General features: G+C 71.1%; 49 protein-coding genes and 1 pseudogene (1 of these 50 cut by a window edge). 16 read left to right on the top strand and 34 right to left on the bottom strand.

Annotated elements, in window-relative coordinates:
• Positions 1-744: the 5' end (the start) of a sensor histidine kinase gene (locus ACZ6ZP_RS10705; RefSeq protein ID WP_469406376.1), read on the bottom strand. Its footprint begins 1059 nt before the window's first position; the window shows 744 of its 1803 coding nt (coding positions 1-744); its start codon is at positions 742-744; the stop codon falls past the left edge of the window.
• A gap of 317 nt (positions 745-1061) precedes the next feature.
• Here ACZ6ZP_RS10705 and ACZ6ZP_RS10700 point away from each other — a divergent pair, with 317 nt between their 5' ends.
• Positions 1062-1610 carry a YciI family protein gene (locus ACZ6ZP_RS10700; RefSeq protein WP_351161235.1) on the top strand — a complete coding sequence of 183 codons (549 nt, stop codon included), beginning with the start codon at positions 1062-1064 and terminating at the stop codon, positions 1608-1610.
• 309 nt (positions 1611-1919) lie between these two features.
• Here ACZ6ZP_RS10700 and ACZ6ZP_RS10695 read toward each other — a convergent pair whose 3' ends face one another.
• Positions 1920-3140: an MBL fold metallo-hydrolase gene (locus ACZ6ZP_RS10695; protein WP_351161232.1), complete on the bottom strand. Its 1221-nt coding sequence runs from the start codon at positions 3138-3140 to the stop codon at positions 1920-1922.
• A gap of 173 nt (positions 3141-3313) precedes the next feature.
• On the opposite strand from ACZ6ZP_RS10695, the gene ACZ6ZP_RS10690 reads away from it, so the two are divergent.
• On the top strand, positions 3314-4513 hold the full coding sequence (locus ACZ6ZP_RS10690; RefSeq protein ID WP_469406567.1) for a Glu/Leu/Phe/Val dehydrogenase dimerization domain-containing protein: 1200 nt from the start codon (positions 3314-3316) through the stop codon (positions 4511-4513).
• 10 nt (positions 4514-4523) lie between these two features.
• Positions 4524-5138: a TetR/AcrR family transcriptional regulator gene (locus tag ACZ6ZP_RS10685; protein WP_351161227.1), complete on the top strand. Its 615-nt coding sequence runs from the start codon at positions 4524-4526 to the stop codon at positions 5136-5138.
• A 257-nt stretch (positions 5139-5395) separates the two neighbouring features.
• On the opposite strand, the gene ACZ6ZP_RS10680 is transcribed toward ACZ6ZP_RS10685, so the two are convergent.
• Entirely contained in the window at positions 5396-6214 is an 819-nt protein-coding gene (locus tag ACZ6ZP_RS10680) for an SGNH/GDSL hydrolase family protein (RefSeq protein ID WP_351161225.1), read from the bottom strand.
• Positions 6215-6534: 320 nt separating this feature from the next.
• Between ACZ6ZP_RS10680 and ACZ6ZP_RS10675 the strand changes: the two genes are divergently transcribed.
• Positions 6535-7341: a tyrosine-protein phosphatase gene (locus ACZ6ZP_RS10675; protein ID WP_351161222.1), complete on the top strand. Its 807-nt coding sequence runs from the start codon at positions 6535-6537 to the stop codon at positions 7339-7341.
• Between the two features lie 13 nt (positions 7342-7354).
• Here the strand turns inward: ACZ6ZP_RS10675 and ACZ6ZP_RS10670 are convergent, their stop codons facing one another.
• From ACZ6ZP_RS10670 to ACZ6ZP_RS10580, 19 genes are all read right to left on the bottom strand, one after another.
• A complete protein-coding gene (locus ACZ6ZP_RS10670; protein ID WP_383823313.1) occupies positions 7355-7567 on the bottom strand; it encodes a DUF6126 family protein in 213 nt (70 codons plus the stop codon).
• Positions 7564-8205: a helix-turn-helix domain-containing protein gene (locus tag ACZ6ZP_RS10665; RefSeq protein WP_383823310.1), complete on the bottom strand. Its 642-nt coding sequence runs from the start codon at positions 8203-8205 to the stop codon at positions 7564-7566. The genes ACZ6ZP_RS10670 and ACZ6ZP_RS10665 overlap by 4 nt, the downstream gene beginning before the upstream one ends.
• A gap of 82 nt (positions 8206-8287) precedes the next feature.
• On the bottom strand, positions 8288-9673 hold the full coding sequence (locus tag ACZ6ZP_RS10660) for an aspartate aminotransferase family protein (protein ID WP_351161218.1): 1386 nt from the start codon (positions 9671-9673) through the stop codon (positions 8288-8290).
• Positions 9670-11559 carry a 1-deoxy-D-xylulose-5-phosphate synthase gene (gene dxs, locus ACZ6ZP_RS10655; protein ID WP_469406372.1) on the bottom strand — a complete coding sequence of 630 codons (1890 nt, stop codon included), beginning with the start codon at positions 11557-11559 and terminating at the stop codon, positions 9670-9672. Before dxs ends, ACZ6ZP_RS10660 begins: the two co-directional genes overlap by 4 nt.
• Before the next feature lie 25 nt (positions 11560-11584).
• A complete protein-coding gene (gene ispG / locus ACZ6ZP_RS10650; RefSeq protein ID WP_469406371.1) occupies positions 11585-12751 on the bottom strand; it encodes a flavodoxin-dependent (E)-4-hydroxy-3-methylbut-2-enyl-diphosphate synthase in 1167 nt (388 codons plus the stop codon).
• 4 nt (positions 12752-12755) lie between these two features.
• The gene (hpnH, locus tag ACZ6ZP_RS10645) at positions 12756-13778 is read right to left on the bottom strand and encodes an adenosyl-hopene transferase HpnH (protein ID WP_351161211.1); all 1023 of its coding nucleotides are present in this window, start codon (positions 13776-13778) and stop codon (positions 12756-12758) included.
• A 5-nt stretch (positions 13779-13783) separates the two neighbouring features.
• Entirely contained in the window at positions 13784-14434 is a 651-nt protein-coding gene (locus ACZ6ZP_RS10640) for a phosphorylase family protein (protein WP_361461387.1), read from the bottom strand.
• Positions 14434-16428 (bottom strand): squalene--hopene cyclase, encoded by a 1995-nt coding sequence (gene shc, locus ACZ6ZP_RS10635; RefSeq protein ID WP_351161205.1) that lies wholly within the window; start codon positions 16426-16428, stop codon positions 14434-14436. The genes ACZ6ZP_RS10640 and shc overlap by 1 nt, the downstream gene beginning before the upstream one ends.
• Before the next feature lie 101 nt (positions 16429-16529).
• Complete coding sequence (locus ACZ6ZP_RS10630; RefSeq protein WP_351161203.1) at positions 16530-17660, bottom strand: polyprenyl synthetase family protein; 1131 nt, start codon at positions 17658-17660, stop codon at positions 16530-16532.
• Positions 17657-19069: a hydroxysqualene dehydroxylase HpnE gene (hpnE, locus tag ACZ6ZP_RS10625; protein ID WP_351161200.1), complete on the bottom strand. Its 1413-nt coding sequence runs from the start codon at positions 19067-19069 to the stop codon at positions 17657-17659. The genes ACZ6ZP_RS10630 and hpnE overlap by 4 nt, the downstream gene beginning before the upstream one ends.
• A gap of 109 nt (positions 19070-19178) precedes the next feature.
• Positions 19179-20129: a presqualene diphosphate synthase HpnD gene (gene hpnD, locus ACZ6ZP_RS10620; RefSeq protein WP_361461398.1), complete on the bottom strand. Its 951-nt coding sequence runs from the start codon at positions 20127-20129 to the stop codon at positions 19179-19181.
• Positions 20126-21022: a squalene synthase HpnC gene (gene hpnC / locus ACZ6ZP_RS10615; RefSeq protein WP_351161195.1), complete on the bottom strand. Its 897-nt coding sequence runs from the start codon at positions 21020-21022 to the stop codon at positions 20126-20128. Before hpnC ends, hpnD begins: the two co-directional genes overlap by 4 nt.
• A gap of 335 nt (positions 21023-21357) precedes the next feature.
• On the bottom strand, positions 21358-22146 hold the full coding sequence (locus ACZ6ZP_RS10610) for an ABC transporter ATP-binding protein (protein ID WP_351161192.1): 789 nt from the start codon (positions 22144-22146) through the stop codon (positions 21358-21360).
• Complete coding sequence (locus tag ACZ6ZP_RS10605) at positions 22139-23068, bottom strand: ABC transporter permease (RefSeq protein WP_351161189.1); 930 nt, start codon at positions 23066-23068, stop codon at positions 22139-22141. Before ACZ6ZP_RS10605 ends, ACZ6ZP_RS10610 begins: the two co-directional genes overlap by 8 nt.
• Before the next feature lie 95 nt (positions 23069-23163).
• Entirely contained in the window at positions 23164-24036 is an 873-nt protein-coding gene (locus ACZ6ZP_RS10600) for a glycosyltransferase family 2 protein (RefSeq protein WP_351161695.1), read from the bottom strand.
• 20 nt (positions 24037-24056) lie between these two features.
• The gene (locus ACZ6ZP_RS10595) at positions 24057-24836 is read right to left on the bottom strand and encodes a CDP-alcohol phosphatidyltransferase family protein (RefSeq protein ID WP_249586469.1); all 780 of its coding nucleotides are present in this window, start codon (positions 24834-24836) and stop codon (positions 24057-24059) included.
• Positions 24814-25878 (bottom strand): iron-containing alcohol dehydrogenase family protein, encoded by a 1065-nt coding sequence (locus tag ACZ6ZP_RS10590; RefSeq protein ID WP_351161186.1) that lies wholly within the window; start codon positions 25876-25878, stop codon positions 24814-24816. The genes ACZ6ZP_RS10595 and ACZ6ZP_RS10590 overlap by 23 nt, the downstream gene beginning before the upstream one ends.
• Entirely contained in the window at positions 25866-26603 is a 738-nt protein-coding gene (locus tag ACZ6ZP_RS10585) for a phosphocholine cytidylyltransferase family protein (protein ID WP_351161184.1), read from the bottom strand. Before ACZ6ZP_RS10585 ends, ACZ6ZP_RS10590 begins: the two co-directional genes overlap by 13 nt.
• A complete protein-coding gene (locus ACZ6ZP_RS10580) occupies positions 26600-28420 on the bottom strand; it encodes a DUF5941 domain-containing protein (protein WP_399974381.1) in 1821 nt (606 codons plus the stop codon). Before ACZ6ZP_RS10580 ends, ACZ6ZP_RS10585 begins: the two co-directional genes overlap by 4 nt.
• 257 nt (positions 28421-28677) lie before the next feature.
• Here ACZ6ZP_RS10580 and galE point away from each other — a divergent pair, with 257 nt between their 5' ends.
• The 3 genes from galE to idi all read left to right on the top strand — a co-directional run bounded on the left by galE (position 28678) and on the right by idi (position 31439).
• Complete coding sequence (galE, locus tag ACZ6ZP_RS10575) at positions 28678-29661, top strand: UDP-glucose 4-epimerase GalE (protein ID WP_361461405.1); 984 nt, start codon at positions 28678-28680, stop codon at positions 29659-29661.
• A gap of 165 nt (positions 29662-29826) precedes the next feature.
• Positions 29827-30753, top strand: a complete 927-nt coding sequence (locus tag ACZ6ZP_RS10570) for a cation diffusion facilitator family transporter (protein ID WP_351161179.1) — start codon at positions 29827-29829, stop codon at positions 30751-30753.
• A 92-nt stretch (positions 30754-30845) separates the two neighbouring features.
• Complete coding sequence (gene idi / locus ACZ6ZP_RS10565; RefSeq protein WP_351161176.1) at positions 30846-31439, top strand: isopentenyl-diphosphate Delta-isomerase; 594 nt, start codon at positions 30846-30848, stop codon at positions 31437-31439.
• 13 nt (positions 31440-31452) lie between these two features.
• On the opposite strand, the gene ACZ6ZP_RS10560 is transcribed toward idi, so the two are convergent.
• Both ACZ6ZP_RS10560 and ACZ6ZP_RS10555 read right to left on the bottom strand, forming a co-directional pair.
• Positions 31453-31968, bottom strand: coding sequence for an ATP-binding protein (locus ACZ6ZP_RS10560; RefSeq protein WP_383823295.1), 516 nt, complete (start codon positions 31966-31968; stop codon positions 31453-31455).
• Between the two features lie 93 nt (positions 31969-32061).
• A complete protein-coding gene (locus tag ACZ6ZP_RS10555) occupies positions 32062-32727 on the bottom strand; it encodes an HdeD family acid-resistance protein (protein ID WP_351161174.1) in 666 nt (221 codons plus the stop codon).
• Positions 32728-32821: 94 nt separating this feature from the next.
• Between ACZ6ZP_RS10555 and ACZ6ZP_RS10550 the strand changes: the two genes are divergently transcribed.
• Positions 32822-33583, top strand: a complete 762-nt coding sequence (locus ACZ6ZP_RS10550; RefSeq protein ID WP_469406364.1) for an enoyl-CoA hydratase/isomerase family protein — start codon at positions 32822-32824, stop codon at positions 33581-33583.
• Here the strand turns inward: ACZ6ZP_RS10550 and ACZ6ZP_RS10545 are convergent.
• Positions 33573-34205, bottom strand: a complete 633-nt coding sequence (locus tag ACZ6ZP_RS10545; protein ID WP_361461416.1) for a DJ-1/PfpI family protein — start codon at positions 34203-34205, stop codon at positions 33573-33575. The two genes, ACZ6ZP_RS10550 and ACZ6ZP_RS10545, sit on opposite strands and share 11 nt — an antisense overlap.
• 10 nt (positions 34206-34215) lie before the next feature.
• A complete protein-coding gene (locus ACZ6ZP_RS10540; protein WP_399973942.1) occupies positions 34216-35208 on the bottom strand; it encodes a GlxA family transcriptional regulator in 993 nt (330 codons plus the stop codon).
• Positions 35209-35353: 145 nt separating this feature from the next.
• Here ACZ6ZP_RS10540 and ACZ6ZP_RS10535 point away from each other — a divergent pair, with 145 nt between their 5' ends.
• The 3 genes and pseudogenes from ACZ6ZP_RS10535 to ACZ6ZP_RS10525 all read left to right on the top strand — a co-directional run bounded on the left by ACZ6ZP_RS10535 (position 35354) and on the right by ACZ6ZP_RS10525 (position 38970).
• Complete coding sequence (locus ACZ6ZP_RS10535; RefSeq protein ID WP_351161165.1) at positions 35354-36244, top strand: SCO6745 family protein; 891 nt, start codon at positions 35354-35356, stop codon at positions 36242-36244.
• A 101-nt stretch (positions 36245-36345) separates the two neighbouring features.
• A pseudogene (locus ACZ6ZP_RS10530) lies at positions 36346-36468 on the top strand (LPFR motif small protein); the annotation flags it as partial.
• Between the two features lie 120 nt (positions 36469-36588).
• Positions 36589-38970, top strand: coding sequence for a Tex family protein (locus ACZ6ZP_RS10525; RefSeq protein ID WP_469406362.1), 2382 nt, complete (start codon positions 36589-36591; stop codon positions 38968-38970).
• 21 nt (positions 38971-38991) lie between these two features.
• On the opposite strand, the gene ACZ6ZP_RS10520 is transcribed toward ACZ6ZP_RS10525, so the two are convergent.
• The 5 genes from ACZ6ZP_RS10520 to ACZ6ZP_RS10500 all read right to left on the bottom strand — a co-directional run bounded on the left by ACZ6ZP_RS10520 (position 38992) and on the right by ACZ6ZP_RS10500 (position 47095).
• On the bottom strand, positions 38992-40635 hold the full coding sequence (locus ACZ6ZP_RS10520; RefSeq protein ID WP_469406361.1) for an ABC-F family ATP-binding cassette domain-containing protein: 1644 nt from the start codon (positions 40633-40635) through the stop codon (positions 38992-38994).
• A gap of 149 nt (positions 40636-40784) precedes the next feature.
• Positions 40785-41816 carry an oxidoreductase gene (locus ACZ6ZP_RS10515; RefSeq protein WP_361461428.1) on the bottom strand — a complete coding sequence of 344 codons (1032 nt, stop codon included), beginning with the start codon at positions 41814-41816 and terminating at the stop codon, positions 40785-40787.
• A gap of 215 nt (positions 41817-42031) precedes the next feature.
• Positions 42032-43702 (bottom strand): BCCT family transporter, encoded by a 1671-nt coding sequence (locus tag ACZ6ZP_RS10510; RefSeq protein ID WP_351161688.1) that lies wholly within the window; start codon positions 43700-43702, stop codon positions 42032-42034.
• Positions 43703-43835: 133 nt separating this feature from the next.
• On the bottom strand, positions 43836-45134 hold the full coding sequence (locus tag ACZ6ZP_RS10505; RefSeq protein ID WP_351161154.1) for a M14 family metallopeptidase: 1299 nt from the start codon (positions 45132-45134) through the stop codon (positions 43836-43838).
• Positions 45131-47095, bottom strand: a complete 1965-nt coding sequence (locus ACZ6ZP_RS10500) for a Xaa-Pro dipeptidyl-peptidase (protein WP_469406359.1) — start codon at positions 47093-47095, stop codon at positions 45131-45133. Before ACZ6ZP_RS10500 ends, ACZ6ZP_RS10505 begins: the two co-directional genes overlap by 4 nt.
• Before the next feature lie 204 nt (positions 47096-47299).
• On the opposite strand from ACZ6ZP_RS10500, the gene ACZ6ZP_RS10495 reads away from it, so the two are divergent.
• The gene (locus ACZ6ZP_RS10495) at positions 47300-48802 is read left to right on the top strand and encodes a M1 family metallopeptidase (RefSeq protein WP_351161150.1); all 1503 of its coding nucleotides are present in this window, start codon (positions 47300-47302) and stop codon (positions 48800-48802) included.
• A gap of 253 nt (positions 48803-49055) precedes the next feature.
• Here the strand turns inward: ACZ6ZP_RS10495 and ACZ6ZP_RS10490 are convergent, their stop codons facing one another.
• Together ACZ6ZP_RS10490 and ACZ6ZP_RS10485 are read right to left on the bottom strand one after the other, a co-directional pair.
• The gene (locus ACZ6ZP_RS10490; RefSeq protein WP_469406357.1) at positions 49056-49946 is read right to left on the bottom strand and encodes an oxygenase MpaB family protein; all 891 of its coding nucleotides are present in this window, start codon (positions 49944-49946) and stop codon (positions 49056-49058) included.
• Complete coding sequence (locus tag ACZ6ZP_RS10485; protein WP_399973922.1) at positions 49946-50839, bottom strand: oxygenase MpaB family protein; 894 nt, start codon at positions 50837-50839, stop codon at positions 49946-49948. Before ACZ6ZP_RS10485 ends, ACZ6ZP_RS10490 begins: the two co-directional genes overlap by 1 nt.
• Before the next feature lie 103 nt (positions 50840-50942).
• Between ACZ6ZP_RS10485 and ACZ6ZP_RS10480 the strand changes: the two genes are divergently transcribed.
• The 4 genes from ACZ6ZP_RS10480 (at position 50943) to ACZ6ZP_RS10465 (ending at position 55470) form a co-directional block, all read left to right on the top strand.
• Positions 50943-51563: a DUF6230 family protein gene (locus ACZ6ZP_RS10480; protein ID WP_351161142.1), complete on the top strand. Its 621-nt coding sequence runs from the start codon at positions 50943-50945 to the stop codon at positions 51561-51563.
• Between the two features lie 66 nt (positions 51564-51629).
• On the top strand, positions 51630-53108 hold the full coding sequence (locus ACZ6ZP_RS10475) for a DUF6114 domain-containing protein (protein ID WP_469406355.1): 1479 nt from the start codon (positions 51630-51632) through the stop codon (positions 53106-53108).
• 10 nt (positions 53109-53118) lie between these two features.
• Entirely contained in the window at positions 53119-54006 is an 888-nt protein-coding gene (locus ACZ6ZP_RS10470) for an oxygenase MpaB family protein (RefSeq protein WP_383823265.1), read from the top strand.
• A 3-nt stretch (positions 54007-54009) separates the two neighbouring features.
• The gene (locus ACZ6ZP_RS10465) at positions 54010-55470 is read left to right on the top strand and encodes an aldehyde dehydrogenase family protein (RefSeq protein WP_469406354.1); all 1461 of its coding nucleotides are present in this window, start codon (positions 54010-54012) and stop codon (positions 55468-55470) included.
• Positions 55471-55488: 18 nt separating this feature from the next.
• On the opposite strand, the gene ACZ6ZP_RS10460 is transcribed toward ACZ6ZP_RS10465, so the two are convergent.
• On the bottom strand, positions 55489-56100 hold the full coding sequence (locus ACZ6ZP_RS10460) for a TetR/AcrR family transcriptional regulator (RefSeq protein ID WP_351161132.1): 612 nt from the start codon (positions 56098-56100) through the stop codon (positions 55489-55491).
• Positions 56101-56106 lie beyond the last annotated feature (6 nt).

The following is a 56106-nucleotide window of genomic DNA, read 5'->3' as shown; positions in this document are numbered from 1 at the left end:
GCGGCGCGATATGGCGCCGCCGAGCACGGCGAGGTTCTCGGCGTGCCGGCGGATGCGGGTGGCCAGGTGGTCGACGTGGAAGAGGCCCTTGAGCAGTTCCGGGTCCTCGACCTCGTTCTCCAGGTCGTCGAGGATCGAGATCTCGCGGTGCACGAGGGACTGAAGGCGCCGGGCCAGATTGACGAAGACCTCGACCTTCTGTTCGCTGCCCGCGTGGCTGGAGAGCTGCGAGGCCTGCACGACGGCGGAGACGGCGACGTCCTGGGCCCGGGACAGCTCGTCGGCGAGCAGCCCGAAGTCGTCGCCGTCCTGGGCGGATCTGGCCGGTGCCCTGCGCGGGGGCGGACCGTCGCCGCGGCGTAGCTTCTCGACGACGTCGCGCAGTTCGGCCTGGCCGCGCGCGGTGCTGCGGCGCAGGGTGCCGACGCGCTCGCGTACGGAGGTCGCGGTGCGGTCGGCGGCGACGGCGGCGATCACGACGCTGGCCAGGCTGATGGCCCCGGCGGCGGCCAGGATGAGCAGGAGCGCGGGGTCGAGCGGGCCCGGGGCGGACCGGACGATGAAGATCACGGCGGCACCGGCGCAGAGCACCACCGCGACGGCGGGCAGCACGGCGATACGCAGGAGCTGGGGCCGTATCCGGGCCTCGGGCAGCGGCGCGGCGGGGCGGCTGCCGGGCCTGCCGTGCCGCCCGCCGCCCTCACGGCGGTCTGCGCGGGCGGCCGGTGCACGAAGGTGAGACATCAGCGTCCTCGGTCAGGGTGCGGGCTCCGACGGGCGCGCGTCGCGTGGCTTCGCGGCATCGCCGTACCGGTCGGGAGGGCACAGGCGCGATCCCTGTCCATGATCCCTGCGTCGACCGGCGGAAACTCACGGTAGTCACCAACGCTTCATGTGCGGGAGGCAGTTGACAAAGTCCGGCACTCCGCGTCCCGCTCTGGTATGACGCGTCGCACGACCGTCCGAATAGACGGTGGGACGTCTGTTCGGTGGGGCGTCTGTTCCGACCCTCGTCACCAAAACCCGTTGAGACTCGGCCGTCCGTTGACGAGAGTCTGTGCATGGAATTCTTCTGCTACCACCGCGATCGGCCCGGCTCCGTCACGTTGCGCGAGGAACTGCTGGAGGCCCACTGGTCCTACATGGACCAGTACGCGGCGGAGCTGATCGCGCGCGGTCCGACGTTCGCGGCCGACGGCGAGACGCCCACCGGCAGCGTGCACATCGTGGACCTGCCGGATCCCGCCGCCGCCCGCGCGTTCGCCTTCGACGAGCCCAACTACCAGGCGGGCGCCTACCGCGACGTGCTGCTGCGCCGGTGGCGCAACACGCTGGGGCGCACCATGTGGGACTTCCCCGGTGGCACCACCGAGGGCAACCGCTACCTGGTCATCGGCCTCGGCTCGGGCCGGGACGCCGACCTCGACACACCACCGGACCTGGACGAGCTGATCGCGTACGGGCCGCTGCTCTCCGACGACGGCACCACCTGGCTGGGCACGGCGGCGCTGGTCCGGGCGCCGGACCAGGACACGGCACGCGGTGTCCTGGCTTCCGACCGGTACGCGGGCATCGAGGTCCACGACTGGGAGTTCGGCGGGCGGCGGTAGCGATCCGACCGGGGCCGATCACGCCGATCACGGCGGATCACGGCGGAAGACGCCGACGACGTGATCCTGTCGCGCCCTGCTCCTGGTCGAGGCCCATTAGCGCTCGCACCGGCCGAGCAGGGTGCGGGCCGCCGCTCGGCCCTGGCGTCCGCGCCCGGCCGGGGCTCGGGGCGGCGCGCCCGGCTGGGGCCTCGGGGCGGCGCCTCCGGCTGGAGCCTCAGGGCGGCGCGTCCGTCGTACGCGGGCGCCCCGGCCTCCCGGGAGGTGCCGCGGGCAGCGAGCACCCCGGCGCCTCCCGGCCCGCTTCCGTCAGCCGACCCGCGCCGCCTCGGGCTCGCCGGTGCCCTCCGTGCGCTCCGCGCGGTCGGCGGGCTCGGTGCGCTCGACGTCCGCCGTGACGTCCTGCGGAGGGGTCCACCCGCCCTCCGGCTCGATCGCGACGCCGCGCCACCACGGCTCCGCCGGAACGGAGTCCGCCGCGGGCTCGAACGGCTCACCCGGGACGGGCAGCGCGATCCGCGCCCCCGCACGGCCCGCCGCGGCGAGCGTGCCCTCGCCCGGCGCGGTCCACGGGTGCGGCGCGAGGTTGAACGTGCCCCAGTGGATCGGCAGCATCACGCCCTCGGGCCGCCCGCCCTGGAGGTCCAGGTGCGCGCGCACGCCCTCCTCGGGGGTCATGTGGATGTCAGGCCAGAACTCGCTGTACGCGCCGATCTGGATCATCGTGACGTCGAAAGGACCGTGCTCCGCGCCGATGTCCCGGAAGCCGCCGAAATAGCCGGTGTCCCCGCTGTGGTAGATGCGGTGCTCGGATCCCGCGACGACCCAGGACGCCCAGAGCGTGTGCTGGTAGTTGCGCAGGCCGCGGCCGCAGAAGTGGCGCGCGGGCGTCGCCGTCAGGGTCAGGCCCGCCACCTTCGCGGACTCGTTCCAGTCGAGCTCGCGCAGCCGGTCGGCGGGGACGCCCCAGCGCTCCAGGTGGGCGCCGACGCCCAGCGGCACCGCGAAGACCGTGTCCGTGCCCGCCAGGGCCTGGATGGTGGGCATGTCGAGGTGGTCGTAGTGATCGTGCGAGATCACCACGACGTCCACCGGGCCGAGCGCCGCGAGCGGCACCGGCACGGGGTGCAGCCGCTTGGGGCCGACCCAGGAGAAGGGGGAGCAGCGCTCGCCCCAGACCGGGTCGAAGAGCACCCGCCGCCCGTCGATCTCGGCGAGCACACTGGAGTGCCCCATCCAGGTGATCCGCAATCCGCCGACCGGGGGCTTGGCGAGGTCGGCGAGGGTCGTGGCGTGCACGGGAACGGTGCCCGTGGGACCGCGCCGGATCCGCTCCTCCTTGCGGAAGTAGATCTTCGCGAACTCGAGCGTCGATCCGGTGGGCTTCGTCCGCGCCCCCTCGGGGTTCTGGAAGGTCCCGTCGGCGAAATTCGGCGATCTGCGGATCCTCGCGAGCCGCTCACCGGCCGGATCCGCGCCGAAGGGCGCGGTCCTCAGCGAGCGGAGCCCAGAGCTCAGCGAACGGGACACAGCACCTCCTGGAATGGGTGGGTCAGATCTCCATTATGTCCACCGCCTCCGACAGCGGCCGGGCGGAGCGACCCGCATCGGCCACAACCGCATCGGTGCGTGATGTACTCCTACTGATTCCCCATTCAGTAGGAGTGGACTCCATGACCCCTGTTCCCCCCGTGTCCGCCGGTATGCCCACGCCCCTCCTCTCCCTCACCTGGACCGACCACATCACCGGTCACCGGGGTTTCCTGGTCATCGACCGCCTCGTACGCGGTGTCTGCAGCGGCGGCCTGCGGATGCGCCCCGGCTGCACCCTCGACGAGGTCACAGGGCTGGCGCGCGGGATGACGATGAAGGAAGCCCTGCACTACGCCCCCGGCGCCCGCTACATCCCGCTCGGCGGCGCCAAGGGCGGCATCGACTGCGATCCGCGCACCCCCGAGGCGTACGACGTCCTGGTGCGCTACCTGCGGGCGATGCGGCCCTACATCGAGAGCTCCTGGACGACGGGCGAGGACCTGGGCCTGACCCAGGACCTGGTCGACAAGGCGGCGGCCGAAGCAGGCCTGATCTCTTCCGTCCAGGCCGTCTACCCGCTCCTGGACGACGAGGCGGCGGCCCGCGAGCGCCTGGCGGACGCGTTCGCCGTGGAGGTCGACGGGATCGGCCTGGGCGAGCTGGTCGGCGGCCACGGAGTGGCCGAGGCGGTCCTCGCGGCGCTCGATCGTGCGGGCCACGCGCACGCGGGCGCGCGCGTGGCGGTACAGGGCCTGGGCACGATGGGCGGCGCGACCGCCCGGTTCCTCGCCCGCGCGGGACTGACGACGGTGGCCGTCGCCGACATCAAGGGCACCATCGCCAACCCCGCGGGACTCGACGTGGAGGCCCTGCTCGCCGCCCGCGACGCGCACGGCACCGTGGACCGCTCGGTCCTGCGCCCCGGCGACCGCGAGCTGCCGGGCGACGCCTGGCTGGCCGCGGAGGCGGAGATCCTGGTCCCCGCAGCGGTCTCGTACACGATCAACCAGACCAACCAGGCGCGGATCACGGCCCGTTGGATAGCGGAGGCGGCCAACATGCCGGTCCTGCCCGAGGCGGAGCGGCTCCTCACCGAGCGCGGCGTCACCGTCCTGCCGGACGTCGTCGTCAACTCCGGTACCAACGCCTGGTGGTGGTGGACGCTCTTCGGCGACATCGGGGCCGACGCGGACGAGGCCTTCGCGCACACGCGCCGATCGATGCGGGCCCTGGTCGAGGTGATGCTGGACCGCGCGGACGCGGAGGGCACGACGCCGCGCGCGGCCGCCCACGCGCTGGCGGCCGACCGACTGCCGGTGATCGGGGAGCGATTCGGCTGGTACGCGAACGCGCAGGCGGCGGGTGGATAGGCTGCCCGGCGTGGCGAGAGTGCGGTTGAGCGTGGCGGAACGGCGGGCGGAGCTGCTCGCCGCCACCGTCGAACAGATCGAGGTGCGCGGCGTGGCGGCCGTGCGCATCGCGGACGTGGCCGCGGCGCTGGGGGTGAGCAACGCGCTGGTCCTGTACCACTTCTCCACGAAGGAGAAGCTGGTGGCGGCGGCCTTCGCGCACGCCGCGGAGGGCGACCTCGCCCACCTCCGCACCCTGCTGGACCGCCGCGGCACGGCCCTGCGCCGTCTGCGCGCCGCCGTCCGCTGGTACGCCCCCACCGGCCAGGCCAAGGGCTGGCGCCTGTGGATCGAGGGCTGGTCCGCGGCGCTGCGCGAACCCACCCTGCGCACGGTGACGCGCGAGCTGGACCAGCAGTGGAAGGCGGCGCTCGCGGCGGTCATCGCACAGGGCGTCTCGGCGGGCGAGTTCACCTGCGCCGACCCCCGGACCACGGCCCTGCGGCTCACGGCGCTGCTCGACGGCCTGGCGGTGCAGATGACGGCGTACGAGGGTGCGCTGCCCCGCACCCGCATGCTGGCGTGGGTGGACGAGGCCCTCGACCGCGAACTGGGCCTGCTGTCGGCCGAATCGGCGACGGACTGACCCCGGACACAACGAAGCCGCCTGCCCGGTTTCCCCCGAGGGCAGACGGCTCACGCCAGGTGTCCAGAGATCGAAGTCGGTGCGGGTGACAAGGTGCTCTACCCCATTGAGCTACGCCGACCCGAAGTCGACGACGGGACTCGAACCCGCAACCGCCCCAACAAAGGAAGTAACCCGCGCCTTCGCACCTGGACACCTTCACCGTAGTGATCACCGCCCACGGAAGCATCCGGTTTTCCGTGCCCCCGGCCCCGCGCCTAGGACGCCGACGTGATGTGCATCCTGACGGTGTACGGGTCCACGCTGCCCTTCGCCTCCACGTGGTCCCCCGACGACTCGCCGCGCAGCCGCCGCCCGAACCACGGCACCAGGTACTCGCGCGCCCAGTTGATGTCGTCGCGCCGCACCTCGAGCGTGCCGCGCGGCGGCTCCGGGGGCCACGGCTGGTCCGGGTCCGCCGGGACCTCGAGGCCCAGGACCTGGGCCGCGCGGAGCGCCACGCGCGTGTGGCCCTCGGCGGAGAGGTGCAGCCGGTCGCCGTCCCAGGCGCGGCGGTCCTGGATGGTCTTGAGGGACCACAGGTCGAGGACCGGGCAGCCGTAGCGGTCGGCGATCGCGCGCACGTGACCGTTGTACGTGGCGATCTTGCCGCGCAGGTGCTTGAGGACCGGCACCCCGCGGGTGTCGAACCCCGTGGTCACCATGACCGTGCCGACCGCCGACGTGAGGTCGACGACGGCCCGCTCGAACCGCTCGGCGACCTCGTCCGGGTCGGTGCCGGGACGGATGATGTCGTTGCCGCCCGCACAGAACGTCAGGAAGTCGGGGCCCAGCTCCTTGGCCAGGGGCACCTGGTCCGCGACGACCTGGTCGAGCAGCTTGCCGCGCACGGCGAGGTTGGCGTACCGGAAGGTGTGCTCCGGAAGCCGGTCGTCGAGCAAGACGGCAAGGCGGTCGGCCCAGCCGACGAACGTTCCGTCGGGACCGGGGTCCCCCACGCCTTCGGTGAAGCTGTCGCCGACCGCTGCGTAGGAGGTGAATGTGTCTGGGATGAAGGATGTCGACTCTGCTCTCACGTCGTCATATCTTTCACCTTGCTAAGTGACCTACGCCACCGTAGGGAGGGGTTGACGGGGGGTGAGATAAGCCACCGGTCAAGTTTCCTCCAAGCCAGGAATACGCGGCGGGCCCCTGCGCCGCTTACACCCGGCGGACCTCCCCCGTGGACCCGCGGTCCGAACTCCGTGTCCGTACGGCCGGGTTGGTGCCGCACCCGGCCGGACCTGTGAGGCAACGCTCACGCACCAGCACTGATTGCCTCAGGAACCCATGTCGTATGGTCGAAGCCGCACCCCACCGGCGAGCCGCGCCGGCGGCCGGACGGGAGGAGCCCCCCGTGACGCAGCAGGTCCCGCCGACGAAGCCGACCGAGCCCGAGCTGGCCGGAGTCCGCAACTTCCGTGACGTGGGCGGACTTCCGACCGTGGACGGCCGCCGGGTCCGGCAGGGCCGGCTCTTCCGCAGCGGTCACCTCGCGCACGCCACGGCGGCCGACGCCGCGTTCCTCTCCACCCTGGGCCTGCACACGGTCTACGACTTCCGCAACGCGGCCGACCAGCGGCTCGAGGGCCCGGACGTCGAGCTGCCCGGCGTGCGCAACGTGAACCTGCCGCTGACCGACCCGGCGCACGGCGCCGAGTTCTGGACGATGGTCCGCGACGGCGACATAGACCAGCTGCGCGCGGCCCTCTCGGACGGGCAGGCCGCGGGGAGCCTCTCCGACACGTACCGCGCGATCATCAAGGAGCGGACCGCCGAGCACAGCCGCGTGCTGCACGACATGGCCGCCGACAGCCTGCCCGCCCTGATGCACTGCGCCGCGGGCAAGGACCGCGCGGGCCTTTCGATAGCCGTCACGCTCCTGGCCGTCGGCGTCGAGCGCGACGCCATCGAGGCGGACTACCTGGAGTCGAACGCCACCCACCGCCGCTACAAGGTGCGCCGCGGCGACGACTCCCCCAACGCGATGTCCCCCGAGGTCATGCAGCTGCTCAGCCCCCTCTTCGAGGCCCGGATCGAGTATCTGCACGCCGCCTTCGAGACGATCGAGCAGATCTGGGGCGACACGGAGACCTACCTCGCCGAGGGCCTCAAGGTGACCCCGGAGATCCGCGAGCGGCTGCGCGAGCGCCTGCTGGACTGAGGGGCGCCGCCCGTCACTGGTTCTGCGCGCCCAGCGAGAACAGCAGATAGATGAAGGCCGCGAAGAGGTGGCCGACGGCCACGTAGACGATCAGCCGGACCCAGAGCCCGCGGGGGAACTTCTCCTCCATGGACATCGCCTTCTTGGCGGGTGCGGGCGGGGACACAGGCGTGGGCACGGGCGCGGGGTCCGTCGGGGCGGGACGCTGCGCTTCGGGTTCCGTCATCGCGGGTCTCCCAGGCTGGGGCTGTGCGCGGTCCCGCCGAGGCACAGCGCGGTGGCGGGACTCTGCAGCAGGGTGTGGACGAAGAGAAGGTCGGTGCCGAGGTGGTCGGCGGCGGCGATCCGGTGCGGGGTCAGCGAGTCGAAGTGCGCGCTGTCCCCGGGTTCGAGGGTGTGCGTGGTGTCGCCGAGCCGCAGCCGCAGGCGCCCCTGGAGGACGTAGAGCCATTCCTCGCCGGGGTGGACGCGCACGATGTCGCCCTGCGCCCCGTGCGGCACGTGCACCCGCAGGGCCTGCATGCCACGGGCCTGCGCGCCCGCCTGCCAGTAGGTCCAGCCGCCCGCCCGTGTCGGCTCCATGTCCGCGGCGCGGACGATCGCGTCCCGGTCCGTGGGCGTCTCGCCGAGGAGCTCCGAGACCGTCGTACCGTAGGTGCGGGCGAGTGCGAGCAGCATCGGCAGGGACGGCTGGCGCTGCCCGGTCTCCAGACGGGAGAGATGGGCGGGCGAGAGCCCGGCGGAGCGGGCCGCGGCCTCCAGCGTCAGCGTGGCACGGCGCCGCAGCTCACGCAGTTGCGGGGCGACGGCCGGCAGGGCCTCGGCGGCCTCCGGGCCGACCGTTTCGGGCTCGGCATTGCTCATACCCCGATTGAGCCAGGCCTTTGCCCCCGAGGCAACTTTCTTGCCTCAGAGGCAAAAGCCTCCGGCCCGGCCTCCGGGCGGCTCAGCGGTTCGCGACCGCCTGCTTCACCAGCGTCTTGCCGAAGTCCCACATCAGCCCGCCGCCGCTGTGCGCCTCGTCCATCACGTCGGTGAAGGCCTCGACGAACCGGTCGACCTCCCGCTCCCCGATGGTCAGCGGCGGGATCAGCTTGATGACCTCCAGATGGTCGCCGGAGACCTGCGTGAGGATGCGGTGCTTCTGCAGCAGCGGCACGACCACCATCTGCGCGAAGAGCCCCTTGCGCGCCGCCTGGAGCATGGCCCAACGGCTGCGCAGCTTCAGCGACTTGGGGCGGCCGAACTCGATGCCGACCATCAGGCCCCGGCCGCGCACCTCGCTCAGCAGCTCGTAGCGGTCGACGAGCGCGCCGAGCCGCGACTTCAGGAGCTCACCGGTGACGCGCGCGTTCGCGACGATCTCCTCGTCGTCCATGACGGACAGGACCGCGAGCCCGGCCGCCATGGCCTGCGCGTTGGAGCCGAAGCTCGCCGAGTGCACGAGCACCCGGTCCATGGACGAGTAGACCTTCTTGAAGATCCAGTCCTTGCCGAGGGTCGCGCCGACCGGCACATAGCCGCCCGACAGCGCCTTCGCGACGCACAGCAGGTCCGGCTCGACGCCTTCCTCGTGCTGGTAGGCGTAGAAGTCGCCGGTCCTGCCCAGGCCGGTCTGCACCTCGTCGGCGATGAGCAGCGCCTTGTGCCGGTGCAGCAGCTCCTGGGCGGCGCGCAGATAGCCGGGCGGCGTCTCGTGCACGCCCTTGCCCTGGATGGGCTCCAGGATGAGCCCGGCCACGTCGCCCTTCTTCAGCTCCTTGCTCAGCGCGTCCAGGTCGCCGAGCGGGATCGCCGTGTCGGGGAGCAGGGGTGCGAAGCCGTCCCGGAAGCCGGACTCGCCGTTGACGGAGAGGGACCCGGTGGTCAGGCCGTGGAAGGCGTGCGTGCAGTAGAGCACCCTGGGCCTGCCCGTCGCGTACCGCGCGAACTTCAGGGCGGTCTCGACGGCCTCCGTGCCGCTGTTGCCGAAGAACACCCGGTCCAGGTGCGGACTTCTGGTCAGCAGCTGCTCGGCGAGGAGGCCGGGCAGCGGCTGGCAGTCGAAGCGCGTCAGGTCGGCGAGCGAGGCGTCCAGGACGTCGTGCAGCGCCTTGCGCACGACGGGATGGTGACGGCCCAGGCCCATCACGCCGAAGCCCGCGAGCATGTCGAGGTAGTCGTTGCCGTCCGCGTCCCAGAAGTACGCGCCCTCGGCCCGTTCGTAGACCTTGTCGAAGCCGATGGTGTGCAGCATGCGCGGCAGTTGGTGGTTCAAATGCCGCGCGTGCAGTTCGTAGCGCTCGGCGCCCCGCTCGGCGAGGAGTCTGCCGAGGTCGAACTCCTTGGTCATGCTCCGTGCTCCTTGGCTGCCAGGGTGGCGCTGATCCGCCCCGCGATCTCGACCGGGGTAAGCCCGAGGTCCGCGAGCACCTCGCCCCGCTTGGCGTGCGCGAGGAACTGCTCGGGGATGCCGAACCTCCTTATGGGTACGTCGACTTCGGCATCGCCCAGCGCGAGGGCGACCGCAGCACCGACCCCGGAGGAGCGGCTGTTGTCCTCGACGACCCCCACGACCCGGTGGCGCGCGGCGAGGGCGGGCAGCTCGGCGTCGACCGGCTTGACCCAGCGCGGGTCGACCACGGTGCAGCTGAGCCCCCGCTCCCGCAGCAGCTCCGCGGCCTGGAGGCAGACGGGCGCCATCACGCCGACCGCCACCAACAGCACGTCCGCGTCGGTGTCTTGGCCGTCTCGGCTCAGCACGTCCATGCCGCCGATCCGGTCCACCGCGGGGATCGCGGGACCCACCGACTCCTTGGGGAAGCGCAGCAGCGTCGGCGCGTCGTCCACGGCGACCGCTTCCCGCAGCTGCGTCCGCAGCTGGTCGGCATCGCGCGGCGCGGCGATCCGCAGGCCCGGCACGACCTGGAGGATCGACATGTCCCACATGCCGTTGTGCGAGGCTCCGTCGACGCCGGTGACACCGGCCCGGTCCAGGACGAAGGTGACGCCGCACTCGTGCAGCGCGACATCCATCAGGAGCTGGTCGAAGGCGCGGTTGAGGAAGGTGGCGTAGACGGCGACGACGGGGTGCAGGCCCCCGGTCGCGAGCCCGGCCGCCGACACCGTGGCGTGCTGCTCCGCGATCCCCACGTCCCACACCCGGCCGGGATAGGCCTGGGCGAACTTGGTCAGGCCGACCGGGCCCAGCATGGCCGCGGTGATCGCGACGACGTCCTCCCGCTCGGCCCCGATGCGTACGATCTCGTCGCCGAACACCGAGGTCCAGGAAGGGCCGTTGGAGGGTGCGAGGGGTTCGCAGGTCAGCGGGTCCATCACGCCGACCGTATGAAAACGGTCGGCCTCGTCGGCGAGCGCGGGCTCGTAGCCGCGCCCCTTCTCGGTGAGGCAGTGGACGATGACGGGTCCGTGGAAGCGTTTGGCGCGTCGCAGCGCCGACTCGACGGCCCCGGTGTCGTGCCCCTCGATCGGCCCGACGTACTTGAGCCCCAGGTCCTCGAACATGCCCTGCGGCGCGAAGGCGTCCTTGAACCCCTTCTTGGCTCCGTGCAGCGACTCGTACAGCGTGTGTCCGACGACGGGTGTGCGCTGGAGTATGTCCTTGCCCCAGGCCAGGACCCGTTCGTAGCTGTCGGTGGTGCGCAGTGTGGCGAGGTGGTTGGCCAGGCCGCCGATGGTGGGCGCGTACGAACGCTCGTTGTCGTTGACGACGATGATCAGCGGCCGGTCCTTCGCGGCCGCGATGTTGTTGAGCGCCTCCCACGCCATGCCGCCGGTGAGCGCGCCGTCCCCGATGACGGCGACGACGTGGCCCCGCTCCCCCAGGACCTGGCGCGCCTTGGCCAGGCCGTCGGCCCAGCCGAGCGCGGTCGACGCGTGGCTGTTCTCGACGATGTCGTGCTCGGACTCGGCGCGCGAGGGATAGCCGGACAGGCCGCCCTTGCCGCGCAGCTTGGAGAAGTCCTGCCGGCCGGTCAGGAGTTTGTGCACGTAGCTCTGGTGGCCGGTGTCCCACACGATCCGGTCGAGCGGCGACTCGAAGACCCGATGGAGGGCGATGGAGAGTTCCACCACCCCCAGATTGGGCCCGAGATGACCTCCGGTCCTGGCGACCGCGTGCACCAGGAACTCCCGGACCTCCCCGGCCAGTTCGTCGAGCTCGGCCTCGGTCAGCGCCTTCAGATCGCGCGGCCCCCGAATGGTTTCCAGAATGGTCATGCTCGGGCCCCCTCTCTGGTTCTTCTCAGCTCACGGTGACGTCGGGCACCCCTGAGGTGACGCCCTCGTCCTCCATCTGTGCGGCGATCTTCATCGCCTCTTCGATGAGGGTCTCCACGATCTTCGACTCGGGGACGGTCTTGATGACCTCGCCCTTGACGAAGATCTGCCCCTTGCCGTTGCCGGACGCGACACCGAGATCCGCCTCGCGGGCCTCCCCCGGCCCGTTCACGACACACCCCATGACGGCGACGCGCAGCGGCACTTCCATGCCGTCCAGGCCCGCCGTGACCTCGTCGGCCAGCTTGTACACGTCCACCTGGGCCCGCCCACAGGACGGGCAGGAGACGATCTCCAGGCGCCGCTGGCGGAGGTTGAGGGACTCCAGGATCTGGATGCCGACCTTGACCTCCTCGGCGGGCGGCGCGGACAGCGAGACCCGGATGGTGTCGCCGATGCCCTCGCTCAGCAACGCCCCGAAGGCCACCGCCGACTTGATCGTGCCCTGGAAGGCCGGGCCCGCCTCCGTCACACCGAGGTGCAGCGGGTAGTCGCAGGCGGCGGCCAGCTGGCGGTAGGCGTTGACCATGACCACCGGGTCGTTGTGCTTGACCGAGATCTTGATGTCGCTGAAGCCGTGCTCCTCGAAGAGCGACGCCTCCCACAGGGCCGACTCGACCAACGCCTCGGGAGTTGCCTTGCCGTACTTCTTGAGCAGGCGCGCGTCCAGGGAGCCCGCGTTGACGCCGATCCGGATCGGCGTACCGGCGTCGTTCGCGGCCCGCGCGATCTCCTTGACCTTGTCGTCGAACTGCTTGATGTTGCCGGGGTTCACCCGCACCGCCGCGCACCCGGCGTCGATCGCCGCGAAGACGTACTTCGGCTGGAAGTGGATGTCGGCGATCACCGGGATCTGCGACTTGCGCGCGATGGTGGACAGCGCGTCCGCGTCGTCCTGCGTCGGGCACGCGACCCGCACGATCTGGCAGCCGGACGCCGTGAGTTCGGCGATCTGCTGCAGCGTCGCCCCGATGTCGGACGTACGCGTCGTGGTCATGGACTGCACCGAGACGGGCGCACCGCCCCCCACGGCCACCGGCCCGACCTCGATGCGCCGCGAGACGCGACGCTCCGCGATCGGTCGGACCGGCAGCTCAGGAAGGCCCAGTGCGACAGGCGTTCCAGGGGTCATCACGTCACCCGCGGTTTCCGGAGACCGTCTCGCGGGCGGCGCGGATGGACTCCTTGAGGGAGCCCATGGTGGCGAGGACGGCGGTCGGCTCGTAGCCGCAGTGCGCCATGCAGTTGGCGCACCGCGGGTCCTTGCCGCGGCCGTACTTGCTCCAGTCGGTCTCCTCGATGAGCTCCTTGTACGTCGGGACGTACCCGTCGCTCATCAGGTAGCAGGGGCGCTGCCAGCCGAAGAGCGAGTAGTTCGGGATCGCCCACGCGGTGCACGGGAAGTCCGCCTTGCCCTCCAGGAAGTCGAGGAACAGGGGCGAGTGGTTCAGGCGCCAGCGCCGCCTGTTGCCGCCCGCGAAGGCCTTCTTGAAGAGCTCGCGGGTCTGGTCGACGCCCAGGAAGTGCTCCTGGTCGGGCGCCTTCTCGTAGGCGTAGGCGGGCGACAGCATCATCTCGTCGACTTCCAGCTCGTCGTTGAGGAAGTTGAGGACCTCGATGATGTTCTGCGGCGTGTCGTTGCTGAAGAAGGTGGAGTTGGTGGTCACCCGGAAACCCTGCTTCTTGGCTTCCTTGATGGCCTCCACCGCCTCGTCGAACACACCCTCCTTCGCGACGGATTCGTCGTGCCGCTCACGCATGCCGTCGATGTGCACGGCGAACGCGAAGTACGGGGAAGGGGTGAACTTCTCCAGCTTCTTGCGCAGCAGCATGGCGTTGGTGCAGAGGAAGACGTACTTCCTCTTCGCCACCAACTGCCGCACGATCTCGTCGATGTGAGGGTGCATCAGCGGTTCGCCACCGGCGATGGACACCATCGGCGCACCGGATTCCAGCACGGCGCCCACGGCCTGGGCCACCGGCATGCGCTGCTTGAGCACTCCGGCCGGGTGCTGGATCTTTCCGCATCCCTCGCACGCGAGATTGCACGCGAAGAGCGGCTCCAACTCGACGATCAGCGGAAACTTCTCACGCTTGCGGAGCTTCTGTTCAAAGAGATACGTCGCGACCTTGATGGTCTGGCGCAGCGGCATGGCCATCTGGCTCACCTCCGGGGGAGCAAAGAAGAACGGTGCCATTCGAAAAATGCGGGAAGCACGGCACGAAGAACACGGAAAGCCGATATTCCACCGCGCACCGTGCCGATGCGGACGAGTTCGTGCTGTGGGGCGTCCACGACCACCCGGACGGCGGCAACCGGCCGGTCTCCCGCCCGCAGCGCGCTGTGCAGCGTCGCGGCGGACTCCATGTCCACCGCGATCGCGCCCGTGGCGAGCAGGTCGGCGCGTTCGTGTCCGCGGACGACGTGGTCGGAGCCGGTGAGCGGGCCGGTGTGCACGGTGCGTCCCGGCAGGGCGCGCACCAGCTCCTTGACCAGCAGATCGGTGCCAACGCACTCCGTGTGGCCGTGTGCGTCGCGGGTCTCCTCGGCGACGACCAGGTCGCCGGGGTGCATGCCGGGGGCGAGCCCGGCACAGAAGCCGGTGGCCACGACGGCGGCGTGGCGCAGCGGTTCCTTGCCGAGGGCGCCGGTGACGGCGCGCTCGGCGTTCTTGGGGCCCATGCCCGTGCGGAGCACGGTGACCCGCCCGTGCGCGCCCGTGCGGTCGCCCGTGCGCAGGGCGAGGCGCTCGATGCCGAGCGCGCAGGCGATCAGCAGCGGTGCGGGGTCCTGCGCGGCCGGGGTGCGCTCCATCAGCCCCCCTTGACGGTGAGGCCCGCGAACGGCTCTCCGTTGACGTACCGGCCAAGGGCGGTGAGGGGGAACACCTGCCGGTAGAGGTGGTAGTTGATGGAGAAGTCCCAGGGGAAGCCGGTGCCGGTGAAGTACGGCTCGTCCCAGGAGCCGTCGTCCCGCTGGGTCTCGGCGAGCCAGGTGACGCCGCGCTCCACGGCCTTGGACTCCGCCTCGCCGGCCGCGAGCAGCGCGAGCAGCGCCCAGGCGGTCTGCGAGGCGGTGGAGGCGCCGTGGCCCCGCCACTCCTCGTAGCGGTAGGAGCGCAGGTCCTCGCCCCAGCCGCCGTCGTCGTTCTGCACCGACTCCAGCCAGGCCACGGCGCGGCGCACCGCGGGGTGCGAGCCCGGCAGGCCCGCCGCGGTGAGCGCGGGCACCACGGACCCTGTGCCGTAGACGTAGTTGACGCCCCAGCGGCCGAACCACGAGCCGTCCGGCTCCTGTTCGGCGAGCAGCCACTCGATGCCGCGCCGGGTGCGCGGGTCGTGTGCCTTGCCCTCGATGGCGAGCATCTCGACGACGTGCCCGGTGACGTCGGCCGACGGCGGGTCGATGACCTCGCCGAAGTCGCAGAACGGCAGCCGGTTGGGGAACGGGCTGGTGTTGTCGGCGTCGAAGGCCGCCCAGGCGCCGTTCTTGGACTGCATGCCCAGGTTCCAGCGCACGCCGCGGGCGATCGCGTCCTCCATGCGCCGGCGGTCCGGGTGGTCGACGCGGCGCAGCGCCAGGATGACCTCGGCGGTGTCGTCGATGTCCGGGTAGTTGTCGTTGTGGAACTCGAACGCCCAGCCGCCCGGGGCCAGTCGGGGCCTGCGTACGGACCAGTCACCGGGGCGTGTGATCTCCTCGGCGAGCATCCAGTCGGCGGCCTTGACGAGCTGCGGGTGGTCGGCGGGCACGCCCGCGTCGGCGAGCGCGATGGTCGCCAGACAGGTGTCCCAGACCGGCGACTGACAGGCCTCGATCATCCGGGCGCCGTCCTCGCGCCAGACCGCGAACCGGTCGAGCGAGGCGAGGCCCGCCTTGAGGACCGGGTGCTCCAGGTCGTAGCCGAGCAGATGCAGGGCGATCACGGAGTAGACGGCGGGCGGCTGGATGCCGCCCCAGCAGCCGTCGTTCTCCTGGCGTTCGATGATCCAGCGAGCGGCGTGGTTCATCGCCGCCTTGCGTACTTTGCGCGGGGCGACCTTGTGGTAGAGGTGCAGCGCCTTGTCGAGGCGCTGGAAGACGCCGTCCCAACTGGCCATCGGCGCAAGGGGCTTGCCGGGGTTGGGTACGCGCGCGTCGCTGTGCAGTTCGTCCAGCGTGAAGGGCGCGGGCCGGACGGGGCGCTTGGCGGAGACGACCGTGAGCGGCACGATCGTCTGCCGGGCCCAGCACCCGAAGTCGTAGATGTTGAGGGGCAGCCACTTGGGGAAGTAGATGAGCTCCGGCGGGAGTTCGGGCAGGTCGTCCCACTTCCACCAGCCGAACAGGGCGAGCCAGATACGGGTGAAGACCCGGCTCGCGGCGATGCCGCCCTGGTCGCGGATCCAGGCGGAGGCCCGCGCCATGTGCGGATCGCCCGGGGCGTCGCCCGCGAGGCGCAGCGCGACGTACGCCTCGATGGTGGTGGAGAGCTCGCCGGGGCCGCCGAAGAAGGTGGCCCAGGTGCCGTCGTCGCGCTGCTCGCCGCGGATGAAGAGCGCGGCGGCGCGGGTGGTCTTCTCGTCCCGGATTCCCAGGAACTGACGGAGCAGCAGGTCCTCGGCGTCCATCGTCACGTTCGTGTCGAGGTCGCCCTTCCACCAGCCCTGGGCGTCCTGCTGCGCGAGCAGGAAATCCGTGGAGCGCCGTATGGCGCGCGCGGCGGCGTCGAGCGGCCCTGCCGTCGCTACGGCCCGGTCGAGTGGCTGGCTGGCCGAGGCCGCGCGGGGCGTCACCGCTCCGGTGCTTCCGTCGGTCGTCGCTGTCATGGCTTCCCCTTCGTGCAGTCGTCTTCTCTGCTGTGGGTCCGCCGTCGGCCGACGCGCTGGGCGCCGGCCGGCGACTGCGAGTCATATCTGCCCGATAGTGATCATCTCTTCCGTACGACGACGAAGTCGGCGAGCGCGACGAGCTGCGCCCGAACCCGGTCAGGCATCTGGACGGTGTCCAGCGCCTCGATGGCGATGGTGTGCTGGCGCCGGGCCTCCTCGGCGGTCCACTCACGGCCGCCCGCCTGCTCGATCAGGGCGGCGCGTGCGGCGAACTCCTCCTCGGAGAAGCTGTCGAAGTCGTTGCTCTTGGCGTCGGCCGCGAGCAGCTCGCCGAGCTGCTCGGAGGCGGGTCCGCCCGCGGCGAGCGCGGCCACCACCGGCAGTGACTTCTTGCGCTGGCGCAGGTCGCTCCAGGTCTGCTTCCCGGTGGCCTCCGGGTCGCCCCAGATGCCGAGCAGGTCGTCCACGGCCTGGAAGGCGAGGCCGAGGTGGTAGCCGTACTTCTCCAGCGTGTCGGCGGTGTGGTCGTCGGCGCCGCCGAGGACCGCGCCGATGGAGACCGCGCAGGCGAGCAGGGCGCCGGTCTTGTTGCCCTCCATCTCCAGGCACTCCTCGACGGTGACCCGCTCGCGGTGCTCGTAGGAGATGTCCTGCGCCTGGCCGTCGATCAGGGCGCGGGTGGCGGTGGTCAGGCGGCGCGTGGCGCGGCCCGCCTCGACGGTGCCGATCTCCAGGAGGATCTCGTTGGCGAGCGCGAAGAGGGCGTCGCCGACGAGGATGGCCTGGGCCGGGCCGTGCACCTTCCACACCGTGTCGCGGTGGCGGCGCTGCTCGTCGCCGTCCATCAGGTCGTCGTGCAGCAACGAGAAGTTGTGCACCAGTTCGACGGCGACAGCTCCGGGTACGCCGACCTCCGGCGCGGCGCCCGCGGCCTCCGCGGAGAGCAGGGCGAGGGCGGGGCGCACGGCCTTGCCGCCGTCGCCGTCCGCCGGGTTGCCCTCGGCGTCGATCCAGCCGAAGTGGTAGGCGGCTACGGTGTCCATGGGCGGCGCGAGGCGGTCCACGGCGGCCCGCAGCACCGGGGTGGCCAGCGTCCTTCCGCGCTCGAGCAGTGAGGTCACGTCCACCGTGTCGGCAGCCGATTCGGCCGAGGGCACAGTCGGCACAGTCTCTCCTCTTGTTCCGGTGCTGGATTCCTGGGGACCTGACCCCAGAAGGTCGAGCTTCACGCGGCCTCCTCGACGTCGAAGAGGTGGTCACGGGGGCGGTCGAGCGCACGGAGAGCCGCGTCGGCGGCACTGATGCCGCTGCGGACGGCGCTCTCCATGGTCGCGGGCCACCCGGTGGCGGTCCACGCACCGGCCAGGTACAGGCCGTCGGCCTTGGTGCGGGCACCGGGCCGCAGCCGGCCCACACCGGGCGTCGGCGCGAACGTGGCCGTGCGCTCCCGGGTCACGAAGAAGTCCCGCACCTCGGCGCCGTGCGCGGCGGGCAGCAGCCGCTCCAGCTCCGGCAGATAGCGCTCGCGCAGCGCGGCGACGGGCGCGTCGATCTCGTCCTGGGCAGCGGACTGGGACAGCGCGAGGTACTGGCCGTCGGCGAGCCCGGAGGCGTCGGTCCGGTCGAAGACCCACTGCACCGGCGAGCCGATGGCCGCGAAGAAGGGCCGCTTGAGCACCTTGCGGTCGTACACGACGTGGATGTTGAGGATCGGCGCGTTGTCGATGTCGAGCAGCCGGTCGGGCTCGTCCAGGACGCCGTCCGGCAGCAGGTCGTGGGTCTCGTGCTGCGGCACGGCGAGCACGACGGTGTCCGCCTCGATCTCCTCGCCGGGAACTTCTACCTTCCAACCCCCGTTCTCCGTACGGGAGATGGAGGTGACTCGTGTCCTCAGTTCGGTTCGCACGCCCGCGGAGTCGAGCGCCTTGCGGGCGAGCGTGTCATGGAGATCACCGAGGGGCACGCGTGCCCAGCCGATGTCGGCGGCGCCCGGGTCCGAGAGCAGCCCGGTCTTGAAGACCATCGCGGCGAGGCCCAGCGAGGAGTCCCCCGCGACGGCGTTCAGCGTGGCCACGCCGACCAGGTCCCACAGGGCCTCGACGGCACGCGCGGACTGACCGTGCGCGGCGAGCCAGCTGCCGAAGTCCTGGCCGTCCAGCTTGGGGTCGGCCGGGTCGAGCCCCTTGAGGGCGAGCGCGGCGCGCCCGACGTTGGCGCGCTCGGCTAGCGACAGGTGCGGATACGTGGCGAGGCTCGCCGCCAGGTGCAGCGGCACGGGCAGCGCGGTGCGGCGCAGCCGGCCCAGACGGTTCCGGTCGGCGTCGAGCACGGGCACGTCGAGACGTTCCTGCAGGGGCGCGAGGGCCGCTGCGTCGACGCGGTCGAGGAACCAGCGGTAGGCGGTGCAGCAGCGCAGATAGACGTGCTGGCCGTTGTCGACGGTCAGCTCGCCGCGCTTGAAGGAGAAGGCGAGCCCGCCCAGCCTCGGCCGTCCTTCGAGCAGCGTCACGCGCAGGCCCGCGTCGGCGAGGGACAGCGCCGCGGTGATGCCGGCCAGACCGCCGCCGACCACCACGGCGGCCCCTCGTCCCACGTGGTCGTCGGCCTCCGCGGACGATCGCGTGTCGTCGTCTCTCATGCGCTTCCCCCCTCGGCCGTTGCAGTCTGGGACGCCGGGGCGGAGCGGAGGGTTGCCCACCGGTTGGCGGAGGTTGCCCTACGTTCACCGCATTCGCCGTGGATGCCCATCAAGTACGCCTCCTGACGGTCTGTCGGGAGATGGTGCGGGCGTCGAGACCGGAGAGACCGCGCACGGCGACGTACGCCTTTTCGCGTCCCGGCAGCGAGACACGTCCGCGCAGGACCGCCTCCGGGTCCCGCTCGATGCGGTCGAGAAGCCGCCGGTAGATGCCCGCCATGGCGGCGACGCAGGCCCCGCTGCGCCTGTCCAGCATGGGCAGCAGCCGGTACCCCTCGGCGAACAGCGCCCGCGCCCTGCGCACCTCGAAGTGCACGAGCCCGGCGAAGTCGGACCCGGCGGGCGGCTGCGGGCCCGAGAAGCCGGCGGAGCAGCCGAACTTCGCCAGGTCGTCGGCGGGCAGATAGGTGCGACCGCCCTCCGCGTCCTCGCGAACGTCACGCAGGATGTTGGTCAGTTGGAGCGCGAGCCCGAGCGTGTCGGCATACTCCGGCGCGCGCTCGGCGTTCAGCGCCCCCCGCTCCGTGCCGAACACGCCGAGGGAGAGCCGTCCGATGGCCCCCGCCACGCACCGGCAGTAGACCTTGAGGTCCTCCCACGTCTCGTACGTCTCACCGCGGACGTCCATCAGGACGCCGTCGATCAGCTCGTCGAGCCCTTCGAGCGGGATGGAGAAGTGCGTCGCGGCGTGCGTGAGCGCGACCGCCACCGGGTCGGTGTCGTCGTCGTCCACCTCACCCTTGCGGATGCGGGCGAGCAGCGCCCGGGTCTCGTCGAGGCGCTCGGCCTTGACGTCCGGCGCGAGCGCGCCGTCGCCGATGTCGTCCACGCGCCGCGAAAGGGCGTAGAGCGCCGACATCGCGCGGCGCTTGGGCATCGGAAGCAGCCTGATGCCGTACGCGAAATTGCGTGCCTGCTGCCCGGTCACGGCCTCGCAATAGCTGTATGCGGCGAGTACCGGCGCGGACACGTTCGGGCCTGACTCCACGGTCCGGCTCACCCCTCTCCTCGCAGAACCGCACCCACCTCGCGCAGCAAACGCGGTTTGGTGGGCTTGGGCGGTCCAGGAAGTACGTCGTATCCGGCAGCGGCGATCGCGTGAACCGCCGCTCTCCCCCCAGCCACGAAGCCCGCAAGCAGCACCTTCAGCCTGCCGTGGACGCTACCCACCAGGGGGGTGCCTTCATTCAGGAGGCAGCGGGCGCGTTCTGCTTCATATGCAACCAGCGCGCGCACCGATGCGCCTGCTGTCACTGCGGTCAGGTCCCGCTCCTGGACATGAAACCGCTTCATGTCCTGCGCGGGCAGGTAAATACGGTCCCGCCCCAGGTCCTCGGCGACGTCCTGCAGGTGCTCGACGATCTGGAGGGCGGTGCACACCGCGTCCGAGCGGCGGATCCGCTCCGGGGTCGCGGTGCCGGTGATGCCGAGGACCAGACGGCCCACGGGGTTCGCGGACAGCTCGCAGTAGGCCAGCAGGTCGTCGTACGTCTCGTAGCGCGCGACGAGCTGGTCCTGGCGGTTGGCCGCGATCAGGCCGAGAAAGGGTTCGGGGGTGAGGCCACAGCGGCGCACGGTGGGCTGGAGGGCGCGCATCAGCGGGTGGCGGGGCGTGCCGTCGAAGACCCGGCGCAGGTCGGCCTCGAAGGCGTCCAGGAGGGCGATGCGGTCGTCGGCGGCCTCGGGGTCCACGCCGAGGTACCGGGCGTCGGCGCCGCCGGGGGCAAGGTCGCCGTCGCCGATGTCGTCCACGAGGCGGGCGTAGCCGTACACGGCCATGAGGTCGTCGCGCCAGGCGCGGGGCAGGAAGAAGGGCGCCACCGGGAAGTTCTCGTCCGCGGCCTTCGCGAGGACGGCGGATGCGTCGCGCAGATGGAGATCATCCGTAGCCATTGCCGTCACATCTCCCGTTCTACACTGCCGACCCAATACATCCTATTTCGGACACGCCGCCCGGCACTCCGCGAGGCGGACCGAGTCATGAGCCGGGGCGCCGCGCGATATCGCCCCACTTGCCGCGAATCAGCACCGGTACAGCTTACGTTGTACAACGCAGCCTGCATCGTCGGGGTGTTCCGCGCATCACAACAACACACCGATTGGCGTCAATCTTCCCTGGGCCCAAGGGACTTGAGAGGCCATTGGGGCAGTCGAAGACTGATGACGCGGCAGAGCCCCACCGGGTTGACTCCGGCGGGGCCCTGGCGTATTCGGACGTACGGGCGGGGCTACTTGCCCGTGAACTTCTCGTACTCCTTGATGACCTCGTCGGTCGGCCCGTCCATGCGCAGCTCACCGCGCTCGAGCCACAGCACACGGTCACAGGTGTCACGGATGGACTTGTTGTTGTGGCTGACCAGGAAGACCGTGCCGGCCTCCTTGCGGAGCTCGCGGATGCGGGCCTCGGAGCGCTTCTGGAACTTCCGGTCGCCCGTCGCCAGCGCCTCGTCGATCATCAGTACGTCGTGGTCCTTGGCGGCCGCGATGGAGAAGCGCAGACGGGCGGCCATGCCGGAGGAGTAGGTGCGCATCGGCAGGGTGATGAAGTCGCCCTTCTCGTTGATCCCCGAGAAGTCGACGATGTCCTGGTAGCGCTCCCTGATCTGCTCGCGCGTCATGCCCATCGCGAGCCCGCCGAGTATGACGTTGCGCTCGCCGGTCAGGTCGTTCATCAGGGCCGCGTTCACGCCGAGCAGCGAGGGCTGGCCGTCGGTGTAGACCTTGCCCTTCTCCGCGGGCAGCAGGCCCGCGATGGCGCGCAGCAGGGTCGACTTGCCCGAGCCGTTCGAGCCGATCAGGCCGATGGCCTCGCCGCGGTAGGACGTGAAGCTGACGCCGCGCACGGCGTGCACCTTGCGTACGCCCCGCTCCTCGCCGCGCCGGACGATGCGGCTCAGCGCGGAGGTGGCGCTGCCCTTGCCCGTCTTCGCGCCGTTCACGCGGTAGACGATGTGCAGCTCGTCCGCGATGACGGTGGGGATGTGCCCCTTGTCGGTGATCTTGTCTTCTTCAGCCACGGCCGTAACGCTCCTCAGCCTTCCAGAAGTACACGAAGCCGCCGACGGCGACCAGCACGGCCCAGCCCGCCGCGACCGCCCAGACGTGGTTCGGGAGGTATTCGCTGCCGTAGCCGTCGATCAGCGCGAAGCGCATCAGGTCCATGTAGATGGCCGCGGGGTTCCACTGCAGGATGTCCGCGATCCACTCCGGCCTGCCCTGGAGCATGACCGGGATGGAGAACATCACGCCGGACGCGTACATCCACGTACGCATCACGAACGGCATGAGCTGCGCGAGGTCGGGGGTCTTGCTGCCGAGCCGCGCCATGATCATCGCGAGGCCTGTGTTGAACAGGAACTGCAGGGCGAGGACCGGGAAGATCAGCAGCCACGACAGCTTGGGGTAGCTGCCGAAGCCGATCGTGATGATGAAGAGCACGATCATCGAGAACAGCAGCTGCTGGAGCTGCTGGAGCGAGAACGAGATCGGCAGCGAGGCCCGCGGGAAGTGCAGCGCGCGGACCAGGCCCAGGTTGCCGGAGATCGACCGGACGCCCGCCATCACCGAGGACTGCGTGAAGGTGAAGACGAAGACGCCCGTGACCAGGAACGGAATGTAGACCTCACGTTCGAAGCCCCGGTCCGCCTTCAGGATCAGGCCGAAGATCAGGAAGTAGACGAGCGCGTTCAGGAGTGGCGTCGCCACCTGCCACAGCTGGCCGAGCTTGGCCTGGCTGTACTGGGCGGTCAGCTTCGCCTGCGAGAAGGCGAGGATGAAGTGGCGCCGTCCCCAGAGCTGGTGGACGTACTCGAAAAGTCCGGGCCGTGCGCCGCTGACGGTCAGACCGTACTTGGCGGCGAGATCGGCGCGGGAGAGCCCGTCATCGGGCGACGGGGGCGCTGTCACCGCGACTCCGCCGTCATGCGTTGTCTCACTCACGAGTGGAAACTTTCGTCTTCAGATGCGCAGCCGGTCGGGCGTAGGCGTGGGCCAGGGACCGGGGTATGGCCCAGATGTTCTCAGACCCGAGCTTGTCAGATGACAGGAGGTCGGCCCAGTCGGGTCAGGCGCCACACCGTACGCCACTTCATCGGTCGGCGAGGTCCGCAGGGCGTCGTCCAGCCCTCCTTGAAGCCGCCGAACCAGGCCTTGAGCGCGGGGCCCGAAGGCCGCCTGGCCAGGGTCAGGAGCATCCACACGCCGAGGTAGACCGGGACCAGGAGCGCGGGCAGGTTGCGGCGGGCGAGCCAGACGCGGTTGCGGGCGACCATTCGGTGGTAGACCGCGTGCCGGGACGGGGCGGTCGTGGGGTGGAAGAGCACCATGTCGGCGCGGTAGTCGATCATCCAGCCCGCGTTCAGCGCACGCCAGGCGAGGTCGGTCTCCTCGTGGGCGTAGAAGAACTCGTCGGGCAGGCCGCCGACCTCGGCCATGACCTGCGTACGGACGGCGTTGGCGCCGCCGAGGAAGGTCGTCACGCGCGAGGAGCGCATCGGGTCGGCCGCGCGCAGCCGCGGGACGTGGCGGCGCTGGGTCTCACCCGTGTCCGGGTCGGCGATGCGGAAGCTGATGATGCCGAGCTTCGGGTCGGCGGCGAAGGCCTCGCGGCACAGCTGGGCCGTGTCCGTGTTGGCCAGGAGGCCGTCGTCGTCGAGGAAGAGGAGCACGTCGACGTCGGTGCCGCCGGGGCCGAAGGCCTCGATGCCGACGTTGCGCCCGCCGGGGATGCCGAGGTTCTCGGGCAGCTCGACGGTGCGTACGCCTTCGGGGACGTCGGGCACGGGGGCGCCGTTGCCGACGACCACCACCTCGACCGGGTCGCCGTCCTGCTTGGCGACCGAGTCGAGCAGGGCGCGCAGCTCCTGCGGCCGGTTGCCCATGGTGATGATGACCGCGCCGACCTTCAGGGGCCGGCTCCCCGCCGCACTCACTTCAGCCTGCTGGAGGCGAGGATGGACACGAGGTGCAGCAGGGTCTGCAGCATCGCGATGCCGGCCAGGACGGCCACACCGATGCGCGAGAAGAGCAGGTCGCCGCGGACCGAGTCCACGATCGCGAGGACCAGGATCAGCAGGGACGCCTCGATGCCGAGCACGAGCCGGTGGAACTTCAGGGCGCCCGCGGCCCTGCGGGCCAGGGCCATGCCGGAGGAGCGCGGCTCGGAGGCCGACTCCTTGACCGGCGCCAGGCCCTGCTGGTGCCGGGCGACACCGACGAGGTCGGTCTCCGCCTTGATCAGGATGGCGCCGAGCGCGGCGAGCGTGCCGAGGAAGGCCCACAGCCAGTCGATGCGGCCCGAGCCCCACAGGTCGGCGGCGCGCAGGCCGAAGCCGACGAGCACCGCGGCGTCGCACAGGTACGCGGCGACGCGGTCCAGGTAGACGCCGGCCATGGAGTACTGCTTGCGCCAGCGGGCGATCTCGCCGTCGACGCAGTCGAGCAGCAGATACAGCTGGACCATGATCACGCCGAGCACGGCGCCCGTGATCCCCGGCACCAGAAGCGCCGGGGCGGCGAGGGCGCCGGCCACGGTCATCAGATACGTGAGCTGGTTGGGCGTGATCCTGGTGTTCACCAGGTAGCGGTCGCAGCGCAGCGAGATCTCTCGCATGTACAGGCGTCCCGCCCAGTGCTCACCGCTGCGCCGGTCCTTCACCCCTGCGGGGTGAACGACGGGGCGGAGTTCAGCTACCGATGGCCTTGGCATAGTCGGCGTATGCGTCCTTGATCTGGTCGGAATTCAGATTGAGGTGCTCGAGGATCGTGTAGCGCCCGGGGCGCGTCTGCGGGGCGTACTCCACGACCTGGACGAACTCGTCCACGGTGAAGCCGATCTCCTCCGGCGTCACGGGAAGGCCGTGCCTGCGCAGCACCTCCACCATGTACGCGGACTCCTCGTGGGCCCCGCGCAGGAACATCGCGAAGGCCGCGCCCAGGCCGCACTGCTCGCCGTGGCTCGCCGCGCGCTTGGGGAAGAGGAGGTCGAAGGCGTGGTTGATCTCGTGGCAGGCGCCGGACGCCGGGCGGGAGTCGCCCGACACGGACATCGCGATGCCGGTGAGGACCAGACCCTCGGCGAGGACCTGCAGGAAGGCGTCGTCGCCGACACCGCCGGGGTGGCGCAGGACGGCTTCGCCGGCCTGGCGCGCCATGGCGGCCGCGAGCCCGTCGATGTCCTCGCCGCGCTCGCGTGCGGCCAGCTCCCAGTCCGCGATCGCGGAGATGTTGGACAGGGCGTCGCCGATGCCGGAGCGCACGAAGCGCACGGGGGCCTCACGGATCACATCGAGGTCGATGACGACCGCGATGGGGTTCGGCACTCCGTACGAGCCGCGGCCCGCGTCGTTGTCGAGCGTGGCGACCGGCGAGCACAGGCCGTCGTGCGACAGGTTCGTCGCGACGGCGACCAGCGGCGCGCCGACCCGCGCGGCGGCGAACTTGGCACAGTCGATGATCTTGCCGCCGCCGAGGCCGACGACCGCGTCGTAGCGGCCCTTCTTGATGGCGTCGGCGAGCTTGATGGCGTCATCGAGCGTGCCGCCGCCGACCTCGAACCACTCGGCGGTGGGCAGCGACGGTTCGAGCCGCTGGCGCAGTACCGCGCCGGAGCCACCGCTGATCGCGATGGCGAGTTTGCCGGAAGACGAGCAGATCCGCTGGTCGGCGAGGACACCGGCCAGGTCGTTGAGCGCCCCCGGCCGGATGTCGACGACGACCGGCGAGGGGATGAGCCTCGTCAGTACTGGCACGCGATCTCCCGACCCTTGGCGAGGTCGTCGTGGTTGTCGATCTCGACCCACTTGAGGTCGCCGATCGGCGCCACGTCGATCTTGAAGCCGCGGTTGACGAGCTCCTGGTAGCCGTCCTCGTAGTACAGGTCGGGGTCGCGCTCGAAGGTGGTCTTCAGGGCGTCGGCCAGCTCTTCGGCGGCCTCGCCCTCGATGAGCGTGACACCGATGTACTCGCCGGTGGCCGTCGCCGGGTCCATCAGCTTGGTGATCTTCTGGACGCCCTTCTCGGGGTCCACGATGACCTTCATCTCCTCGTCGGCGAGGTTCTTCACCGTGTCGAGGGCGAGGATGATCTTCTTGCCGTCGCCGCGGGCGGCGAGCAGCGTCTTCTCGACGGAGACGGGGTGCACGGTGTCGCCGTTGGCGAGGATCACGGTGTGCTTGATCGCGTCACGACCGCACCAGAGGGAGTAGGCGTTGTTCCACTCCTCGGCCTTGTCGTTGTCGATCAGCGTGAGCTTGAGGCCGTACTTCTCCTCGAGCGCCGCCTTGCGGTCGTAGACCGCTTCCTTCTTGTAACCGACGATGATCGCGACCTCGGTCAGACCGATCTCCGCAAAGTTGCCGAGGGTCAGGTCGAGGATGGTGGTGTCACCGTCGACCGGCACCAGGGCCTTGGGAAGCGTGTCGGTGTAGGGGCGAAGACGCCGTCCGGCGCCGGCCGCCAGCACAAGGCCGATCATGCGGGTTCTCCTTCATCGTGTACGGCGGGTGCGCCGCGCTTGTGGGCGGTCACCCAGTAGCGGATGCTCTCGACGAGCACCACGAGTGCCACGGCCACGGCGAGTGCCGTGAGCGCGACGGTGAAATCTGTGTCGGTGAGCAGAGCGGCGGCGAGTGCGACCGCCAGCGTCCTGCCCTCGTGCCCGCCGATCGCCCGCACCAGCCAGTGCGGCGGCGCGCCCGCGCCGCCGCGGATGCGGTACACCGTGTCGTAGTGATGGTAGGCGACGGCGGACACCAGTCCGAAAGCCGCGGGCAAGGCGCCGTTCACGTCCGCCTTGGCGGCGAGCAGCAGGATCGTGCCGTACTCGGCCGCCCGGAAGAACGGCGGGACCAGCCAGTCGAGGGCGCCCTTGAGGGGGCGGGCGACGGCGAGACCCGAAGTGATGACGTAGATCACCGCGGCGACGACGACCCACGGGCTGCCGTAGGACGTGAGACCCGCCACGCAGACGATGGCCGCGCCGCCGGCGAAGGCGAGCACCGGCGCGGGCACCGGCAGGGCGGCGCGCCCCAGCGCCGCGAAGGCGGAGGCGAGCGGCCCGGAGTCGGCGAGGTCGGCCAGCGCCTGTGCGGCGCGGTCGGTGCGGGTCGCCCTGCGGGTCAGCGAGCGCAGGACGCGGCCCGCCGTGGTGTAGCAGGCGGCGAGCGCGCAGCCGACGAGCAGTACGACCAGGGTGATGCGCGGCGTGGTGACCGCGGTGAGCACGGCGATCAGCGCCCAGCGCTCACCGATCGGCAGCACGATCATCCGGCGCAGCCAGACCGTCCAGCCGACGCTGTCGAGCTTGTCCGAGAGTGCCGCGGTGGGGCTGGTGTTGGCGGTCGCGGCGATGCTGTCGGCGTTTGCCTCGTTGAAGGAGAAGTCCACGACGTGCCGGCAGGTCTGCAGGACCATCGCGCCGAGCGCCAGCGCCCATACGTCGTCGCCGCCGCGGGCGGCGCCGAGCGCGAGGCCCGCGTAGTAGGCGTACTCCTTGGCGCGGTCGAACGTCGCGTCGAGCCAGGCGCCCAGCGTCGAGTACTGCAGGGAGTAGCGGGCGAGCTGCCCGTCCGTGCAGTCCAGGACGAAGGAGAAGAGCAGCAGCAGGCCGGCCGCGACGAAGCCGCCGCGGGTGCCGGTGGCCGCGCAGCCCGCCGCGATCAGCGCGACGACCAGCGAGGCGGTGGTCACCTGGTTCGGGGTGAGGCCGCGGCGCGCGCACCAGCGGGCGATGTAGCGCGAGTAGGGGGAGACGCAGTACGTCGTGAAGAAGCCGTCCCGCGACTTGACGGCCGTGCGCAGGCGTACGGCTTCGTCGTCCACGGCGGCGACGGCCTGCCGTGCCTCGTTCCGCGTCTGCGGATCGCTGGGCACGGTGGCGACGAGGGTGCCGAGGTCGGGGCGGTGGACCGCGCGGCCCTCGGCTTCGATCGTTTGCGCCGCCTGGTCGGCGAGTGCCTCGACCGTCAGGGCCGAGCCGCCCGTGGTGCCGGAGCCGGTGGTGGCCTGCAGCGCGCGCGTCAGGTCCGCCCTGGCCTCGGGCTGGGCGGTGACGGCGCCGGGGACGGCCGACGCGGCGAAGCGCGGGTCCGTCAGGCCGAGGCGAAGCGCGTGGACGTGGCCCACGAAACGCGCGTCGACGACCGCGACCCGCTGTCCGGCGGGGACGGCGGCAAGCAGCGTCTCGGTGTCCGCCGCGTCGGAGGCGATGCGGACGTCAAACCCCAGGGACCGCAGATCGCCTTCGAGCGGCGACCCGGGGACCGGCTGACCGGTCAGGATGGCGGTCGACAGACGAACTCACTCCTTGATTGCCGGCGCGGCTCGCGCCGGGCACGTGCGTGATGAGGGGCGCCCCAGGCCGGCAGCGGCCGGGCGGCACGTCGGCAGAGGCTATCGGATGATTGGAAGCAGGCGTTCACCGCCTGTTTACGGCCCGATAAGCACGGCCTGCGAGGGCCCGTGCCAACTCGATCATCATGGTCGATCGGGGGCGGCACCCACAAACCGCGCTTCGTTCGACCGGCACAAACGACATAAAGTCGACGCCCATGACATGGATGATCACAGGTGGAGCGGGATATATCGGGGCACATGTGGCGCGGGCGATGGCCGGCGCCGGGGAGCGGGTCGTCGTCCTGGACGACGTCTCGGCCGGGGTGCCCGAGCGGCTGCCGGCGGACATCCCTCTCATCAGGGGCTCTTCGCTCGACGGTGAGCTGCTGCGGCGGGTCTTCGCCGAGCACGGCGTGACGGGTGTGGTGCATCTCGCGGCGCGCAAGCAGGTCGGCGAATCCGTGGAGCAGCCGCTGCGCTACTACCGGGAGAACGTGGGCGGCCTGGTGACGCTGCTCGAAGCGGTGGCCGACGCCGGGATCAAGCGGTTCGTCTTCTCCTCGTCGGCCGCGGTGTACGGCAACCCGCCCGACGTGGAGCTGGTGGCGGAGGACACCCCGTGCGTCCCGATCAACCCCTACGGCGAGACGAAGCTCGCCGGGGAGTGGCTGGTGCGGGCGGCGGGCCGGGCGCACGGCATCGCGACCGTGTGCCTGCGCTACTTCAACGTGGCGGGCGCGGCGTCCCCCGAGCTCGCGGACACCGGGGTCTACAACGTGGTCCCGATGGTCTTCGACCGGCTGCGCAACGACGAGGCGCCGCGCATCTTCGGCGACGACCACCCGACCCCGGACGGCACGTGTGTCCGCGACTACATCCACGTCGCCGACCTCGCCGACGCCCACCTCGCGGCGGCCCGCCGCGTCGAGGCGCACCCCGAGGGCGACCTGACGGTGAACATCGGCCGCGGCGAGGGTGTTTCCGTACGCGAACTCGTCACCCTCATCGGCGAGATCTCCGGCGACGGGCGCCCGGCGCTCGTCGAACCGCGCCGAGCGGGCGACGCGCCGCGCGCCGTCGCGGACGCGCGTCTCGCCGCCGAAAAGCTGGGCTGGAAGGCCCGGCGCTCCGTACGCGAGATGGTCGAATCCGCGTGGGACGGCTGGTGCCTCCACCACCCCGAGGCGCGCCGCTCCTGATCGTTCCGACGCTCTGACCTGCGGTCATTTCCGCAGGTCAGAGCATATGACAACGGTGTTCAGTGCCGTGTTGCCGGATACCCCCCACCCGTAGTTCACTGTGATCGCGACAGACGCGCGACCAGGGAACAGACGACCGATACCGAGCACACGGAGGCGGCTTCCATGGGGGCTGGGCACGACCACGGGCACACGCACGGGGGGACGGCGACGGCGGCGTACCGAGGGCGGCTGCGCATCGCGCTCTCGATCACGATCACCGTCATGGTGGTCGAGATCGTCGGCGGCATCATGGCGGATTCGCTCGCGCTCATCGCGGACGCGACGCACATGGCCACGGACGCGCTGGGCCTGGGCATGGCGCTGCTCGCGATCCAGTTCGCCAACCGCCCGGCGACGGAGAACCGCACCTTCGGCTACGCCCGCGCCGAGATCCTCGCCGCACTCGCCAACTGTCTGCTGCTGCTCGGCGTCGGCGGCTACGTCCTGTACGAGGCGATCGAGCGGTTCATCACGCCCGCCGAGACCGAGGGCGGCCTCGCCATCGTCTTCGGCGTCATCGGCCTCGTCGCGAACATGATCTCGCTCTCGCTCCTGATGCGCGGCCAGAAGGACAGCCTGAACGTGCGTGGCGCCTTCCTGGAGGTCATGGCCGACGCGCTGGGCTCCTTGGCGGTCATCGTCGCGGCGGTGCTCATCCTGACCACCGGCTGGCAGGCGGCGGACCCGATCGCCTCGCTGGTCATCGGCCTCATGATCGTCCCGCGTACGGTGAAGCTGCTGCGGGAGACCCTGAACGTGCTCCTGGAGTCCGCGCCCAAGGGCGTCGACATGGCCGAGGTCCGCTCGCACATACTGGATCTGCCGGGCGTCGAGGACGTCCACGACCTGCACGCCTGGACCATCACGTCGGGGATGCCGGTCCTGTCCGCACACGTGGTCGTCAGCACCGAGACGCTGAACGCGATCGGCCACGAGAAGATGCTGCACGAGCTTCAGGGCTGCCTGGGCGACCACTTCGACGTCGAGCACTGCACGTTCCAGCTGGAGCCGGTCGGCCACGCGGAGCACGAGGCGAAGCTCTGCCACTGACGCACCCTGAGAGTGGCTTCGGTGGTTCCTTGCCGATAGGGCCCCTCGCGTACGGCAGACTTGAAGCTCGAAGACCGAAGCGAAGGATGGGTATGCCGACCACACCTGCCACCGCGGCGAACAGCTCGTCGAACGGCACCGGAGAAGCGATCTTGCTGGAACTCGTGGACGAGGACGGCAGGACGATCGGCACAGCGGAGAAACTCTCCGCGCATCAGGCGCCCGGGCAGCTGCACCGGGCGTTCTCCGTCTTCCTCTTCGACGAGCAGGGGCGGCTGTTGCTGCAGCAGCGCGCCTTGGGCAAGTACCACTCCCCCGGCGTCTGGTCGAACACCTGCTGCGGCCACCCGTACCCGGGCGAGGCGCCGTTCGCGGCCGCCGCGCGCCGGACGTACGAGGAGCTGGGTGTCTCGCCCTCGCTGCTCGCGGAGGCGGGCACCGTGCGCTACAACCACCCGGACCCCGACTCGGGCCTGGTGGAGCAGGAGTTCAACCATCTCTTCGTGGGGATGGTCCAGTCGCCGCTGCGGCCCGATGCGTCCGAGGTCGGCGGGACCGCGTTCGTGACGGCCGCCGAACTGGCCGAGCGGCATGCGAAGGGACCGTTCTCCGCGTGGTTCATGACCGTCCTGGACGCGGCGCGCCCCGCCGTCCGGGAACTGACGGGGCCGTCCGCCGGCTGGTGAGTCAACTCCCCTGCTAGGCGCAGCCGTTGGGCTTCAGGGGCAGGGCCGCCCAGATGACCTTGCCCCCGCTCGCGGTCTGTTCGACGTCGCAGGCACCGCCCGCCTCCTGCGTGATCTCACGGACGAGGAGGAGACCGCGGCCCCCGGTCTGGCCGTGGTCGGTCACCAGGGCGGTCGGGCGGTAGGGGTGGTCGTCCTCCACGGAGACCCGCACCCACTCGGCGCCCACCGCCACCTCCACCGCCAGCATCGGCGAGAGCAGCGCCGCGTGCCGCACCGCGTTGGTGACCAGTTCGGAGACGATCAGGAGCAGGCCCTGCACCAGGTCGTCCGGGGCGGGCACACCCTGCCGGGCGAGCAGGTCACGTACCGCGTGCCGCGCCTGGGGCACCGAGGCATCGACGGCGGCGGCAGTGAACCGCCACACTCCTTCGTACGGAACCTTTCCGGTCTCCGGAGGGAGCGGGCCGGGCCCCCTCCCGTCGTCGTCCATCGTCCGGTCGCCGCCCTTGCGCTCGATTGTCACCACGCATCGAGTGTTGGGAATGCCCTGGTCCGGACCGGATAACTGACCAGAAGTCAGCGACTATCGACGGTTTTTGATCACTGACGCACATCCACGTCAGTTGTGTGACTGCTCCTGTCCGTCCGGTTTCGCTTTCAAGCTTTCTTCGGGTTGTACGGGTTGCCCGGCTCCCGGCCCATCGGCAACCATGCTCACGATCCGGCGCCCGCCCAGGCCCGCGGCGAGCAGGCCCAGGCCGTCGAAGAGCAGCGCGAGCGAGAAGAAGCAGCCGATCACGTACTGGCTGCTGCTGGGCCAGTTGGCGAGCACCAGGATGCCGAGAAGGAGACCGAAGGCGCCCTGCACGAGCGTCCAGCCGAACTGCGGGCCGCGCACCACCAGACTGCCGACAAGCCGGAACACGCCGCCGGTCAGGAACAGCAGCGCCGCGAACATCGTCAGCGCCTCCGCCGCCACATCCGGCCTACGGATGATCACGACACCGGCGGCGAGGTTCAGCGCGGCCACGACCACGCCGAGCCAGAAGAAGTTCGTGCCCCGGGACTGCACCGCGTGCAGCAGTCCGACAAAACCGCCGATCAGGAGCAGCCAGCCGAAGAGGAGCATGGAGGTCAGGGTGGCGACGCCGGTGTAGACCAGGCCCACGATCCCCGCCACCGCCAGGATCACGCCCATCAGGGCCAGCCAGCCGAGGCTGCGGTTGAGCTGTTTGGCGCCCTGGGCCTCCGGTGCGGCGGGCCTGGCGTTCTTGGGTCGGGCCATCAGCGTCTCCGTCCTGCTTCCCCCGGCTGCGCAGAGTTCTCAGGGCCACCCCTTCTTGATCGTACGTTCGAGCAGTGCGGATAGCATCCTGCGCATGGAGCCGCAGCTGAGGCAGGCCGTCACCCACGGCGTCGCCACCGTCGTCATCGACCATCCGGCCAAGCGCAACGCCATGACGGCGGACATGTGGCGACAGCTGCCGCCGCTGCTCGCGGGGCTCGCCGCCGACCCGGCCGTACGGACGGTCGTGCTGACCGGCGAGGGCGCGACCTTCTGCGCGGGGGCCGACATCTCTTCGCTGCGGGAGTCACCCGGCGAGGCGCAGGATCTGGCGGTGCGGGCCGAGGAGGCGCTCGCCGCCTTCCCCAAACCGACGCTCGCCGCGGTGCGCGGGCACTGCGTGGGCGGCGGCAGCCAGCTCGCGGCGGCCTGCGACCTGCGGTTCGCCGACGAGGGCGCCCTGTTCGGGATCACTCCGGCGAAGCTGGGCATCGTCTACCCCTCCTCGTCCACCCGGCGCCTGGTGTCGCTCGTGGGGCCCGCCACCGCCAAGTACCTGCTGTTCTCGGGTGAGTTGATCGACGCCGGGCGCGCGCTGCACACCGGTCTGGTGGACGAGGTGCTGCCCGCGGGCGAACTCGACAAGCGGGTCGCGGAGTTCACCAAGGTCCTCGCCGCGCGCTCGCAGCTGACGCAGGCCGCGGCCAAGGAGTTCGCGGCGGGGCACACGGACCGGGACGCGTACTGGACCGGGCAGGCGCGCGCCGGAGGCGACACCGCCGAGGGGGTCGCCGCCTTCCTGGAGCGCCGCGAGCCGCGTTTCACCTGGACTCCCGGCGGCGCCGCTACTGACTGAAGCGGCTCCCGGCGCGGAACTTCTCCACCAGGTGCGCGGGGGCCTTCTGCGGGGACCCGGCGTCGTAGGGCGGCTGCGGGTCGTACTCCGTCAGGAGCTGCACGGTCTGGGCCTGCTCCTCGCCCGCGATCCGGCCGATGAGCGCGAGCCCCATGTCGATGCCGGAGGAGACCCCGGCCGCCGTGACGTACTTGCCGTCGAAGACCACCCGCTCCCCCGTCGGCTCGACGCCGAACCGCTCCAGCTCCGCGAGGGCCAGCCAGTGCGAGGTGGCCCGGCGGCCCTTCAGGAGCCCGGCGGCGGCCAGCAGGAGCGAGCCGGTGCACACGGACGTCGTCCAGGTGCTGGTGGCGTCGGCGGAGCGCAGCCAGCCCAGGAGCGCCTCGTTCGCCATGTTGTCGCTCTGCCCCGGGCCGCCGGGGACGACGAGGATGTCGGGGTCCGGTACGTCGGCGAAGGCGCGGTCGGCGACGAGCGCGAGGGAGCCGCTGTCGTTGCGCACCGGGCCGGGGCGCTGCGCCACGAAGACGGTCTCGGCGCCGGGCATGCGGCTGAGGGTCTCGTACGGACCGACCGCGTCCAGGGAGGTGAACCGTTCGAACAGGGCGATGGCGATCTGCATGGAGGGCTGCCTATCCGTTGAGGGCGGGTGCCTGCTGAGGGGCGAGAGGGGCGTGGAAGCGCCGCCGGTACTCGGCGGGCGCCGCCCCGAGAGTCTTGACGAAGACCCGGCGCATGGCCTCGGGGGTGCCGTAGCCACAGGCGCGCGAGACCTCCTCGACCCCGTGGGAGGTCTCCTCCAGGAGGCGGCGCGCGTGCTCGACGCGGACGCGTTCGACGTACTTGCCCGGCGTCATCCCCGTCTCCGTCTGGAACGCGCGGGCGAAGTGCCGGGGCGAGAGCCGGGCGCGGGCGGCGAGCGACTCGACGCAGAGGTTCTCGGCCGGGTGTTCGGTGATCCACTGCTGGACCTCGCGCAGGGGCTCGCGCTGGGCGGTCTGCGCGGCGAGCTGGGCGCTGAACTGTGCCTGGTTCCCCGGACGCCGCAGGAAGACGACGAGATGGCGCGCGACGGTGAGCGCCTCCTCCCGGCCCAGGTCCTCCTCGACCAGGGCCAGGGCCAGGTCGATGCCGGCGGTCACGCCCGCGGACGTCGCGACATGGCCGTCGCGCACGAAGATCGGGTCGGGGTCGACCTCGATGGCGGGGTGGTCTCGGGCGAGCTCGGCGCAGTACGCCCAGTGGGTGGTCACCCGGCGGCCGTCCAGGAGGCCGGCCTCGGCGTACAGGATGGCGCCGGTGCAGACCGAGACCAGGCGCTGGGCGCGCGGGGCGTTCGTCCGCAGCCAGTCGATCAGGCGGGGGTCCGCCTCGCGGCTGCCGAGACCGCCCGGGGCGACCAGGGTGTGCGGCACGGGGGCATCGGCCAGGGAGGAGTCCGGTACGAGCGTGAGCCCGCTGGTCGTGCGCACGGGGGCGCCGTCCAGGGACGCGGTGCGGATGCGGTACGCCGACGTGTCGCCGCCGCGGCAGGCAGCGGCGCCCGCGAAGACCTCCACCGGCCCCGTGACGTCGAGGCTCTGGACCCCGTCGAAGAGGACGACCAGGACAGTTCGCTGCTCCATGCCCATGATTCTTGGCCCCGCGGGAGATGGCCGCAATGACGAATGGCCCACTTTTCCTGCCATGGGCGCATGCGGCGGCGGGGCGGTCCTGCCGTGGCCGTGCCCCGGGCTTCACCTCATACCAACCAGTCGGTAGCGTGCCTCCATGACTTCTCTCACGCCCCCATCCCCGGCCGCCGCGCTGCACCCGCGCGCGGGACGTCGATGCCACAACGTGCTCAACGCACTGCACTCGACGCACTACTTCTCGCCCGACGCGGGGCGCGAGCTGGCCGAGCTCGGGATCACCAACCCCCGGGCGGTCAATTTCGCCGTCCGCACGGCGGCGATGGGACCGGTCGGCGCCGGAGTGGTCACGGCGGCGTTCTACAACTACCGGCACGACCTCGTCGCCCAGCACGTGCCCGCCATCTGGCGCACCGCCTCCCCCGAGGACGTCCTGGCGGCGCGGCTGCGGGCCGTCGACACGACCCTGCGGCGCCTCCTCGGCGATGAGGCCCTCGCGTCCCCGGAGATGGCGGAGGCGGCCGGGCTCGCCCTGCGCGCCACCGAGGCCTGCTCCCGCTCGGCCCGCCCGCTCTACGCCGCCCACGCGGACCTGCCCGTCCCCGAGCAGCCGCACCTCGCGCTCTGGCACGCCGCGACGCTGCTGCGCGAGCACCGCGGCGACGGACACCTCACGGCTCTCCAGTACGCCGAACTCGACGGCCTGGAGGCCCTGGTGAGCCACACCGCGACCGGCAAGGGCATGACGCCGAAGTGGAACTTCACCACGCGCGGCTGGAACCAGGACGACTGGGACGCCGCCGTGCGGCGGCTGCACGCCCGCGGACTCCATGACGGCGGGACCGAGTTGACGCAGGCGGGCGTCGAGCTGCGCAAGGACGTCGAGGAGGCCACGGACCGCCTCGACCGGGCACCGTACGAGCACCTGGGCGCGGCGGGCGTCGAACGCCTGACGGAGCTGGGCACGGTGTTCGCCGGCGCGGCGCTCCAGGCGGGTGCGTTCCCGGCGGATCTGCTCGGCAAGGAGTAGCCACCCGCACGGCGCAGGCATGGACGGCGCCCCGCGAGGTACTCGTCCGTCTCCGGTCCCGCGCGCTTCGCGCCGGACCGGGCGACGAAAGGGGAAATCCCGTGTTCCGAGCGATCGCAGATGTCCTGCGCCAGATCGGCGCGGCACTCGCCACCGTGGTGACGCTGCCGTTCCGCGCCGTTGCCCGGCTCTTCGGCGGTGCCTCGAGCTCCACACGGCGATCGGGGCGCCGGTCGGGCGGCCGGACGCGCGGCCGAGCGGGGCGGGCACGCCGGGTCTGATCCCCCCGCTGTCGGCGCCACCTGCCACAATTGCCCCGCAACCCCAGTGAGAAGGCGGGAAACGTGGCACCTCTGCAGACGTCCACTCCAGCATCGATCGAAGGCAGGATCGCCGAAGAACTCGGCGTACGGGAGCGGCAGGTGAAGGCTGCCGTCGAGCTGCTCGACGGCGGCTCGACGGTGCCCTTCATCGCTCGCTACCGCAAGGAAGCGACCGAGATGCTCGACGACGCGCAGCTGCGCACGCTCGAGGAGCGGCTGCGTTATCTGCGGGAGCTCGAGGACCGGCGCACCGCGATCCTCGATTCGGTGCGCGAGCAGGGCAAGCTCACCGACGATCTTGAGGCGCAGATCCGCGCCGCCGACACCAAGGCGCGCCTCGAGGACATCTACCTGCCGTTCAAGCCGAAGCGCCGTACGAAGGCGCAGATCGCCCGTGAGGCAGGCCTTGAGCCGCTGGCCGACGGCCTGCTCGGCGATCCGTCGGTGGAGCCGCTCGCCGCGGCGGCGGCCTTCGTCGACGCCGACAAGGGCGTCGCCGACCCGCAGGCCGCCCTGGACGGCGCCCGCGCGATCCTCGCCGAGCGGTTCTCCGAGGACGCCGACCTGATCGGCGAGCTGCGCGAACGCATGTGGGTGCGCGGACGGCTCGCCGCGAAGGTCCGCGCGGGCAAGGAGGAGGCGGGCGCCAAGTTCGCCGACTACTTCGACTTCGCCGAGCCCTTCAAGGAGCTGCCCTCGCACCGCGTCCTGGCGATGCTGCGCGGCGAGAAGGAGGACGTGCTCGACCTCGTCCTCGAACCGGAGGAGGCCACGGAGGGCCCGTCCTCGTACGAGGGGATGGTCGCCCACCGCTTCGGCGTCGTCGACCGCGGTCGCCCCGGGGACAAGTGGCTTCAGGACACCGTGCGTTGGTCCTGGCGGACCCGCATCCTGGTGCACCTGGGCATCGACCTGCGCCTGCGGCTGCGCACCGCCGCCGAGGACGAGGCCGTGCGGGTCTTCGCGTCGAACCTGCGCGACCTGCTGCTCGCGGCGCCCGCGGGCACCCGCGCGACACTGGGGCTCGACCCCGGTTTCCGTACGGGCGTGAAGGTCGCCGTGGTCGACGCGACCGGCAAGGTCGTGGCGACGGACGTCATCAACCCCCACGTCCCGGCCAACAAGTGGGACCAGTCCCTTGCCACCCTCGCGAAGCTCGCCAAGGAGCACGCGGTCGACCTGATCGCGATCGGCAACGGCACGGCGTCGCGCGAGACGGACAAGCTCGCCGGTGAACTCATCACCAAGCACCCGGAGTTGAACCTCACCAAGGTGATGGTCTCCGAGGCGGGCGCCTCGGTGTACTCCGCCTCGGCCTTCGCCTCGCAGGAGCTGCCGGACATGGACGTGTCGCTGCGCGGCGCCGTGTCCATCGCCCGCCGCCTGCAGGACCCGCTCGCCGAGCTCGTGAAGATCGACCCGAAGTCCATCGGCGTCGGTCAGTACCAGCACGACCTCTCCGAGGTGAAGCTGTCGCGCTCGCTCGACACGGTCGTCGAGGACTGTGTGAACGGCGTCGGTGTGGACGTGAACACGGCGTCCGCCCCGCTGCTCGCCCGGGTCTCCGGCATCGGCGCCGGACTCGCCGAGAACATCGTGTCGCACCGCGACGCGAACGGCCCCTTCGCGTCGCGCAAGGGCCTCAAGGACGTGGCGCGCCTTGGCCCCAAGGCGTACGAACAGTGCGCGGGCTTCCTGCGCATCCGCGGCGGCGACGACCCGCTGGACGCCTCAAGCGTGCACCCCGAGGCGTATCCGGTGGTGCGCAAGATGGCCAAGAAGACGGGCGGCGAGGTCGCGTCGCTCATCGGCGACACGGCGACGCTGCGCTCGCTGCGTGCGGACGAGTTCGTGGACGAGTCCTTCGGCCTGCCCACCGTGAGCGACATCCTCAAGGAGCTGGAGAAGCCGGGGCGCGACCCGCGTCCCGCGTTCAAGACGGCGACCTTCAAGGACGGCGTCGAGAAGATCTCCGACCTGGCCTCCGGGATGGTCCTCGAAGGGGTCGTCACGAACGTGGCGGCGTTCGGCGCCTTCGTGGACATCGGCGTCCACCAGGACGGGCTCGTGCATGTCTCCGCGATGTCCAGGACGTTCGTCAAGGACCCGCGGGACGTGGTGAAGCCGGGCGACATCGTCAAGGTGAAGGTGATGGACGTCGACATTCCGCGCAAGCGGATCTCGCTGACGCTGCGCCTGGACGACGAGGCGGCGGCGGACACCGGCGAGGAGCGCCCCAAGCGCGGCGGGCGCCCCCCGCAGCAGCGGCAGCAGGGCGGCGGACAGCGCCCCCAGCGCCAGGGCGGCGGTCAGGGGAAGCGGCAGCAGGGCCCGCCGCCGGCCAATGACGCGATGGCGGACGCGCTGCGGCGGGCCGGGCTCCTGGACCCCAAGAGGCGCTGATCCGGCGGGGGTCGGCGGAGGTCAGGGCGACAGTTCGGTCACCTTGCCCTCCGTCACCTCCAGCCTTCGCGTGACCCGCACCGCGTCCAGCATCCTGCGGTCGTGCGTCACCAGGAGCAGCGTGCCCTCGTACGCGTCGAGGGCCGACTCCAGCTGCTCGATCGCCGGCAGGTCGAGGTGGTTCGTCGGCTCGTCCAGGACCAGGAGATTGACGCCCCGGCCCTGGAGCAGCGCGAGACCCGCCCGGGTGCGCTCGCCCGGGGAGAGCGTGGCCGCGGGGCGCAGGACGTGGGCCGCCTTCAGGCCGAACTTGGCGAGCAGCGTGCGCACTTCGGCCGGTTCGGTGTCGGGCACGGCCGCGCAGAACGCGTCCAGGAGCGACTCCGGTCCGTGGAACAGCGCGCGGGCCTGGTCCACCTCTCCGACGAGCACCCCTGAGCCGAGCGCCGCGTGGCCCGCGTCCGTGGGGATGCGGGTCAGCAGGGTGCCGAGGAGGGTCGACTTGCCCGCGCCGTTCGCGCCGGTGATCGCCACCCGGTCCGCCCAGTCGATCTGGAGCGTCACGGGCCCCAGGGTGAAGGCGCCGCGGCGCACCTCGGCCTCGCGCAGGGTGGCGACGACGCTGCCGGAGCGCGGCGCCGACGCGATCTCCATCTGCAGCTCCCACTCCTTGCGGGGCTCCTCCACGACGTCGAGCCGCTCGATCATGCGCTGTGTCTGGCGCGCCTTAGACGCCTGCTTCTCGCTGGCGTCGCTGCGGAAGTTGCGGCCGATCTTGTCGTTGTCGCCCGCCTTGCGACGGGCGTTCTTGACGCCCTTGTCCATCCAGGACCGCTGCATCTGGGAGCGGCCTTCGAGCGCGGCCTTCTTGTCGGCGTACTCGTCGAACTCGTCGCGGGCGTGGCGGCGCGCGACCTCGCGCTCCTCCAGATAGGCCTCGTAGCCGCCGCCGTAGAGGTGGATCTGCTGCTGGGCGAGGTCGAGTTCGAGGACCTTGGTGACGGTGCGGGTGAGGAACTCGCGGTCGTGGCTGACGACCACCGTCCCGGCGCGCAGTCCGCGTACGAAGCTCTCCAGGCGGTCCAGGCCCGCCAGGTCGAGGTCGTTGGTGGGCTCGTCCAGGAGGAACACGTCGTAGCGCGAGAGGAGCAGCGACGCGAGGCCCGCGCGGGCGGCCTGGCCGCCGGAGAGTGAGGTCATGGGCTGGTCGAGGCCGACGCCGAGGCCCAGAGAGGCGGCGACCTCCTCGGCCCGCTCGTCCAGGTCGGCGCCGCCGAGCGCGAGCCAGCGCTCCAGGCTGAGCGCGTACGCGTCGTCCGCGCCCGGGGTTCCGTCGACCAGGCCCTGGGTGGCCTCGTCCATGGTCCGCTGGGCCTCGTCGACGCCGGTGCGGCGGGCCAGGAAGCCGCGGATGGACTCGCCGGGGCGGCGGTCGGGCTCCTGCGGGAGGTGGCCCACGGACGCGCCGGGCGGGGAGAGGCGCAGTTCGCCGGTCTCCGGGGTGTCGAGGCCCGCGAGGAGGCGCAGGAGGGTCGACTTGCCGGCGCCGTTGGCGCCGACCAGGCCGATGACGTCGCCGGGGGCGACGACCAGTTCCAGGGCGGAGAAGAGGGAGCGGTCGCCGTGGCCGGCGGCGAGATTCTTGGCGACGAGGGTTGCGGTCATCAGGGGGTCGAGTTTAGGCGAGGTGCGGGCCGCTCGGTTTTTCCGGGTGGGCCCGCCGGACCCGGGCCCACGTCCAGGCCCGCAGCCCGCCGCACAGAAATGCGAGCCACGTCACACAGGAAGGAGCCTCGACGCCTCGGAGTTGCCGATCACCTCACTATCGGTGCCACCAGAACGCTGTCCGTCGTGCGCGCCACCACGAACGACTCCCCCTTCGTCGCCTTCGCGTCCAGCTCGACGCGGTGCTCCCCCGGCGCGAGGACACCGTCGAAGACCTCGTGGACCTGGGTGCGGGAGAGCAGGTCGAGGCGGTACGCGATGAGCTGGACCCGGCAGGTCGAGGTGATCTCGACGTCCGCCGCGCCGTCCGCCGCCCCGAGCCGCGTCAGGCGGCGCAGCTCCAACGGGCTGCGGTCCAGGGCGTGTTCTATCTGGGCGACCAGGAGCGGGATGATCGGGGCGAGCCCGTCGACGTACGCGACCTGGAGCCCCGCCCCCTCGAACGCCGCGCGCACCCCCGCGCGCGTCGCCGCCGGGACGGCCCGCCCGAAGACCACCGCCCCGTACGTCCGCAGCTCGTCCGGCGGCACGCCCGCCGCGTCCGCCGCGATCTCGGCGCCGACACCGATCGTGCGCAGCGCCGCCGCGAGCTTGGCGAGGACGGCGACACGGGCGCCGATCAGGAGCACCCTGCGGCGCGCCGCGGGTTCGCCGCGGGCCAGCAACTGCCCCAGCGCGTCCCGGTATGCGGCGCCCTCGAAGCGGAAGGGCCCTATGCCGTGGTAGCCGTTGCGTTCCATGTCGGCCCGCTCGGCCGTCTGCCAGGCGAAGTCCCGCCATATGTAGGCGTCGGTGCCGTCCGGTGCCCGCTCGATGACGGCCGTGACCGCCCCGCACTCCAGGCCTTCGCACTCGGGACAGCCGTAGATGACGTGCCGGTCGTCGCGCAGGGGGGCCTGCGCCTCCAGGAGGAGTCCGCGCACGTGGTGGGTGAAGATCGCCGGGGGGACGTCGGAGGCGAGTGGGGAGACGGCGTCGAGGTCGGAGAGCTGGAACAGCAGCGGGCGCCCGTTCACGATGAAGTCGACGAAATCCCGGTGGACTTGATAGTCACCGTTGGCGAGAACTCCACCGGCGCGCATGGCCGGTGCCAGACCGAAAGTCGCGTACTCGGCAGACATGGTGTGAGTATCCCCATCTGGGCGGTGATGTGAGCACGGCATCCCGCATTCCGCTGCGCTCCCGGGACAAACGGGGCGGATGACCGTGGTGTGCCCCCGATCGGCGTACGCATGGTCGATGGCGTACAAGGCGTTCCCCGGCTGGACGACGACGCGCAGGAGGCGGCAGCCTCGCGAACGAAGCGGCCGCCTCCTGAGAGCGGGGAGAAGAGAACTCAGACCTTCGTGGCCCCGCTCTCCTCGTCGTCGCCGTTGCCGTTGTCGCTCGGGCCGATGCGGATCTCGAAGTCACCGTCGTACTGCTCGTGGCCCGCGATCACGGCCTTCTCGACGGCGTCCGTGCCGTGCTCGCCCCGGACGATCAGCGGGTCGTGGCGCAGGTCCCTCATCAGCGCCACGCACATCCCGATCATCACGAGGGTGAAGGGCGCGGCCACCAGGATCGTCAGATTCTGCAGGCCCTGGAGGGCGTTGCCCGAACCGTCGCCGATGAGCAGCATGATCGCCGCCACGGCTCCCGTCACGACACCCCAGAAGACGACCACCAGCTTGCCGGGTTCGAGCGCGCCCTTCTGGGAGAGCGTGCCCATGACGATCGAGGCCGCGTCCGCACCCGAGACGAAGAAGATGCCCACGAGGATCATGACGAGCAGGCTCGTCACCGTGGCGATCGGGTACTCGTGCAGCAGGCCGAAGAGCTGGCCCTCGGGGGTCGACTCGCCGCCGAGACCGCCGGCCTCCTTGACCTTCATCGCCGATCCGCCGAAGACGGCGAACCAGATCAGGCTGACGGTGCTGGGCACCAGGATGACCCCGCCCACGAACTGCCGGATCGTGCGTCCCCGGCTGATCCTGGCGATGAACATGCCCACGAAGGGCGTCCAGGAGATCCACCAGGCCCAGTAGAAGACCGTCCAGCTGCCCAGCCAGTCCGACACGCCCTTGCCGCTCGACGCCTCGGTGCGCCCGATCAGCTGGGGCAGATCGCCGAGGTAGGAGCCGATCGAGGTCGGCACCAGGTCGAGGATGATGACGGTCGGGCCCGCGATGAAGACGAACACGACGAGCAGCAGCGCGAGCACCATATTGATGTTCGAGAGCCACTGCACGCCCTTCTCCACACCGGAGATGGCGGACGCCACGAAGGCCACCGTGAGAACGGCGATGATGGCGACGAGCAGACCGGTGGGGACGTCACTGCTCCAGTCGAGGACCTCGAAGCCGCTGCCGATCTGCAGGGCGCCCAGGCCCAGCGACGCGGCGGAGCCGAACAGCGTCGCGAAGATGGCGATGATGTCGATGACCCTGCCCCAGGCGCCGTTCGCGCGCTTCTCGCCGATGAGCGGCGTGAAGACGGCACTGATGGTCTGCCTGCGCTTGCGCCGGAAGGTGCTGTACGCGATGGCGAGACCCACGACCGCGTAGATCGCCCATGGATGGAGCGTCCAGTGGAAGAGGGTGGTGGACATCGCCGTTTCCATCTTCGCCGCGGAGTCGGCGGGATCGGTGCCCGGCGGGGGCGTGGTGAAGTGGGCGAGCGGCTCGCTCACGCCGTAGAACATCAGGCCGATGCCCATACCGGCGCTGAACATCATCGCGACCCAGGAGACGGTGCGGAACTCCGGGTCCTCGCCCTCCTCACCGAGGGTGATCTTTCCGTACCGGCTGACGGCGAGCCAGAGCGCGAAGACCACGAACCCGCTCGCCGCCAGCATGAAGGCCCAGCCACCGTTGTGGATCAGGCCGTTGAGCATCTTCGTGGAGACGCTCTCGAGCGAGTCCGTCGCGACGGCGCCCCAGACCACGAAGGCCAGGGTGAGCACGGCGGTCACACCGAAGACGATGCGGTCGGTCTGGGGATGGCTGCCGCCGTGCGCGGCATGCATGAGGTGCCCGTCCCCTCCCCCGTCGTCCGCTTTCTGTTGGTCCTGCGTCACAAGCACACCTCTCACGGTTTCGCATTCGTACAAACTCTGTGGCCCGCTACCCAGTACCACATGTGACGCACCTATCAATCACTCAACAGCGGGTGTCGGGCGAACCTGTGACCAGGTGGTAGGGCGCGCGCTCGTCGAGCAGCAACGGTACGAGAGATCGCGCGGATTGCCGCATCGGCACATAGGCGCCCGATCCGTCCCGTTTGACCGTGACGCCGTGCAGCGCCAGTTCGTCCTTGATGTCGCCGTACTGGGCGGCGTCGAGGCGGTAGCCGCAGGGCGGGTCCTGGATCACTTCGGACGGCTCGGCGGGGTCGTTGTCCGCGCCGCCGATGTAGACGGGCCCACGGTCACGGAAGCCTTCGACGCGGGCCGCGCCGGTGGCCGCCTCCAGCCGGCCGCGCCGCTCGTCGGCATAGGCGAACAGGCCGCCGAGGGCGGCCAGTTGCGACTTCACCCGGCGCCGGTTGTTCAGCGCCTCGTCCTTCTTCTCCGCGTCCGTGAGCGGGTCGACGCGGCTCTCGATGAGCAGACCCGCCGCGTGCTTGATGCCGGAGACGTTGCGCAGGATGCGCTCCTGGCCGTCGCCCGCCGTCTGCTTGATCGGGTCACCGGTCACGGGGTCGGTCCAGATTCCGTACGTCCCCGTCGTGTAGCCCGCCTTGTTGGCGGCGGGCCTGACATAGGCCTTGGACAGGGTCTGCGCCTCCTCGTGCACCGCCTCGTCGGTGTTGAGGTTGCGCGGCCACAGGTCGAACAGGTCCTTGTCGTAGTACTTCGGGGTCGCTCCGTACTCGTGCAGGTCGTAGATGGAGTCCGGCTGCCGGTCGCGGATGACGGCGGCCATGGCGCGGGCCTCCGCCGTCTGGAGGGATATGTGGTCGCGGTTGATGTCGACGCCGTCGGAGTTGCCGCGGGTGTCGGCCGCGCGGCCGTCCGGGTTGGCCGTCGGTACGACGAGGAGCGTGGTGCGCGAGAGGAACGTGCGGGTCTTCTTGTCCTTCGCGTACGCCAGGTCGCGGATCGTCGACAGACACGCGTCGCGGCCCGACGGCTCGTCGCCGTGCTGGCTGCAGATCAGCAACACCGTGTTCTTCGTGCGGCGTTCACCGATGCGGACCAGCTGGACGGGCCGGTCCTGCTTGGTGGTGCCGATGCGCGAGACGGAGACCCGGTCGGTCGCCTTGTCGACGGCGGCGAGGAGCTTCTGCTCCTCGGGCTGGCTGGTCCAGCGTGCGCCGTTGCTCTCCTCGAACCCGGTGCGGGGCGGGGTCGGCGTCGCCTGCGCGGGCGCCGTCAGGAGCGGTGCGGCGAGCGCGGCGGTGACGCAGGCGAGCGCCAGGGTGCGGATGCGGGGTGTGAGGCCGGTGCGGGGTCTCATGAAGTGCTGCCTCCCGGTACGGGGCGGAACGGACGCGGCGGGGCCACGCCGTCGAGACGGGATTCGCGGGGGACGACGCTCTCGGAGGAGGTGCGGAACGCGTCGGCGCCGCCGACCAGCGGGACCTTCGCCGACGTGCGGGACAGGTCGATGGCGAGCGTCGGGGTGTCGGCCGGCGGGTCGATGAGGTCCTTGTCGGTGCCCGCGACGATCAGCGCGAGGCGGTGGCCCTTGGGCACGACGTGGTCGCTCGCGGCCAGGTCGAGGGTGATGGTGTGCTTCTTGCCCGGCGTCAGGGGGCCGCCCTTGTGGGCGTCGGCCCAGTTGCCGAGGTCGGCCCAGCCGCGGCTGAAGACGGTGTAGTCGACGTCGGCGGTCTTCGCCTTCGTCTCCTTGAAGCAGGAGCTGTCGCCGCCGGTGCTCGCGCCCCAGCAGGTGCGTTCGGGAAGCGTGGTGATGCCCTCGCCGGCGCCCGCGTAGTCGCGGATGGTGTCGGGGCCGAGGTCGACGAGGACCGCGGAGAGGTGGGCGGTGCGGGTCGTCGGGGTCGCGGTGACGGTCACCTCGGAGGAGCCCGACAGACGCAGGTCACGGCCGAGGGGCTTGCTGATGAACCCGGCCTTCGAGGGGGTGGAGGTGTCGATCTGGGCGGCCCAGTCGGTCTCGCTCAGCTTCGGGTCGTCGGTGAAGGTCTCGCTGCCGGTGCCGGGGCGGGTGCCCAGGGTGCCGACGCCGGGGGAAGTCCCCTTGGCGGGGCGGAGCTTGACCGTGTCCGTGGCGCGCGGGGGCCAGACGCGGTCGGTGGTCCACCGGTCGGGGGCGCGCTCGATGTCGGCCATCGGCTCGCGGTCGATGCCGTTGTCGTAGCCGAGGAGTTCGTGGTCGAACCAGCGGTGCAGGGTGCGCACCCAGTCGCCGCGGCGGAAGTCGAAGGGGTCGACGTGGCCGGTCTGGCTCAGCCACACCTTGCGGTCGACGCCCTGGTCGGCGAGCGCGTCCCACCACTGGCCGAAGTGCTTCATCCGGACGTTCAGGTCCTGCATGCCGTGTACGGCGAAGACGCTGGCCCTGACCTTGTCCGCGTCCGGGGTGTGGTCGCGCTCGCTCCACAGCCGGGTCCAGTCGCCGGTGCGCGGCGCGCCGTCGACCAGTCGTTTCTGCACGGCACCGCAGCGGGCCCGCGCCTCGGGGCTCTCCACGTAGTCCGAGAGCCACTCGGGGCCGCTGTCGTAGAGGGGGGCGCCCTTGGCGAAGTAGTAGTCGTACCAGGAGGAGATCGCGCCGATCGGGACGATCGTCTTCAGGCCCTTGACGCCGGTGGCGGCCACGCCGTTGGCGATGGTGCCGTCGTAGCTCTTGCCGATCATGCCGGTGGCGCCGTTCGTCCAGGACGCCTTGGCGTTCTTGCCGCCGGTGCGGGTGGTGTAGCCGCGGGCCCGGCCGTTCAGCCAGTCGACGACGGCCTTGGCGGACTGGACGTCGGAGCGGCCCCCGACGTCCACGCAGCCGTCGGAGCGGTTCGTGCCCGCGAGGTCGACGGCGACGAATCCATAGCCGCGGGGCACGAAGTAGTTGTCGTAGTAGAGCGGGAACTGGACGGGGTTGCCGTCCGCGTCGTACGTCTTCTTCTGGCTCTCGTTGCCGCGCCCGCAGCAGGAGTAGTACGGGCTGGCATCCATGATCACGGGTATCTTGCGGCCCTGCTGGGCCGGTTCGCGGGGCCGGACGATGTCGACGGCGACCCGGTCGGTCTTCCCGTCGTCGTCACCGTCGATCCTCGTGTCGACCCAGACGGATTCGCGGATCGCGCTCTCGTACGAGTAGACGGGTTTGCTCTCGCGCGGGGCGCTCGGCGCCCCTTGCGCGGCACCCGGGGCCACGAGCGTGGCGAGGAGGGCGGCAAGGGCCGCCGTCAGCAGTGATCTCCAGATCAAGCGCGTGCGGCGCGCACGTATCGGCATGGCGCGGAAGGTACACCGGTCAACTCCCGCGCGACAGAGGGCGGTACGCGCCGATGACAGCCTCATGGGGCGTTTTGGCACATGTCGGCCGAATGGCGATCGTGTGACAGTGGCGACCATGGACATGACGCGTGACCACCGGGCTCAATAGGGTCGGACGCGTCTACCGAAGTGCCCCTACGACTTGTACGACTTGGAGCTCTTGTGCACCGCAGACTCATCGCCCCGGGCGCGCTCGCGGCCTCCCTGCTGCTGGCGATCCCGGCATCGGCCGCCGACTTCACGCCCGGAGCCCCGGGTATCGGCGATCCCTACTACCCGGCCAGCGGCAACGGCGGCTACGACGTCTCGCACTACGACCTGCGGCTGAAGTACCAGCCGAAGACCGACCTGCTCGAAGGCACGGCGACCATCAACGCCACCACGACGCAGAACCTCTCCCGCTTCAACCTCGACCTCGGCCTGAAGGTCAGCGAGGTGCGCGTCAACGGCAAGAAGGCCACCTTCAAGAAGTCCGGCGAGCAGGAGCTGGAGATCACTCCGCCGGCCGGGCTGCCCAAGGGCACGCCGATCACCGTCGTCGTGCGGTACGCGGGCAAGCCGTCCGAGGTGAAGATCAACGGTTTCACCGCGTGGGCGCGCACGCCGGACGGCGGCGTGGCGGCGCAGGAGCCGGAGTCGGCCGCCTGGTGGTACCCGTCCAACGACCACCCGCTCGACAAGGCGACGTACGACGTCTCGGTCTCCGTGCCGGACGGCTCGCAGGCCATCTCCAACGGCGTGCTCCAGTCGCAGAGTTCGAAGCTCGGCTGGACGCGCTTCAACTGGCGCTCGAACAAGCCGCAGGCCAGCTATCTGACGACGCTCGCCGTCGGCAAGTTCGACATCACGACGGACAAGACCGCGGACGGTCTGCCCGTCCTGAACGCCTACAGCAAGGACCTCGGCGACAACGCGGGGGCCGCGCGGGCGAGCATCGAGCGGTCGACCGAGGTCGCCGAGTGGCTGGAGACGGTCTTCGGGAAGTACCCCTTCAACGCCCTGGGCGGCTACGTCCCCAACGTGACCAGCGGCTTCGCCCTGGAGACGCAGACGCGGCCGTTCTACAGCCCGCGGCAGTTCGCGAACGGGTCCAACGTGTCCGTCGTGGTCCATGAGCTGGCCCACCAGTGGTACGGCGACAGCGTGTCGGTCGACGGCTGGAAGGACATCTGGATCAACGAGGGCTTCGCGCGGTACAGCCAGTGGCTGTGGTCGGAGAAGGAGGGCGAGGGGACGGCGCAGGAGCTCGCGGACTACGTGTACGCGCAGCACCCCGCCGACGACCCGTTCTGGAAGGTCAAGCCGGGCGACCCCGGTCCGGAGAACCAGTTCGACATCGCCGTGTACGACCGCGGGGCGCTGGCCCTGCAGGCGCTGCGCAACGAGATCGGCGAGAAGTCGTTCTCGGCGATCTTGAAGGGGTGGCCGAAGGAGCACGCGTACGGGAACGCGAAGGTGAGTGACTTCGTGAAGTACGCGGAGAAGGTGTCCGGGAAGCCTCTGGCTTCGCTGTTCGACGCTTGGCTGTTCCAGCCTTCGCGGCCGGACGCTCCGGCCGCTCGGGGGGCGGGGATTGCCCGGTCCTCCGCGGTCCCGGCTGCGCCGAAGTCGTGGAAGTCCATCGCTGCGACGAACGGTGTGCACGACCACGGTCACGGTCGCTGACACTGAGCCGCCGCTTCGCGGCGGATGTCTCCCGCCCACCCACCCGATTGCCCGGCAGCCAGCTGCTGGGGAGGGCGGGTGGGCGGAGGTCGGTCCGGGGTGGGCGGGTGGGGGGAATCAGCCCTGCTGACGAGGTGGGCGGTGGGGGGAATCAGGCCGACGGACGGGGTGGGCGGCGGAATCAGGCCGACCTACGGGATGGGTGGGAGGGGGAATCAGCCCTGCGGATGGGGTGGGTGGGTGGGTGGGGGAACTAGCCCGGTCGGCGTTTGAGGACGAGCCCGGCGCAGCCGGTGCTCCTGCGGTGCGCCCGAGCCCTGCGAGCCTGCGGCAGGTAGCGCAGGCGTTCCGGCAGCCGGGGGACCACCGCGCGGATCACCCGGCCGAGGCGGCGCAGCCTCCGCTCCTGGGCGTCCGTCCACGGCAGGCCGATGGCCGCCCTCGCGTCCGGAGGCATCAGGCCGATCGTGATGAAGCGCCGGAAGCGGGCCAGGGGTGGCAGGAGCACGGGCCACAGGGCGCGCAGGGCCAGCCGCAGCACGTAGGGGCCACGGTCCGGCGGCGGGACCGGACGGTCCGTGGCGACCAGGTCGCGCACCACCTCCGTCTCCTCCAGCTCGTCCGCGAGGACCTTCGCGTAGTACGGCCAGAACTCCTCGATCGTCTGCGGCATGTCCCGGTCGTGGATGCCGAGGATCCGGCCGACCTGGAGCCACTCCGCGTACAGCTGCCGCTCCTGCTCCTCGGTGAACGGGCGGCCCAGGTACTTCTGGGCGTGGTGGTAGACGGGGAACCCGGTGGCGTGGACCCACGCGTAGTAGGCGGGCGTCAGCGCGTGGTAGTCGCGGCCGTGCGCGTCCGTGCCCCGGATGTGCTTGTGCAGCTCACGCAGCCTGCGCCCCTCCTCGGCCGCGCTCTCGCCGCCGTACACCCAGGTCTGCAGCGAGCGCAGCGACCGCTCGCCGCGCCCCCACGGGTCGGTGCGGAAGACGGAGTACGTGTCGACGCCCGCGCCCACCGCGGGGTGCGCGACCTGCATCGTGAGCGCGGCGGGCAGGGCGAGCAGGGCGCGGACGTCGCCCGCGATGTCCCACAGGACCCCGCCGGGCGGGGGCGGCTCGGGAGCCTGGCGGCGGTGGGTCATCACGCGGCTCCCAGGGGTCGGCGGGCCCGCCGGTCGGTGCCCGGTTTGTGTGTGTTCCAGTATGCGACGGCCATGGTCAGCGCGATCCGCAGGGGTGGCGGCACCACCGCCATCGCGACCCGGACGAACCGGGTGACGCGGCGCAGCGCGCGCTCCTGGCGCGGGGTCCAGGTCAGGCCGAGCCGCTCGCGGAGGACCGGCGGCAGCGTGCCCACGTTCACGAGCAGCGCGTAGTGCGCCGACAGCGCGCCGACCGGCCGCCAGAGCGGGGCCGGGATCCACCGCACCGGCGGTTTCCGCGGGCGCGCCAGCTCGTCGAGCACGTCACGCACCGACTGGTTCAGTTCCAGGCGTTCGCGCACCATCTCGTCGTAGTACGCGCAGAACGCGGCCCAGTCCGGCGGCAGATGGTGGTCCCTCAGCCCCCACACCCGCCCCACGTCCCGCATCTCCTGGTAGTACGCCTCGGTGTCGGCCGCCGAGAGGCCCTTGCCGAAGATCCGGTGGCCGTCGTACCCGCCGCGCACCAGCGTCGCGTGCACCCAGTGGTACGCCTCCGGGTTCAGGGCGTGATAGCGGCGCCCTTGATCGTCGACTCCCTTCAGGTGCTCGTGCATCGCGCGGATCCGGTCCGCCTCCGCCGTGGCCGCCGCCTGCCCTCCGTAGATGACTGTGCTGAGCGAGGAGACCGTGCGCCACAGGCGCTGCCACGGCTCGGCGCGGAAGTTGGAGTGCTGCTCGACGCCCGCGCCGACGACCGGGTGGGCGACCTGGAGCAGCAGCAGTTGGGGCGAGATCAGGAAGTTCCGGGTGTCTCCGAAGTAGCGCCAGGCGGCCCCGCCGCGCCGTGGGGCCCGTATGCCGCTCGGGCGTGGGGCCCGTGTTCCGCTCATCGCGACTCCCTTCGTCGAATCTGCGTCAGCAGTGTTGACGCGCTCGATGAAACAAGTCAATAGTCCTTGTAACTTTGACTCATCGAAGGAGAGGGGTCGTCAAATGGCTTTACTTGACGGCGAGTTGAGCGCAGAAGGACGTACGCACTGGAAGAGATCGGCCGTGATGTTCGTGCCGGGCGTCGCCGCGGTCGGCGCGGTGGTGATCGCCCTCGCCCAAGGTGCGATGGCGGCCTCCTTCGCGGTGTCGGGCAAGAACTTCAAGGTCTCCGCCGAGGAGATCACCGGCCGCGGGATCTCCAGCTTCCCCTCGTCGCTGAGCAGTTCGGACGGCAAGGGACACGCGGTGCTGCTCGCCGGGATCAAGAGCGGCACGGCGAAGGGGGTGTGCCTGTCGATGAAGCAGAAGCTGCCGCTGGTCGGCGAGGTCTCGATGATCGTCAGGTCCGGCGACGGCAAGCCGATCAAGGGCGAGAACCTCGTCGTGAACGCCGACGCGCTCACCAGCGGCGGCGGTCGCGTGACCGGCGTCCAGGCGGGACGTGACGCCTCGACGCTCGACGAGGTGCCCGGCATCCAGGGCCCCAAGGGAATCTTCGGCGTGCAGGCCTCGGGCGCGGTGGCCCGTGACGTGAAGTCCACGGCGTGGGCCTCCAACGGCGGCTCGCTCACCCTCGACAAGGTCAGCATCGAGCTGAGCCGAGACGGCAAGGAGTGCTACTGACGTGCCGCCGCAACGGACCACGGCCGACGTGCCCGCGGAGCGTGCCACCGGAAGGACGTGCGCATCGTGATCGGACTGGTGCTCGGCTTCGGCGCCGAGCTGGCCAAGGAGACCGGGGCGTGGCTGGACCGGTTGCTCCCGGCGCCCCGGCTGCGCGGGACGCTGCGGTCCTGGCGCCGGCGCCGACCGTTCTGGGCGGGCGTCTGGACCGTGCTCGGCGGCCTGGAGATGATCTTTCTGCCGCTGGCGCCGCTGCCGCTGATGCTCAAGGTCGGCATCGGCGCGATGTCGGCGATCGGGGTGGGGCTCGTCCTCATCGCGGGCGGTCTCTTCTTCGTGTTCGCGCCCGCGCAGCGGATGTTCGTGTCGGTGGTGACGGCGATCGCCTCGCTGGTGTCGCTCGCGACGACGAATCTGGGCGGGTTCGGGATCGGCGTGGGTCTTGGCCTGCTCGGCTCGTCCATGGCGTTCGGCTGGCTGCCGCATGCGAAGGCGCCCGGCGCCGCGCCTGAGCGGGACCCGGAGGCGTCCGGCGGCGGAGCGGAGGGCCTGCGCCCAAAAGCACGTGAGGGCCGCGCCCGGCGGCGTCCCGCCGCCTCCCCGCGGCGCGGGACGGGCGTGGCCCTCGCCCTCGCGCTCACCGCCGGGTTCCTCGTCGGCGTGCCCGGCACCAGCAGCGCGGCGGCGGACTGCCCCGATCCGGCGACCGGGCCCGATCCCCTGCCCTGGCTGCTGGACCGGCTAGGCCTGCCCGACGTACCGCTGCCCCGGGACGCGACGGAGTGCTCGGGCGACACCGACACCGGGGCCGACACCGGTACTGGCACCGGTACCGGCAGCAGCGCCGACCCTCCGCAAGAACAACCCGACGCCAAAGCCCCGCCCCCCGCAGCGCGCGACGCCGACGAAGACCCCCGCGACGCCCTCGCGAAGGTCTCCCTCCCCTGCCTCACCGGCGTCGACACCGGTGGTGCCGACAACCCGCCGCCCACCGGGCCGCCCCCGTCCGAATCCGCCGAGCCCGGCGAGATCGGCGACCCCGGCGACCTCACCGCCCTCAAACCTCCGCTCGTCGTCGGCGACCAGCCGGGCCCCGGCCGCGCCACCTACCCCGTCAGCCCCTACCACCCCACGGTGAAGGCCGCCCGGCTCGCCGCCACCGACGCGATCATCCACGGCTCGACCTATCTGCCGACCGTCGGCGGCGGCCGCGTCAAGGTGCTGTGGGTGCACGCGAAGCGCATCGTGGCCCGCGACTACCACTTCGAGGCCAAGGGGCCCGACGGGTCGACGCACGTCCTGGACGTACAGCTCGACATCCGCGACGTCGACGTCTACGCCACGTACTTGAAGGGCGCCATCGAGATCCCGGGTCTGAAGGTCAGGACGCCGCAGATCTGCATCGGCGCCGATGTCATCCCGGCCAATCTGCCGGTCGCCGTCCAGCTTCCCGAGCTGACCCTGGAGCCGGTGACGGCCGGCCAGGTACTCGTGGACGCCGCCGACGTCCGCTACACCGTACTCAGCAGCTCGCCACGCCGATAGGAGAGCGTTCATGGGCCGCTACAGCCGGCTGCGCGAGATCCGCCGCATGGATCCCGCCCGCGACTACGCGCACATACACAAGCTCATCTCCCAGTACGAGTTCCCCTGGGACTACGCGCAAGGCGTGAGCATCGCGTTCCTGCGTGACTATGGAGTGCCTCGCATATCGCAACTCCTCGACCGCACCCAGGAGTTCGAGAAGGCCGGCCAGAAGCGGTACGACGACACCGTCCTGTTCGGCTTCGAGATGGCGCAGGACGGCTTCGACTCCGAGCGCGGCCGGGCCGCCGCCCGCCACCTCAACCGCATCCACGGCAAGTACCAGATCCCCAACGAGGACTTCCTGTACGTCCTCGCCACCACCGTCGTCGGGCCCAAGCGCTGGATCGACCGCTTCGGCTGGCGGCCGCTGTGCGCCAACGAAGCGGAGGCGCTCGCCCTGGTCGGCCACAAGATGGCGGCGATGATGGACATCGACCACGCCCCGACGACGTACGCCGGATTCGAGAAGCTCCTGGACGACTACGAGGCGGAGATGTTCGCCTACGATCCGGCCAACCGCCGGGTCGCGAACGCCACGTTCCGCGTGATGGCGTCCTGGTATCCGCGTCCGGTGCGCCCGGTGGTCGCGCGGTTCACCCTCGCACTGCTCGACGAACCCCTGTTGCGCGCACTGGGGTTCCGGACGCAGGCTCACTGGGTGCGGATCGCTGCCGAGCGTGCCGTCCGGGCGCGCTCGACGTTCGTCCGGCTGCTTCCCGCGCGGCCGCGCCGTCGGCCCGCACTGCCCAAACCCCGGTCGTATCCCTTTGGTTACACCCTCGACGACCTGGGCCCGCACTGGGCACAGGGCCGTCCGGTGCGGCCGCTGCCCGACGAAGTACCCCTGGAGGGCTGAATCATGGCCACTTTCTTCGTACGTTCCCCCGCCACCGGAGAGCAGGTCGGCGAGCACCCCGTGCACGGCGCCGACGACATCGCGCACGCGGTCGTACGCGGCCGGGGAGCCGCCGCCGTGTGGGCGGGGCTCGGCTGGTCGGGCCGTCGTGCGCGGCTGCTCGCGTGGAAGCGGTCGCTGGCCGGGCGGATGGACGAACTCGCGCGGACGGTCGCCGCCGAGACGGGCAAGCCGGTGCACGACGCGCGCGCCGAAGTGCTGCTCGCCCTGGTCCACTTGGACTGGGCGGCGCGTCATGCCCGTGGGGTGCTGCGGGTGCGCCGGGTGCCGTCGGGGATGCTCTCCGTCCATCAGCGGGCGCTGCTCGGCTACCGGCCGCTGGGCGTCGTCGGGGTGATCGGCCCCTGGAACTATCCCGTCTACACCCCGATGGGATCGATCGGCTACGCGCTCGCGGCGGGCAACGCGGTCGTCTTCAAGCCCTCCGAACTCACCCCGGCCACAGGGGTGTTCCTCGCGTCGAGCTTCGACGAGGCCGTGCCGGACTGTGCGGGGCTGCTCCAGACGGTGACCGGGCCCGGCTCGACCGGACAGGCGCTCGCGGAAGCCGACGTCGACAAGGTGGCGTTCACCGGGTCGCCGGGGACCGCGCGGAAGGTGGCGGAGGTGTGCGCACGGTCGTTGACGCCGCTCCTCGCGGAGTGCGGCGGCAAGGACGCCGTGATCGTCGGCGCGGACGCCGACCTGGAGGCCGCCGCGGACGCGGTGGTGTGGGGCGCGATGGCCAATGCGGGGCAGACCTGCGCGGGTGTGGAGCGGGTGTACGCGGTCGAGTCCGTGCACGAGCGGCTGTGCGCGCTGATCGTCGAGCGGGCACGGTCGCTGAGCGCCGGTGAGACGTACGGGCCGATGACGCTTGCCTCCCAACTGGGGGTGGTGGAGCGCCACATGAAGGAGGCTCTGGCCGCCGGGGCGCGGGCGCCGCTCGGCGGCCCCGAGTCCGTGCGCGGGCCCTACGTGCATCCGGTGGTTCTGGTGGATGTCCCGGAGGAATCCCCCGCGATGACCGAGGAGACGTTCGGTCCGGTCGTCGCGGTGAACCGGGTGCGGGATCTGGACGAGGCGGTGCGGCGGACCAACGCGTCGGCGTACGCGCTGGGCGCGGCCGTCTTCACCGGGTCCCGGCGGACCGGGCTCGACGTGGCGGACCGGCTCAACTCCGGTTCCGTGTCCGTGGGTTCGGTGCTCGGGTTCGCGGCGGTGCCCGCGCTGCCGTTCGGCGGCACCGGGGAATCGGGGTACGGGCGGATCCACGGCGCCGAGGGGCTGCGGGCGTTCGCGGTGCCGCGCTCGGTGACGGTGAAGCGGTTCGCGCCGTACGCGGACCTGACGTCCTTCGCGACGGCGCGGGAGAAGACGGCGCGGGCGGTGGAGCTGGGGCGCAGGCTGCACGCGCGGTTCTAGCGCTCCGCGCTCGCGTGGCTACCTGCCGAGCAGGGGGACCAGATAGCGGCGCGCGAAGTCCCGTACGTGGTCGTCGTCCTCCAGCTCGAAGCAGCTCACCGGGTTGAGCAGGAAGGAGACCGTGATCCGCACCATCAGCTCGGCCACCGGTGTCGGATCACCCTCTTCCTTTCCCTCGGCGCGCTGCGCGCGGCGCAGCCGGTCGGTGAGATATCCGCGCATCGCGAGGAACGCCGGGCCGCTCTCCAGGGTCAGGAACGGCAGCATCGTCTCCGGCTCCAGGCGCATCAGGCCGCCGATGAGCGGGTGTTCGCGAATGTGCCGCAGGACCACGACGAAGCCCTCGACGATGCGGTCCTCCATGGTCGGGAGGGTGGCGACGGCCTCGTCCACCTCACCGACGAAACGGCGGTACTCGCGCAGCAGGCAGGCGGAGACGAGCGCCTCCTTGTTGCCGATGCGGCGGTACACGGTGACGCGCGAGACCTTGGCGCGCTTGGCGACGTCGTCGACGGTCGAGCGGCGCAGGCCGAACGTCATGAACTGCTCGCGCGCCGCGTCGAGTATCTGCTCGGTCAGGGCGTCGGACGGCGGCGCCGAGTCCAGCGCGCGCTCCATCATCGAATCCATGAGCCC

This window comes from Streptomyces sp. NPDC054047 (assembly GCF_055585065.1).
This window is presented reverse-complemented; position numbering and strand designations above follow the sequence as displayed.

Excerpts from the sequence above, each read along its gene's own strand:
- ACZ6ZP_RS10480 (WP_351161142.1), top strand. The coding sequence starts at position 50,943 with ATGGCTTTACTTGACGGCGAGTTGAGCGCAGAAGGACGTACGCACTGG.
- ACZ6ZP_RS10510 (WP_351161688.1), bottom strand. The coding sequence starts at position 43,702 with ATGCATGCCGCGCACGGCGGCAGCCATCCCCAGACCGACCGCATCGTC.
- ACZ6ZP_RS10555 (WP_351161174.1), bottom strand. The coding sequence starts at position 32,727 with ATGGCCCGACCCAAGAACGCCAGGCCCGCCGCACCGGAGGCCCAGGGC.
- ACZ6ZP_RS10490 (WP_469406357.1), bottom strand. The coding sequence starts at position 49,946 with ATGACCCACCGCCGCCAGGCTCCCGAGCCGCCCCCGCCCGGCGGGGTC.
- galE (WP_361461405.1), top strand. The coding sequence starts at position 28,678 with ATGACATGGATGATCACAGGTGGAGCGGGATATATCGGGGCACATGTG.
- shc (WP_351161205.1), bottom strand. The coding sequence starts at position 16,428 with ATGACAGCGACGACCGACGGAAGCACCGGAGCGGTGACGCCCCGCGCG.
- hpnC (WP_351161195.1), bottom strand. The coding sequence starts at position 21,022 with ATGGCTACGGATGATCTCCATCTGCGCGACGCATCCGCCGTCCTCGCG.
- ACZ6ZP_RS10550 (WP_469406364.1), top strand. The coding sequence starts at position 32,822 with ATGGAGCCGCAGCTGAGGCAGGCCGTCACCCACGGCGTCGCCACCGTC.
- ACZ6ZP_RS10595 (WP_249586469.1), bottom strand. The coding sequence starts at position 24,836 with ATGCCAAGGCCATCGGTAGCTGAACTCCGCCCCGTCGTTCACCCCGCA.
- ACZ6ZP_RS10470 (WP_383823265.1), top strand. The coding sequence starts at position 53,119 with ATGGGCCGCTACAGCCGGCTGCGCGAGATCCGCCGCATGGATCCCGCC.
- ACZ6ZP_RS10505 (WP_351161154.1), bottom strand. The coding sequence starts at position 45,134 with ATGAGACCCCGCACCGGCCTCACACCCCGCATCCGCACCCTGGCGCTC.
- hpnH (WP_351161211.1), bottom strand. The coding sequence starts at position 13,778 with ATGGCCATGCCGCTGCGCCAGACCATCAAGGTCGCGACGTATCTCTTT.
- ACZ6ZP_RS10465 (WP_469406354.1), top strand. The coding sequence starts at position 54,010 with ATGGCCACTTTCTTCGTACGTTCCCCCGCCACCGGAGAGCAGGTCGGC.
- ACZ6ZP_RS10485 (WP_399973922.1), bottom strand. The coding sequence starts at position 50,839 with ATGAGCGGAACACGGGCCCCACGCCCGAGCGGCATACGGGCCCCACGG.
- ACZ6ZP_RS10460 (WP_351161132.1), bottom strand. The coding sequence starts at position 56,100 with ATGGATTCGATGATGGAGCGCGCGCTGGACTCGGCGCCGCCGTCCGAC.
- ACZ6ZP_RS10515 (WP_361461428.1), bottom strand. The coding sequence starts at position 41,816 with ATGTCTGCCGAGTACGCGACTTTCGGTCTGGCACCGGCCATGCGCGCC.
- hpnE (WP_351161200.1), bottom strand. The coding sequence starts at position 19,069 with ATGAGAGACGACGACACGCGATCGTCCGCGGAGGCCGACGACCACGTG.
- ACZ6ZP_RS10570 (WP_351161179.1), top strand. The coding sequence starts at position 29,827 with ATGGGGGCTGGGCACGACCACGGGCACACGCACGGGGGGACGGCGACG.
- ACZ6ZP_RS10545 (WP_361461416.1), bottom strand. The coding sequence starts at position 34,205 with ATGCAGATCGCCATCGCCCTGTTCGAACGGTTCACCTCCCTGGACGCG.
- ACZ6ZP_RS10640 (WP_361461387.1), bottom strand. The coding sequence starts at position 14,434 with ATGGAGCGCACCCCGGCCGCGCAGGACCCCGCACCGCTGCTGATCGCC.
- ispG (WP_469406371.1), bottom strand. The coding sequence starts at position 12,751 with ATGACCCCTGGAACGCCTGTCGCACTGGGCCTTCCTGAGCTGCCGGTC.
- ACZ6ZP_RS10670 (WP_383823313.1), bottom strand. The coding sequence starts at position 7,567 with ATGACGGAACCCGAAGCGCAGCGTCCCGCCCCGACGGACCCCGCGCCC.
- ACZ6ZP_RS10500 (WP_469406359.1), bottom strand. The coding sequence starts at position 47,095 with ATGCCGATACGTGCGCGCCGCACGCGCTTGATCTGGAGATCACTGCTG.
- ACZ6ZP_RS10540 (WP_399973942.1), bottom strand. The coding sequence starts at position 35,208 with ATGGAGCAGCGAACTGTCCTGGTCGTCCTCTTCGACGGGGTCCAGAGC.
- ACZ6ZP_RS10700 (WP_351161235.1), top strand. The coding sequence starts at position 1,062 with ATGGAATTCTTCTGCTACCACCGCGATCGGCCCGGCTCCGTCACGTTG.
- ACZ6ZP_RS10660 (WP_351161218.1), bottom strand. The coding sequence starts at position 9,673 with ATGACCAAGGAGTTCGACCTCGGCAGACTCCTCGCCGAGCGGGGCGCC.
- dxs (WP_469406372.1), bottom strand. The coding sequence starts at position 11,559 with ATGACCATTCTGGAAACCATTCGGGGGCCGCGCGATCTGAAGGCGCTG.
- ACZ6ZP_RS10520 (WP_469406361.1), bottom strand. The coding sequence starts at position 40,635 with ATGACCGCAACCCTCGTCGCCAAGAATCTCGCCGCCGGCCACGGCGAC.
- ACZ6ZP_RS10690 (WP_469406567.1), top strand. The coding sequence starts at position 3,314 with ATGCCCACGCCCCTCCTCTCCCTCACCTGGACCGACCACATCACCGGT.
- ACZ6ZP_RS10585 (WP_351161184.1), bottom strand. The coding sequence starts at position 26,603 with ATGATCGGCCTTGTGCTGGCGGCCGGCGCCGGACGGCGTCTTCGCCCC.
- ACZ6ZP_RS10665 (WP_383823310.1), bottom strand. The coding sequence starts at position 8,205 with ATGAGCAATGCCGAGCCCGAAACGGTCGGCCCGGAGGCCGCCGAGGCC.
- idi (WP_351161176.1), top strand. The coding sequence starts at position 30,846 with ATGCCGACCACACCTGCCACCGCGGCGAACAGCTCGTCGAACGGCACC.
- ACZ6ZP_RS10535 (WP_351161165.1), top strand. The coding sequence starts at position 35,354 with ATGACTTCTCTCACGCCCCCATCCCCGGCCGCCGCGCTGCACCCGCGC.